This is a genomic window from Glutamicibacter sp. AOP5-A2-18, from assembly GCF_052446055.1.
Taxonomy (GTDB): domain Bacteria; phylum Actinomycetota; class Actinomycetes; order Actinomycetales; family Micrococcaceae; genus Glutamicibacter.
The window spans coordinates 57,672-115,342 of the sequence record NZ_JBQSVW010000001.1; the positions used below are offsets into that span (position 1 = coordinate 57,672).

At 56.3% G+C, this 57,671-nt stretch carries 49 protein-coding genes and 6 rRNA genes (2 of these 55 cut by a window edge); 38 read left to right on the top strand and 17 right to left on the bottom strand.

The features are described 5' to 3' along the window. Both ACT3RW_RS00280 and ACT3RW_RS00285 read left to right on the top strand, forming a co-directional pair. A protein-coding gene (locus ACT3RW_RS00280; protein WP_444612435.1) for a hypothetical protein crosses the window boundary here: on the top strand, positions 1–315 show its 3' portion. Its footprint begins 435 nt before the window's first position; the window shows 315 of its 750 coding nt (coding positions 436–750); its start codon lies beyond the left edge, outside the window; its stop codon occupies positions 313–315. A 4-nt stretch (positions 316–319) separates the two neighbouring features. Further along, positions 320–529: a helix-turn-helix domain-containing protein gene (locus ACT3RW_RS00285; protein WP_444612436.1), complete on the top strand. Its 210-nt coding sequence runs from the start codon at positions 320–322 to the stop codon at positions 527–529. 51 nt (positions 530–580) lie between these two features. Here ACT3RW_RS00285 and ACT3RW_RS00290 read toward each other — a convergent pair whose 3' ends face one another. Beyond that, positions 581–2,038 (bottom strand): peptide MFS transporter, encoded by a 1,458-nt coding sequence (locus tag ACT3RW_RS00290; protein ID WP_131089709.1) that lies wholly within the window; start codon positions 2,036–2,038, stop codon positions 581–583. Positions 2,039–2,090: 52 nt separating this feature from the next. Next, positions 2,091–3,437: an amidase gene (locus tag ACT3RW_RS00295; protein WP_444612437.1), complete on the bottom strand. Its 1,347-nt coding sequence runs from the start codon at positions 3,435–3,437 to the stop codon at positions 2,091–2,093. Between the two features lie 67 nt (positions 3,438–3,504). Between ACT3RW_RS00295 and ACT3RW_RS00300 the strand changes: the two genes are divergently transcribed. Both ACT3RW_RS00300 and pheA read left to right on the top strand, forming a co-directional pair. Next, positions 3,505–3,831, top strand: a complete 327-nt coding sequence (locus tag ACT3RW_RS00300; protein WP_444612438.1) for a rhodanese-like domain-containing protein — start codon at positions 3,505–3,507, stop codon at positions 3,829–3,831. Then, positions 3,828–4,751: a prephenate dehydratase gene (gene pheA / locus ACT3RW_RS00305; protein WP_444612439.1), complete on the top strand. Its 924-nt coding sequence runs from the start codon at positions 3,828–3,830 to the stop codon at positions 4,749–4,751. Before ACT3RW_RS00300 ends, pheA begins: the two co-directional genes overlap by 4 nt. Positions 4,752–4,836: 85 nt before the next feature. Here pheA and ACT3RW_RS00310 read toward each other — a convergent pair whose 3' ends face one another. Further along, entirely contained in the window at positions 4,837–5,883 is a 1,047-nt protein-coding gene (locus tag ACT3RW_RS00310) for a diacylglycerol/lipid kinase family protein (RefSeq protein WP_131089713.1), read from the bottom strand. A 38-nt stretch (positions 5,884–5,921) separates the two neighbouring features. Between ACT3RW_RS00310 and serS the strand changes: the two genes are divergently transcribed. From serS to ACT3RW_RS00325, 3 genes are all read left to right on the top strand, one after another. Further along, the gene (gene serS, locus ACT3RW_RS00315; protein ID WP_444612440.1) at positions 5,922–7,199 is read left to right on the top strand and encodes a serine--tRNA ligase; all 1,278 of its coding nucleotides are present in this window, start codon (positions 5,922–5,924) and stop codon (positions 7,197–7,199) included. A 125-nt stretch (positions 7,200–7,324) separates the two neighbouring features. Then, positions 7,325–8,155 (top strand): HAD family hydrolase, encoded by an 831-nt coding sequence (locus ACT3RW_RS00320; protein ID WP_131089715.1) that lies wholly within the window; start codon positions 7,325–7,327, stop codon positions 8,153–8,155. Positions 8,156–8,203: 48 nt separating this feature from the next. Beyond that, a complete protein-coding gene (locus ACT3RW_RS00325; protein WP_444612441.1) occupies positions 8,204–8,665 on the top strand; it encodes a hypothetical protein in 462 nt (153 codons plus the stop codon). Here ACT3RW_RS00325 and ACT3RW_RS00330 read toward each other — a convergent pair. Further along, positions 8,649–9,251: a hypothetical protein gene (locus ACT3RW_RS00330; RefSeq protein WP_131089717.1), complete on the bottom strand. Its 603-nt coding sequence runs from the start codon at positions 9,249–9,251 to the stop codon at positions 8,649–8,651. The two genes, ACT3RW_RS00325 and ACT3RW_RS00330, sit on opposite strands and share 17 nt — an antisense overlap. A gap of 58 nt (positions 9,252–9,309) precedes the next feature. Beyond that, on the bottom strand, positions 9,310–9,945 hold the full coding sequence (gene yczE / locus ACT3RW_RS00335; RefSeq protein ID WP_131089718.1) for a membrane protein YczE: 636 nt from the start codon (positions 9,943–9,945) through the stop codon (positions 9,310–9,312). 61 nt (positions 9,946–10,006) lie between these two features. On the opposite strand from yczE, the gene yczR reads away from it, so the two are divergent. Continuing rightward, positions 10,007–11,407 (top strand): MocR-like transcription factor YczR, encoded by a 1,401-nt coding sequence (yczR, locus tag ACT3RW_RS00340; protein ID WP_444612442.1) that lies wholly within the window; start codon positions 10,007–10,009, stop codon positions 11,405–11,407. A 78-nt stretch (positions 11,408–11,485) separates the two neighbouring features. Here yczR and ACT3RW_RS00345 read toward each other — a convergent pair whose 3' ends face one another. After that, entirely contained in the window at positions 11,486–11,695 is a 210-nt protein-coding gene (locus tag ACT3RW_RS00345; RefSeq protein ID WP_444612443.1) for a hypothetical protein, read from the bottom strand. Positions 11,696–11,704: 9 nt separating this feature from the next. Next, entirely contained in the window at positions 11,705–12,343 is a 639-nt protein-coding gene (locus tag ACT3RW_RS00350) for a pyroglutamyl-peptidase I family protein (RefSeq protein WP_444612444.1), read from the bottom strand. Positions 12,344–12,426: 83 nt separating this feature from the next. On the opposite strand from ACT3RW_RS00350, the gene ACT3RW_RS00355 reads away from it, so the two are divergent. Both ACT3RW_RS00355 and ACT3RW_RS00360 read left to right on the top strand, forming a co-directional pair. Further along, entirely contained in the window at positions 12,427–13,635 is a 1,209-nt protein-coding gene (locus tag ACT3RW_RS00355) for a DNA recombination protein RmuC (protein ID WP_444612445.1), read from the top strand. 62 nt (positions 13,636–13,697) lie between these two features. Continuing rightward, on the top strand, positions 13,698–14,054 hold the full coding sequence (locus ACT3RW_RS00360) for a YciI family protein (protein WP_444612446.1): 357 nt from the start codon (positions 13,698–13,700) through the stop codon (positions 14,052–14,054). Positions 14,055–14,105: 51 nt separating this feature from the next. On the opposite strand, the gene ACT3RW_RS00365 is transcribed toward ACT3RW_RS00360, so the two are convergent. Then, positions 14,106–14,585 (bottom strand): inorganic diphosphatase, encoded by a 480-nt coding sequence (locus tag ACT3RW_RS00365; protein ID WP_131089724.1) that lies wholly within the window; start codon positions 14,583–14,585, stop codon positions 14,106–14,108. Between the two features lie 97 nt (positions 14,586–14,682). Here ACT3RW_RS00365 and dacB point away from each other — a divergent pair, with 97 nt between their 5' ends. From dacB to panC, 13 genes are all read left to right on the top strand, one after another. After that, positions 14,683–16,047 (top strand): D-alanyl-D-alanine carboxypeptidase/D-alanyl-D-alanine endopeptidase, encoded by a 1,365-nt coding sequence (dacB, locus tag ACT3RW_RS00370; protein WP_444612447.1) that lies wholly within the window; start codon positions 14,683–14,685, stop codon positions 16,045–16,047. A 17-nt stretch (positions 16,048–16,064) separates the two neighbouring features. Then, complete coding sequence (locus tag ACT3RW_RS00375) at positions 16,065–16,985, top strand: zinc-dependent metalloprotease (protein ID WP_444612448.1); 921 nt, start codon at positions 16,065–16,067, stop codon at positions 16,983–16,985. Further along, positions 16,982–17,923, top strand: coding sequence for a tRNA lysidine(34) synthetase TilS (gene tilS / locus ACT3RW_RS00380; protein ID WP_444612449.1), 942 nt, complete (start codon positions 16,982–16,984; stop codon positions 17,921–17,923). Before ACT3RW_RS00375 ends, tilS begins: the two co-directional genes overlap by 4 nt. A gap of 49 nt (positions 17,924–17,972) precedes the next feature. Continuing rightward, a complete protein-coding gene (hpt, locus tag ACT3RW_RS00385; protein ID WP_131089727.1) occupies positions 17,973–18,524 on the top strand; it encodes a hypoxanthine phosphoribosyltransferase in 552 nt (183 codons plus the stop codon). Positions 18,525–18,631: 107 nt separating this feature from the next. Beyond that, positions 18,632–20,557, top strand: a complete 1,926-nt coding sequence (gene ftsH, locus ACT3RW_RS00390; protein WP_262198778.1) for an ATP-dependent zinc metalloprotease FtsH — start codon at positions 18,632–18,634, stop codon at positions 20,555–20,557. A 9-nt stretch (positions 20,558–20,566) separates the two neighbouring features. After that, positions 20,567–21,145 carry a GTP cyclohydrolase I FolE gene (folE, locus tag ACT3RW_RS00395; protein ID WP_444612450.1) on the top strand — a complete coding sequence of 193 codons (579 nt, stop codon included), beginning with the start codon at positions 20,567–20,569 and terminating at the stop codon, positions 21,143–21,145. Between the two features lie 7 nt (positions 21,146–21,152). Beyond that, entirely contained in the window at positions 21,153–22,055 is a 903-nt protein-coding gene (folP, locus tag ACT3RW_RS00400; protein ID WP_444612451.1) for a dihydropteroate synthase, read from the top strand. Next, the gene (folK, locus tag ACT3RW_RS00405) at positions 22,042–22,875 is read left to right on the top strand and encodes a 2-amino-4-hydroxy-6-hydroxymethyldihydropteridine diphosphokinase (RefSeq protein WP_444612452.1); all 834 of its coding nucleotides are present in this window, start codon (positions 22,042–22,044) and stop codon (positions 22,873–22,875) included. Before folP ends, folK begins: the two co-directional genes overlap by 14 nt. Then, positions 22,872–23,333: a DUF3180 domain-containing protein gene (locus ACT3RW_RS00410; RefSeq protein ID WP_131089732.1), complete on the top strand. Its 462-nt coding sequence runs from the start codon at positions 22,872–22,874 to the stop codon at positions 23,331–23,333. The genes folK and ACT3RW_RS00410 overlap by 4 nt, the downstream gene beginning before the upstream one ends. Beyond that, complete coding sequence (locus ACT3RW_RS00415) at positions 23,302–23,799, top strand: PH domain-containing protein (RefSeq protein ID WP_444612453.1); 498 nt, start codon at positions 23,302–23,304, stop codon at positions 23,797–23,799. Before ACT3RW_RS00410 ends, ACT3RW_RS00415 begins: the two co-directional genes overlap by 32 nt. Further along, positions 23,796–25,154 (top strand): PH domain-containing protein, encoded by a 1,359-nt coding sequence (locus tag ACT3RW_RS00420; protein WP_444612454.1) that lies wholly within the window; start codon positions 23,796–23,798, stop codon positions 25,152–25,154. Before ACT3RW_RS00415 ends, ACT3RW_RS00420 begins: the two co-directional genes overlap by 4 nt. Before the next feature lie 2 nt (positions 25,155–25,156). After that, positions 25,157–26,023: a Rossmann-like and DUF2520 domain-containing protein gene (locus ACT3RW_RS00425; RefSeq protein ID WP_444612455.1), complete on the top strand. Its 867-nt coding sequence runs from the start codon at positions 25,157–25,159 to the stop codon at positions 26,021–26,023. Between the two features lie 4 nt (positions 26,024–26,027). Beyond that, positions 26,028–26,900, top strand: a complete 873-nt coding sequence (gene panC / locus ACT3RW_RS00430) for a pantoate--beta-alanine ligase (protein WP_444612456.1) — start codon at positions 26,028–26,030, stop codon at positions 26,898–26,900. 18 nt (positions 26,901–26,918) lie between these two features. Here panC and ACT3RW_RS00435 read toward each other — a convergent pair whose 3' ends face one another. Together ACT3RW_RS00435 and ACT3RW_RS00440 are read right to left on the bottom strand one after the other, a co-directional pair. After that, a complete protein-coding gene (locus ACT3RW_RS00435) occupies positions 26,919–27,665 on the bottom strand; it encodes a nitronate monooxygenase (protein ID WP_444612457.1) in 747 nt (248 codons plus the stop codon). 22 nt (positions 27,666–27,687) lie between these two features. Beyond that, entirely contained in the window at positions 27,688–27,819 is a 132-nt protein-coding gene (locus ACT3RW_RS00440; RefSeq protein WP_444612458.1) for a hypothetical protein, read from the bottom strand. 469 nt (positions 27,820–28,288) lie between these two features. Here ACT3RW_RS00440 and ACT3RW_RS00445 point away from each other — a divergent pair. From ACT3RW_RS00445 to ACT3RW_RS00465, 5 genes are all read left to right on the top strand, one after another. Continuing rightward, a 16S ribosomal RNA gene (locus ACT3RW_RS00445) occupies positions 28,289–29,814 on the top strand. A gap of 676 nt (positions 29,815–30,490) precedes the next feature. Then, a 23S ribosomal RNA gene (locus tag ACT3RW_RS00450) occupies positions 30,491–33,626 on the top strand. Between the two features lie 165 nt (positions 33,627–33,791). After that, positions 33,792–33,908 (top strand): 5S ribosomal RNA (rrf, locus tag ACT3RW_RS00455). The 16S, 23S and 5S rRNA genes sit together here, the layout of an rRNA operon. A 483-nt stretch (positions 33,909–34,391) precedes the next feature. Then, positions 34,392–34,592, top strand: coding sequence for a helix-turn-helix transcriptional regulator (locus ACT3RW_RS00460; RefSeq protein WP_444612459.1), 201 nt, complete (start codon positions 34,392–34,394; stop codon positions 34,590–34,592). Beyond that, positions 34,589–35,785 (top strand): type II toxin-antitoxin system HipA family toxin, encoded by a 1,197-nt coding sequence (locus ACT3RW_RS00465; protein ID WP_444612460.1) that lies wholly within the window; start codon positions 34,589–34,591, stop codon positions 35,783–35,785. The genes ACT3RW_RS00460 and ACT3RW_RS00465 overlap by 4 nt, the downstream gene beginning before the upstream one ends. An 18-nt stretch (positions 35,786–35,803) precedes the next feature. On the opposite strand, the gene ACT3RW_RS00470 is transcribed toward ACT3RW_RS00465, so the two are convergent. Further along, positions 35,804–36,256, bottom strand: a complete 453-nt coding sequence (locus ACT3RW_RS00470) for a MepB family protein (protein ID WP_444612461.1) — start codon at positions 36,254–36,256, stop codon at positions 35,804–35,806. A gap of 967 nt (positions 36,257–37,223) precedes the next feature. On the opposite strand from ACT3RW_RS00470, the gene ACT3RW_RS00475 reads away from it, so the two are divergent. The 8 genes from ACT3RW_RS00475 (at position 37,224) to ACT3RW_RS00510 (ending at position 50,057) form a co-directional block, all read left to right on the top strand. Further along, a 16S ribosomal RNA gene (locus tag ACT3RW_RS00475) occupies positions 37,224–38,749 on the top strand. 676 nt (positions 38,750–39,425) lie between these two features. After that, positions 39,426–42,561, top strand: a 23S ribosomal RNA gene (locus ACT3RW_RS00480). A gap of 165 nt (positions 42,562–42,726) precedes the next feature. Further along, a 5S ribosomal RNA gene (rrf, locus tag ACT3RW_RS00485) occupies positions 42,727–42,843 on the top strand. A 178-nt stretch (positions 42,844–43,021) separates the two neighbouring features. After that, positions 43,022–44,995, top strand: coding sequence for a M13 family metallopeptidase (locus tag ACT3RW_RS00490; RefSeq protein WP_444612462.1), 1,974 nt, complete (start codon positions 43,022–43,024; stop codon positions 44,993–44,995). 138 nt (positions 44,996–45,133) lie between these two features. Beyond that, positions 45,134–46,648, top strand: coding sequence for a lysine--tRNA ligase (gene lysS, locus ACT3RW_RS00495; RefSeq protein WP_444612463.1), 1,515 nt, complete (start codon positions 45,134–45,136; stop codon positions 46,646–46,648). Positions 46,649–46,651: 3 nt separating this feature from the next. Then, positions 46,652–46,819: a hypothetical protein gene (locus ACT3RW_RS00500; RefSeq protein ID WP_165477405.1), complete on the top strand. Its 168-nt coding sequence runs from the start codon at positions 46,652–46,654 to the stop codon at positions 46,817–46,819. A gap of 139 nt (positions 46,820–46,958) precedes the next feature. Next, a complete protein-coding gene (locus ACT3RW_RS00505) occupies positions 46,959–47,279 on the top strand; it encodes a histone-like nucleoid-structuring protein Lsr2 (protein ID WP_131090746.1) in 321 nt (106 codons plus the stop codon). A gap of 264 nt (positions 47,280–47,543) precedes the next feature. Next, a complete protein-coding gene (locus ACT3RW_RS00510; protein ID WP_444612464.1) occupies positions 47,544–50,057 on the top strand; it encodes an ATP-dependent Clp protease ATP-binding subunit in 2,514 nt (837 codons plus the stop codon). A gap of 89 nt (positions 50,058–50,146) precedes the next feature. Here ACT3RW_RS00510 and ACT3RW_RS00515 read toward each other — a convergent pair whose 3' ends face one another. Next, on the bottom strand, positions 50,147–51,373 hold the full coding sequence (locus ACT3RW_RS00515; RefSeq protein WP_444612465.1) for an MFS transporter: 1,227 nt from the start codon (positions 51,371–51,373) through the stop codon (positions 50,147–50,149). A 128-nt stretch (positions 51,374–51,501) separates the two neighbouring features. On the opposite strand from ACT3RW_RS00515, the gene ACT3RW_RS00520 reads away from it, so the two are divergent. After that, on the top strand, positions 51,502–52,014 hold the full coding sequence (locus ACT3RW_RS00520) for an amino-acid N-acetyltransferase (RefSeq protein ID WP_131090744.1): 513 nt from the start codon (positions 51,502–51,504) through the stop codon (positions 52,012–52,014). Between the two features lie 3 nt (positions 52,015–52,017). Here ACT3RW_RS00520 and ACT3RW_RS00525 read toward each other — a convergent pair whose 3' ends face one another. After that, positions 52,018–52,818 (bottom strand): DUF1206 domain-containing protein, encoded by an 801-nt coding sequence (locus tag ACT3RW_RS00525; RefSeq protein ID WP_444612466.1) that lies wholly within the window; start codon positions 52,816–52,818, stop codon positions 52,018–52,020. A 13-nt stretch (positions 52,819–52,831) separates the two neighbouring features. Further along, a complete protein-coding gene (locus ACT3RW_RS00530; protein ID WP_444612467.1) occupies positions 52,832–53,647 on the bottom strand; it encodes an A/G-specific adenine glycosylase in 816 nt (271 codons plus the stop codon). A gap of 179 nt (positions 53,648–53,826) precedes the next feature. Between ACT3RW_RS00530 and ACT3RW_RS00535 the strand changes: the two genes are divergently transcribed. Next, on the top strand, positions 53,827–54,432 hold the full coding sequence (locus tag ACT3RW_RS00535) for a hypothetical protein (RefSeq protein WP_444612468.1): 606 nt from the start codon (positions 53,827–53,829) through the stop codon (positions 54,430–54,432). A gap of 4 nt (positions 54,433–54,436) precedes the next feature. Here the strand turns inward: ACT3RW_RS00535 and disA are convergent, their stop codons facing one another. The 3 genes in view from disA to ACT3RW_RS00550 are tightly spaced (at most 35 nt apart) and all read right to left on the bottom strand, a layout consistent with a single transcriptional unit that may run on beyond the window. After that, entirely contained in the window at positions 54,437–55,510 is a 1,074-nt protein-coding gene (disA, locus tag ACT3RW_RS00540; RefSeq protein ID WP_131090740.1) for a DNA integrity scanning diadenylate cyclase DisA, read from the bottom strand. Positions 55,511–55,544: 34 nt separating this feature from the next. Further along, positions 55,545–56,939 carry a DNA repair protein RadA gene (gene radA, locus ACT3RW_RS00545; protein WP_131090739.1) on the bottom strand — a complete coding sequence of 465 codons (1,395 nt, stop codon included), beginning with the start codon at positions 56,937–56,939 and terminating at the stop codon, positions 55,545–55,547. Between the two features lie 35 nt (positions 56,940–56,974). Further along, on the bottom strand, positions 56,975–57,671 hold the 3' portion of the coding sequence (locus ACT3RW_RS00550) for an FUSC family protein (protein WP_444612469.1). The gene runs 446 nt beyond the window's last position; only the last 697 of its 1,143 coding nucleotides appear in the window; its start codon lies beyond the right edge, outside the window; the stop codon is at positions 56,975–56,977.

Consider the following 57,671-nt stretch of genomic DNA (forward strand, 5'->3'; position numbering starts at 1 on the left):
TTCACGAAATCACTGCGCCGGTTGGGTTATCGAGTAGCGTTTGTCCTTGGTATTGCTAGCTTCCTAGGTCAGGTGCTCAACGGCATCGGCGCAAGCCGAGCCGGCGAGGAAACACTGCGGGTGGATGGCTTCTCCACCGACGGTATCTCCTCGGCATCGGCTCCTTGGCCGGAACCTACCTTTGCGCTGAACATCGAATTTTCCGAGATCTTTATGGCCCTAGTGATCTTGGTAGTTGTTGAACTGGTCGCCGTGGGCATCCGGCTGACCAACGAAAATAGGCAGCTTCAGCAAGATCACGAAGGACTGGTTTAGATCTATGCAGCTTAAGCACGTTCATTGTAGACTCGGTGAGATTTTGGCTGAGCAACAACTGACCCTAGTGCAGCTCAGCGAACTTGTAGACGTGTCGGCGGTTAACCTATCCATCCTTAAAAACGATCGTGCCAAGGCCATCAGATTTTCCACCCTGATATCGATCTGTCAGGCACTGAACTGCGAAATTGGCGACCTGCTGGTTTTGCGTTAAACACTGCAGGCCTCCACCAAGGTGGAGGCCTGCAGTCAAGGAAACGATGGGTTAGTGAATTGAACCCATCAGCTTCTTTAGCCCTGGGGTCGCAGCCATCATGGCTACGCCCAAGACGACGGCCGTGCCGCCCATGGCGATAAAGTAAGGGATCTCGTTGCCCGGAGTGTAGTAACCGGCAAGCACACCCGAAAGGGTGGTGCCCAGCGAAACCGACAGGAAGAACAACGCGATCATCTGCGTGCCAAACGCGGCCGGAGCCAGCTTGGTAGCAATTGCCTGACCCACTGGCGAGAGCAAGAGCTCAGCAAAGGTGCACAGTAGCAAAATTCCGACCATGGCCAACAGTGGAGTTTTAGCGAAGGATTCCAGTGGGATGAAGCATAGGAAAGCAGCACCCACAATCACCAAAGCCAAGCCGAACTTGATGGCAGTGTGTGGCTGACGCTTACCCAGCTTGGTCCACAGCGCTGCAAAGATGCCAGCAAAAACGATGATGAAGACCGGGTTGATGGAAGTAACCCAGCTTGGTGGCATTTCCCAGCTACCCAAGTGACGGTCAAGCCGCTGATCCGAGTACGCAGCGATAAAGGTGAACTGCTGCTGGAACAGTGCCCAGAAGGCAGCCGAACCAATGTAGAACGGAATGAACGCCCAGACCTGCTTGCGTTCGGTCGGATTGACCTTGTTGCTACGCAGGATCAGTGCAAAGTAGACGGCCGAAGCCACGATAACCACGTAGGCGATGGTGCTCGCCAGGTTTTCTGGGGTGACAATCTTGGTCACGAATGCGGCAATGATCAGAATCAGTACGGCCGCAAAGATGACCACGTAGCGCTTGCGCTCGGAGGCAGGCAACGGGTTATTTGGGATGTTCCCGCCAGCAGGAAGCTTCTTGCGTCCGGCAGCGTAGATACCCAAGCCGATGGCCATGCCGATGGCGGCTGCGCCGAAACCGATGTGGAAACCGTAGGTCACCTGGAGCCAACCGGTCAGTAGTGGGCCAATCAGGCCACCGATGTTCACACCCATGTAGAACAGGGAGAAGCCAGCATCAATGCGTGGATCATCCTTGGCATAGAGTGAGCCAACCAGGGCCACGGCGTTGGCCTTTAGGCCGCCGGAACCGATAGCAACCAGAATCAGACCAATGATCAGGCCCACGTAACCGGGCAGCAGTGCCAAGGCAATGTGGCCGATCATGATGCCGATGGCCGAGAAGAACAACACACGCTCGGAACCGAAAAGACGGTCAGAGAGCCATGCGCCCAAGATGGTGGATAGGTAAACAGCGCCACCGTAGGCGCCGACCAGGGACAGGGCTAGGCCCTGATCCATTCCCAAGCCACCGTCGGTGACCTTGTAGTACATGTAGTAAGCCAGCAAGCCCTGCATGCCGTAGAAAGAGAATCGCTCCCACATTTCCACGCTGAATAGGCTTGCGAGCGCACCGGGGTGACCAAAGAAGGCCCTTCCGGTGTTAGAAGTGCTCGTTGTTGCAGTAGACATACGTAATATTTTTCGCTTTTGCCCACGCGAGTACCTACTTATATGTCAAAGCTCACAGCTGCATCTGGGCGGCCAGTGCCAGCAAAAGTCCTTCGTCAGAACGTGGAGAAATCAGCTGAATACTCATAGGTAACCCATCGGAGGTGGTGGTGACCGGAATGGTGATGGCAGCAACTGAGGCGACGTTCACCATGGAGGTGTACGGGGTGTACTGGCACTGCAACATATAATCATGATCCGCACCGGCCTGTGTATAGTGCCCGATCAGCGGCGGAATGGTGGCCATGGCCGGAGTAGCAATGACGTCATAGGCAGACCACTGGCGCACAAAGTCCGCCGCGATCGCCTTGAGCCGGGAGCTGCCTTGCAAGTTCTGTTCCAGTGAGCGTGCTGCGGCCCGGCGGCGGAAGTCCCGAGCCAATTCGCCCAGCATGGACTCGTTGTTGACCGGAACGTTTTTCAGCCCATTGGTCCACACCGTGGCAAAGGTTTCTGGGTAGTCCGAGGCGTAGTCCAACTGGGCTGGATGGACTCGATGGCGTTCTCCAAGCAGTTTGAGCCCTTGCTCAAAGGCGGTGCGCGCTTCGGGCGAGAGCGAGATGTTGTACACCGATTCAAAGGGCGAGTGGGTGCTGAAGCCGATGTTCAGCCCGTTCAGCCTCTGTGGGTAGCTACCTTGCAACAGTGGCAGATAGTGGTCCTTGCCGCGCATCGCGTCAAGCAATAGCGCAGCATCTAGTGCATCCTTGGCCAACGGCCCGGAGACTGCGAGCTTTGGAGCACCCAGCGGATCAACATAACCGTCCAACACATCCGAGGGAACTCGACCCAGCGACGGCTTGAGACCAATCAGTCCGCAGGCTGCGGCGGGAATACGTACCGAACCTCCACCATCGGAGCCTGCACCTACCGGAATCATCCCCGCAGCCACCGCAGCAGCTTGTCCGCCCGATGAACCGCCCGAGGAGCGTTGTGGATCAAATGGATTGCGCGAGGGGGCACCCACCAAATTTTCTGAATGGCTGCTCAACCCAAATTCGGGCACCTGCGTTTTGCCCAGAATGACTACACCTTCAGCACGCAGACGCTCAACTAGCGAATGATCTCTGCTGGCTACCAGGTGATCGATGGCCGCTGATCCATAGGTGGTGGGCATTCCCGCCACATCATTAAGATCCTTAAACGCGGTCGGCAAGCCGTGCAGGCGTCCCAACTCACCGCGCACCTGCGCCTCGTCGGCTGCCTTGGCCTGAGCCATGGCATCTTGTGCAACGTGTACAAAAGCGCCCAAGTCTTGTTGCTGTTCAATGCGATTGAGGTAGTGCTCGGTGAGCTCACGGCTTGAAAGCTCACCGCGGGCCAAGTCGTCACGCAATTTCAGGGCGCTGGAGGGAAACATGTCAGCTTTCGACGCAGGAAATGACTAGTCTTATAAGCAAACACCCTATGAGTGAGGAATGCTAGCCATGAGCGATTTTGAGACTGTTACCGTCAATGATGTCCCTAAGGATGCCTTCATCCTCGACGTTCGCGAAGACTTTGAGTGGGAAGCTGGCCACGCTACCGGCGCCACCCACGTTGTGCTGGGCACCCTGCCGGAGCGCGTTGGCGAATTGGACCCAGACGTAGACACCTACGTGATCTGCCGTACCGGTGGACGTTCCGCCCAGGCCGCAGCATGGCTGACCGGTATGGGGTACACCGCGTTTAATATCGCCGGTGGATCCGATGCATGGATCGAAGGTGGACTGCCAATGGAAGCGGAGAACGGTCAGGAGCCTACCGTCCGATGAAATACGCGTATCTGGGACCTGCCGGCACCTTCACCGAGTCGGCGCTGCTGCAGGTTCCCGGGGCACTTGATTCACAGCGACTCCCCGCTGCGAATGTCAATGTTGCCCTAGCCATGGTGCGAGATGGCAGTGCTGATGCTGCGATGGTGCCAATCGAAAATTCGGTTGAAGGTGGCGTCTCAGCCACACTGGACGCCATTGCTCAGGGCGAGGCATTGCAGATCATTGCCGAAGTCCTGGTGCCAATCAGCTTTGTGCTGGCCGTGCGCCCAGGCATCACGCAGCTGGATCAAATCCGCCTCATCTCCACCCATGGACATGCGTGGGCACAGTGCCGGTTATGGGCAGAAACCAATATCCCCGGTGCGGCCTTCACCCCGGCCTCGTCTACCGCTGCGGCGGCCTTGGCCCTAGCAGACGACGAACCGCAGCACGATGCAGCGATCTGCAACCCGCTGGTGGCCCAAGAGCGGGGGCTGAACGTATTGGTGCGCGGGGTAGAAGACAATATTGGAGCGGTCACCCGCTTTATTCTGGTCACCCGCCCGGGAAAGATCCCCGCACCGGCCGGCGTGGATAAGTCCACGCTGATCTTGCCACTGACCGAAGACCGACCCGGTGCGCTGATGGAAATCTTGGAACAGTTCACCGCACGCGGAGTGAACCTTTCCCGCATTGAGTCGCGCCCCACCGGCAAGGGTATGGGGCAGTACTTCTTCTCCGTGGATATCCAGGGGCACGTTGCGGATGAACGAGTCGCCGCGGCCTTCTCTGGGCTTCACCGACTGTGTCCAGAAATGCGCTTCCTCGGTTCCTACCCGGCGGCCGAAGGCACACAACCCTTTGTGGACACGCACAATTCTGATGAGGCCTTTAGTCAGGCTCGCGCTTGGGTTCAGTCGCTGCGCGACCGACTCTAAGCATCACGTCTTGCAAAAAAATAAAGCGAAGGACCAATCAGTTCAGAACTGATTGGTCCTTCGCTTAACCCTTTGGGGCTCGCGCTTATGGGGTGCGCAGGCGCAGTGAACTAGGCGAAATGCTTACTTCCAGCTCGTTGACCTGGCCAGTAGGATCCCCGTCGATCTGAGTATTCATTGGCTCAGTACAACGCAAGGCGATACCTGGTGTTTGGTAGAAGCTCATGACCGGGATCTTGTTCTTGGCGCGGAATGCGGTCTTGAGCAAGATCCACATCCAGCCAGCGGCCGAACGTGGTGAAAGAATCACGGCGTCCAAGACACCGTCATCAATCTTGGCATCCGGTACAAAATCCAGTCCCTGCAACTTGCCGCAGTTGGCAAAGAGCACCGAGCGAACCTTACGGTTCTGCCAGTTTTCATCACCATCAAGTTTGAAGTTGATCTTCTTGCGCTTCCCGGGCAACTGGCGCAGGCCAGCTTCTGAGTAAGCTAGCCAGCCAACTTTGGATTTCAGTTCTTCGTTGGTGTCATCAAAAAGATCTGCGTCGGTGCCGACTCCGGCAATCACCAAGAATGCGTGGTCAGCTTGAGTGCCATCAAGCAGCTTCAGCTTCATATGACCCACATCGATTCGGCGGACCATGCCACGCACTGCGGCCAAGGCTGCGGTGTGCAGGTCATCTAGTGGGATATCCACATTGCGCGCCAACAGGTTACCGGTGCCTAGCGGAAGCACACCAAGCGTAGCTTCGGTGCCTTCAAGTACTTCTGCGACAGCACGAATCGTTCCGTCACCGCCTGCGGCAATAATTGTGTCGCATTGCGCATCCAAAGCTTCGCGGGCCGCATCTTGGCCTGCGTTCTCCTTGGTGGTGTGCAAAACTAGAGGCGCTTCAACGCCGGCTTCAGCACAAACACGCTCCACAGCCTGCTGTGCTTCTTCAGCGCCTGACTTGGATGGATTGATGACAAGTGCCACCTTGCCGGGGCTGGCCTGTTCGGCCGCAACGGGCTGATTAGTTGATGGCTTTCGGTAGTGCGAAAGCTTACGCACCGAGTACCAACTGGTTGCCGCGGCGGCAGCTGCAGCGGCCACGGCAGAGAAAACGATCACACGATTTGTCTGCATAGTGCTTTCATCGTACTCATGATTGCTACGCTTAACGTGTGATCGACCTGAAAATGCTCACCGAAAATCCGGATTTGTACCGTGCCTCGCAACGCGCGCGCGGTGCCGACGAGTCGTTAATTGACCAGCTTTTGTCAGCTGACACGGCACGTCGTGAAACCATGGCCACCTACGAACGCCTGCGTGCCGAGCAGAATGCGTTCTCTAAGAAGGTCGGCCAGGCCAAAGGCGAGGAGCGCTCTGCGCTGCTGGCCGAGGTCAAAGAGCTGGCCGCTTCGGTCAAGTCTGCTCAGGCTCAGTCTGATGAGGCATCTGCCAAGTGCACCGAACTGCAGCGCCTGATCCCTAACCTGATCATCGACGGCATCCCTGCCGGCGGAGAAGACGACTTCACCGTCGTAAAGCATGTGGGTACCATCCGCGACTTCAAGGCTGAAGGCTTTGAACCGCTGGACCACCTGCAGATCGGTGAGAAGCTTGGCGCCATCGACATGGAACGTGGTGCCAAGGTATCTGGCTCGCGTTTCTACTTCCTCAAGGGCATCGGCGCCCGCCTGGAAATCGCGATGATGAACATGGCCCTGGACGTGGCGTTGGAGCGCGGCTTCACTCCGATGATCACCCCGACCTTGGTTCGTCCCGAAACCATGCAGGGCACCGGCTTCGATGTGGCCCACGACGACGAGATCTACAAGCTCGAGCGTGACAACATGTACCTGGTTGGCACCTCTGAGGTGGCCTTGGCCGGTTACCACTCGGACGAGATCCTGGATCTGTCCGAAGGCCCAATCCGCTACGCTGGCTGGTCCTCGTGCTACCGCCGTGAAGCTGGTTCGGCTGGCAAGGACACTCGCGGCATCATCCGAGTGCACCAGTTCAACAAGTTGGAGATGTTCACTTACACCAGCGTTGAGAACGCTGAAGCTGAGCACAAGAACCTGTTGGCTATGGAAGAAGAAATGCTTGGACGCATGGAACTTCCTTACCGCGTGATCGATACCGCCGCTGGCGACCTCGGCATGAGCGCTGCCCGCAAGTTCGACTGTGAAGCTTGGGTTCCTACCCAGGACGCTTACCGCGAGCTGACCTCCACCTCAAATTGCACCACTTTCCAGGCCCGCCGCCTGAACATTCGCGAACGTGAAATCATTGACGGCAAGCCAGGCAAGACCCGTGCAGTAGCTACCCTGAACGGCACCTTGGCTACCACCCGCTGGATCGTAGCGATTCTGGAAAACCACCAGAACGCAGACGGTTCGGTCAACGTACCAAAGGCCCTGCAGCCTTACCTTGGCGGACTCGAAGTCCTCAAGTAAATCAGGGCTCAACTAGTTGCCGGTCATCCGCTCAGGGTGACCGGCAACTGCATTTAACCAGCTATTCAGGTTCCCCTGTGCCTTGGGTCATCGCGAAAATATGGTGGTGATGGTTAACTTGAGCTATGACAGTTATGACAAAGATCGGCAACGACGACCGACTAGATAAGCAGAAAATGATGATTTGCCTTGATGTGGACGGAACGATCGTCAACCATCAGGGACAGATGAGCCAGCGGGTACGCGAAGCAGCCCGAGCGGTAGTGGAGCAAGGCCATGAGGTGGTTATTTCCACCGGCCGTTCCCTCGGGGCCGCGCTTCCAGTGATGGAAGAGCTGGGCATCGATCACGGCTACGTAGTGGTCAGCAATGGCGGAGTGCTGGCCAAGGTCAGCAACGGTGAGGTCGAAGTGATCCACCGTGAAGTCTTTGATCCTTCGGTGGCGCTCAAGGCCCTGTGGAAGCAGCTGCCCAAGGCCAAGTACGCGCTAGAAAATGAGCGCGGCGAATTTCTTTCCAACCAAACTTTTGGTGACGCCAGCTTTGGCGCCGAAACCAAGGTAGTAGATTTTGAAGAACTGCTGAGCAACAAGGCAGTGCGCGTTGTTGTTTTCTCAACGGACAATACCGCCGAGGACTTTGGCAAGGCCGTTCAAGGGCTCGGACTATCCGGGGTGACCTACTCGGTAGGTTGGACAGCTTGGCTTGATATCGCCGCCGACGGAACTACCAAGGCCAGTGGTTTGGAACGTCTGCGCGCGATCCTCAAATTTGATTCGGCTGATTCCCTGGCCGTCGGTGATGGACGCAATGACATCGAAATGCTTCAGTGGGCCGGCCACGGTGTGGCCATGGGCCAAGCCCCGGATGAGGTCAAGGACGCAGCAGACGCGGTGACCGAAGGTGTGGACGAGGACGGTTTGGCAATCGTTCTCGAAAGATTGCTTCAGGACTAACGCACCACGTGAAAAGCAATTTTTGGCTTTGTCGCTTACGTGTTTTGGATGTGCATTGTCGGCCTGATGTTTCTGGCCATGGGTTTTGGTGCACTCGGATACACAATTATTGGGGTTCCAGATTCAGGGCAATATCAGCGCCCTGAGCGCGGATACGTTGTTTCGCATCCTTCGCCCTTCCATGTAGGGCTGTCCGAGTATCTCGGAGGTGAGCCCAAATATACGCGGGCGACGTCATGGGACCGCGAAGAGTCGGATTGCCCGGCTTATGAGATCAGTGATCAGGTGTACTTTGATCCAGCTATTAAAAACATGCCGGTGGCTATAACACCGGATGATGAGCAGGGTCGCGACGGATCCCTCAAGGTGTTGACTGCCCTGATGGGCATTTTCTTCATTTTCGGAGCGTTTTATATCCCGATAAAACAAATCAAGTCTGAAGTGCGTCGGCTGCGCAAAAGGAAAGAGCGCGAACTAAAGCACGCGCAGGGTTCTACAGCTGGTCAGTGAATTCCAGCAGTCGGGCGATGGCTGCCCGGGCACCGAGTTCGTCGTTGTAGCCCGAACGCACAATCGCGGCGGACACCGCCTGCGGGGTAATACCAAGGATTTCCGCCACGGCTTTTTGCTGGCCACGAACTCCCGGGGTGAGTAGGTCCACCACCGACCATTCGGCTTCGGTGCGGGTGCGGATCCATTGACCGAGCATGCGCAGTAGCCCTTCCAACTCGGCATCCATCTGCTCGCTGCCTGAGGAGACACAAATGGGTACCCGCTCGCCACGGTGACTGGCCGCTTCCAAAGCGCCCAGGGCACGACGTGCGGCCTTACCTTCAACCAAGTCCGCGTCGGTAGGCACTGGCTCGTACAAGCTGCCAATGCCTAGCCCGATATTGCAGAAGTTCAGCCTCGTGACGCGCATTAGTGCATCCACTGCTGCTTCAGGATCTTTGGGCACACCAAACAATAGTTGACCGCTCAGTGCGGTGAAGGATGCGTGGGTATCAACCTGCGCCAGCTGATGCCACAACTGCTCACTGGCATCGAGAACATCGGTGACCGAGCGGGGTCGGGGGCTGAGCGCAACGACAAACATATTTCCAGTATTGCCTGTGCCGGCGGGTTTGTCGCGAGTTCAGCGCGACACGTTGACCTTATTGCTGTTGCGGCAAGCGCACGCTAGTACGTGAAACAAAGAGTTGTGTCGCCGGTCCGATAAGGACCGCGTAGGCCACTGTGCCCAAGCCCACCGGGCCACCGAGCAGCCAGCCGATGCCCAATACCGACAGTTCTAGCGCAGTGCGGATCAGCCGAAGCGACAGTCCGGTGCGCAGGTGCAGTCCGGTCATCAGCCCATCGCGCGGGCCCGGGCCGAAGTGACTTCCGATGTAGAGGGCTCCGCCTAGACCATTGACGAGGATCGCGACCACCAGGGTGAGGATCTGCCAGCCAAGGCCGTTGATTTCAGGCAGGAAGCGCAAGAAGAAGTCCAGTGCTATTCCGAGATACAGCGTGTTGGCGATGGTTCCCAGTCCTGGCCATTGGCGTAAGGGGATCCAGGCCAGCAAGACCAGCGCGCCCACTAGGATAATGATGGTGCCCAGCGACAATGGCACATGATTCGCGATGCCCAGATGCAGCACATCCCATGGATCCACACCCAGCTGCGCTCGGATGATCATGGCCATCGCTAATGCGTAGAGGGACAGACCTACAAAGAGGTTAAAGAATCGCAGTGGCAAACGTCCGCTGGCGAGCTGTTGGCGCGGAGTCAGGTTAGTGATGGTCATGAATAAAATACTCCGGTAAATTGGACATAGAAAAAAGAGCCAATTTTGAAGAGGTGGTCTTATGGGACGCGTCACAGGTGCTGCGCTCGCTAGCATGCTCGGAGCAGCAGACTCTTCCCAGCCAGCTTACCGGTGGCTTTTTGAAACCCTGCGTTCGCTGATTGCCAACGGGCGCATCCTGCACGGCACCGTGTTGCCCAGTGAACGAGAAGCGGTGCGCCGGCTTGGGCTCAGCCGCACCACGGTCTCACGCGCCTACTCTGAACTACGCGAATGTGGTTACGCTAGCTCCCGCCAAGGCTCGGGAACTGTTGCACAAATCCCTGGAGGACCAGTGGCAGGTGGAGCCGAACCATTGCCGCTAGGCGGTTTTGGGCCAATGCCGGGCAGTACCGCAATTGATCTCACCTGCGCGGCGCCGAACGCTCCGACGGGAATGCTCGAAGAGTTCCAAAAAGCCCTAGAGCAGTTGCCAAGATATGCCGCCACCATGGGTTACTACCCACTGGGTATTGAGCCGTTAAGACTGGCTTTGGCCGATTACTACACGCGCAAAGGTCTACCCACCGGGCCGGATCAGATCATTGTCACCTCTGGTGCGCTCTCCTCGGTAGCAGCCGCTGGGCGTGCGGTGATGTCCCGCGGACAAAGTGTGCTGGCTGAATCGCCGACCTACCCTAACTCATTACTTGCGCTCAAAGCCCACGGTGCCCGCACTGCCGCGGTGCCCATTGGGCCAGATGGCTCCGATATAGAACAGATCGCCGCGGCGCTGAAGGCGGTGTCTCCGTCTGTGATGCTATGCCTTCCGGACTTCCATAACCCCGTCGGAACCTTGTTGGATGATGTCCGTCGTGAGCGCTGGGCTGCAGAACTAGACCGCGCGGGAACCACTGGCATCATCGATGAAACCTGCGCCGAACTATGGCTTGATTCTGAGCCAGAGGTACTGCCCATGGCCGCTTTCTCCAAGAACCTGATCACCGTCGGCAGCGCCAGCAAGTCGCACTGGGGCGGGCTTCGCTTGGGCTGGTTGCGCACGCCTAGGCATCTATCTGGTGCAATAGTCCGCTCGCGCATGAGCATGGATTTGGGAGCGCCAGTACTGGAGCAATTAGTGCTGGCTAATTTGCTAAATTCCGGCGCAACCCTTGCGCAAAGCACCCGAGATTCTTTGCGGGAAAACCGGGACTGGATGGTTGATGAACTGGACCGATTGCTACCTTCGTGGAGACCAAACAAGCCAGCCGGTGGTCTGAGCCTCTGGTGCCAATTACCTCAGCCGCGATCTAGTGCTTTGGCGCGCCAGCTCAAGTCGGTGTTGCTCGCCCCGGGCTCTACGTTCGCTGTGGAAGGCCACGGTTTGGAGCACTATCTGCGCTTGCCCTTCGCCCAGGAAAGAGTCGAACTGGAGCAGGCGCTTCCGGCCATCGCGGAAGCATGGCACAAGGTGGCTGTTTAGCAAACGAGCTAACCCTTGATCGTGAGACGGGCAAGCCCCGGATCAGTCCAGCCAGCGAAGCGTCGGTGAGTTCATGATCTAGCCCAAGTTCTTCTTGAGGGTGAGTTTTTGAACTGCCTGAACGGCAGCGTAGCAAATACCAAATCCGGGAATGCATAGGGACACCAACAGCATTATTAGGCGGTTCGCTGAGCGATGCAAGAAGTAGCCCCAGCCCACGAAGATGACTCCTGCAATCCACAGCAAAAGAACTGTTGCCTCAAATAGGTCCAGGGTGAAGAGATTCATGTCAGTAGTCTATTTGTTCTGGCTGATCAGGGCCGACAGCGCATCGGTCAGTGCGGCGCCTAGTCCAGTGAGGGTATAGCCGGGACCTAACTTATCGTTTGTAGCAGTTTCTCCTGCGTCAGTTTCGGCACCCACGGTGGCTTTCTGCCCTTCGGGGCGAAGTGCCGGTACATGGATAAAAAGTGCAGGAACTTCCTGCCCATAGGCAAGGTAAGCGACGTGGTTGCAAACGAATCTTCCGGCATCCTCGGAAAGGTAGGTGCCGTGGTCAGATTTTTGCAACGCATCCAGGATTAGCTGGGGATCTAGGGTTGCACTTCGAACTTGCTCTCCACCACGGATGATGGGCGCCATGGAAGGTTGGGCGCCATCATTGTCCGGAATGCGCGCATCATCCTCATTAAATCCCAGAACTTCAATACTGATTTCAGCTCGGCCGCCAGCCTCACCCACACAGATCAGAACGTCCGGCTGACGTTCAGCCAGGAGCGCTTTGAGACACTCTCCTGAACGTTTGAATGAAACCGGCAGGATGGCAGTGCTGATTTGGTGACCAGCAACTTGTTCGGGAAGCAGCTGCACGGCTTCGCCGCTGGCGTTGAACTGGTCGTTGCCAAAGGGCTCAAAGCCGGTCACCAAAAAATGCATGAACCCATTATGACCCCAAACTGTCGGTGCATGCTGGTAGAGCTTGGGTGTACGTCAGATCAATAGCTTCTGGATAGGTGCTCATGATTATCGCGGTTTTAGTCCTCGTCATCCTCAATATTCTCGCAACGGCATGTGTCGCATTGCTGCTGATTCGCCGCACGGCAGGCAACGATGAAGTCCAGATCTGGGACTCGGTGCGGGCCGGAAATTCCGAGTTACGCCAAGAGCTAGGGACCCAGCGAAATGAACTGCGCCAGGGCATGGGTGAAGTGCGCACGGAGATTGACGTGAAGCTGAGCTCCATGAGCGAATCCAACGCCAACCGGCATATTCAGATCCAGCATCTACTCCAGCAAGAGATGGAGAAGTTGCGCGCGGGTAACGAGGCCAAGCTGGAGAAGATGCGCGAGACCGTGGATGAAAAGCTGCAGGGAACCTTGGAGAAGCGTCTGGGCGAATCCTTCGAGCTGGTCAGCAAGCGACTGGAAATGGTCCAGCAGGGTTTGGGCGAAATGCAGTCTCTGGCCCAAGATGTCGGTGGACTAAAGCGTGTACTGACCAATGTGAAGAGCCGTGGTTCATGGGGTGAAGTTCAGCTCTCACGTCAGCTTGAAGACATTCTGACCGCAGACCAATATGAGCAGAACGTTGTGGTTGTTCCGGGTAGCCGTGAAGTGGTGGAGTTTGCCGTGATTTTGCCTGGACGTGAGGCAGGAACCATCTATCTACCTATCGATTCCAAGCTGCCCCAAGAAGATTATGAGCGGTTGCTTGATGCCCAAGAATCGGGAGATAAGGCGGCAACTGACGTTGCGGCCAAGGCGCTTGACCGGGCAATTATCGAGCAGGCGAAACTGATCTCCAGCAAGTACATCGCCCCGCCCTACAGCACCGACTTTGCCATCATGTACCTGCCCACCGAAGGGCTCTTTGCTGAAGTTGTTCGCAGTCCGGGCTTAGCTAGCAAGCTACAAACCGAGCACCGAGTTTTGGTCACCGGCCCTACCACCCTGATGAGTCTGCTCAACTCGCTACAAATGGGCTTCCGGACCCTAGCCATAGAAAAACGCAGCAGCGAAGTGTGGCAGGTACTCTCGGCAGCCAAGGAAGAATTCCGTAAGTACGGAGATGTCTGGGACAAATTGGGCAAGCAACTCTCCGCGGCGCAGAACACCGTCAGCGCAGCAGGTACGCGAAGCCGGGTTCTGGAAAAGACGCTGCGCGATGTGCAAACCATGGAAGTCTCCGCTCAAGAAGACGTTCTCACCGGATTGCTTCCCGAAGCCTAGTATCAGCCGTGTTCTCAGGACTACGCTAGGCGCAAATAGCGGCGTAATCCCAAGGAGAAAACATGTCCAAGTACCTCATCTCATTTCCCAGCCCGGACATGAAATTTCCTGAGGAGGACTTGGAGGCGGTGGCGCAGGCAGCCCATGAAGTCTTACGCGAAGCGAAGGCCGCAGGGGTTTGGGTGTTTGGCGGAGGGATTGATGAGAGCATCGCGCCAGTCATGGTTGATGCGCAGAGGGTCATCCATCCCGGCACCTATCCGCAGACTGCGCAGATTGAGGGAGGCTACGCGGTGTTAGAGCTCCCATCCTATGAGCAGGCGGTTTTCTGGGCGGCAAATTTCTGGGCGGCAAAGTTTGCTGCCGCTTGCCGCTGCGCGCAAGAACTTCGTGTCTTCCAAGATGACCCCGAAAGTTAAAAATGGCGGTGACCCCAAGAGGTCACCGCCATTACAGCTCAAGTCTAGTGACTAGGCCTTAAAACGCTCGATGGAGCGAGCCAACTCAGCTTCAGCAGCTTCGCGACCTTCCCAACCTTCAGCCTTAACCCACTTGCCTGGTTCCAGGTCCTTGTAACGGGTGAAGAAGTGCTCGATCTCCTTGATCAGCCATTCGTCAATGTCCTCAAGTTCCTTGATGTGGTCAAAGCGCTTGTCGGCTGGAACGCACAACAGCTTGGCATCTCCACCACCGTCGTCGGTCATGTTGAATACGCCGATTGGGCGGGATTCAACAATGACACCGGGGATCAAATCAACACCAGGGATGAAGACTAGGGCATCCAATGGATCGCCGTCTTCGCCCAAGGTGTCATCAAAGTAACCGTAGTGCGTTGGGTACTGCATGGAAGTGAAGAGCACTCGATCCAGGCGCAAGCGGTGGGTCTCGTGGTCAATTTCGTACTTGACGCGTGATCCGGAAGGGATCTCGATGGTCACGTCGTGGCTCATGAAAAGCACACTCCTAAACTAGTCTTAGGGATATCCGATAATAAGCGTATCGCCCCTTGGGGCCCCTTCGATAAAACTTCGAGAGGAATGTAACCATATGAACACTGCCGCCCGACGCGCGATTACGCTGGGGGTGGTCGTTCTGGCCGTGATTGGCATGGTTTTGGCCATGATGTTGGCCCCTCGATTTTTCACCAGAGAACCTGAAGCGTTTTACACTCCCGCTAGTGCTCAAGCGGCAAAAGAAGACCCCGCAGCGGTGGCAGATCTTGATCCGAATGCCCCGGTACCGGACTCGGCGGCACTAGGCGCGCAACTGGATGCCATCTTGGCCGATAATCCAGACGGCACCACTTTTAATGCTCAAGTTGTCGACGTTGCCAGCCAAAATGTTCTTTATGACAGAAACGCTGACACAAAAGGTACGCCAGCTTCGAGCCTGAAAGTAGTCACTGCCCTCGCCGCCCTCGATACCTTGGGTGGCGATAGCCAACTATCAACCTCCGTGTTGTTGGACGGAAACACTCTGGTCTTACGTGGTGGGGGAGATGTACTGCTCGGGGATGGAAAGTCTGATCCTAGCCAGGCCAAGGGTTACGCCGGATTAGCGACCTTAGCCGAACAGACCGCCAAAGAACTTAAATCTCGCGGGGTCAGCGAAGTCTCTTTGTGGGTTGACGACTCCTTGTTTGGTGACGCCCACAATAATTCCGCGTGGGACAAGTCCTTGTTCACCTCAAACAACATTGCCGAGGTCTACCCGATAGCGCACTATGCAGGACGCGCCGGATTTAGCACCGACACTGCCTACCAATCTGATGCTGCCGAACAAGTACGCAAGGTGTTCAGCAAAGAACTAGGCGCCTCGGTTAAGGTCAACGAAGGTGGCCGCGGAGCCTATGACGGCGGTGAGCAGATTGCGGAAGTGAAATCCGCGCCACTGCGTCAGATCATTAAACATATGCTGTTGGTTTCCGATAACTATATTGCCGAAACCATGGGGCGTTTGGTCGCCATCAAGCGTGGTTTGGAACCAGCACAAAGTGGTCAAGCAGTGGCAGATGTCGTTGCGGAGCACGGAGCGCAAGGCGCAGAATTAAGAGATACCAGCGGTCTGGCGGCCGATAATAAAATTTCGCCAGCAGCCCTGACCGCAGTGCTGCGTGCAGCAGCCACCAGTCCCAAAGCAGAACTACGTGAGTTGGTTTATTCGCTGCCGGTTGCCGGTTATAGCGGAACTCTGATGCAGCGTTTAGGTCAGGAATCTACGCTTGGATTAGTACACGCCAAAACCGGATCGCTGACCGGGGTGGCCACACTAACTGGAATGACCGTGACCCAAGATGGGCGATTGCTGGTCTTCTCAATTTTTGCCCACCAACCCAACGGAACACTCGCACCTCATAAGCCGACCATCGACTCAGCCGTAACCGCCATCCGCGGTTGTGGCTGCCAGAGCTGAAGGAGCAGGAATAGCACATGAAACAACTTGTTGATTGGAAACTGGCGGCCAGCGCCGCCAAAACGCTGATGCCTGCAGGGCCAAAAATCGTTAAACAAGATGCCGCCCGCATTGTTGAAGAACTGCGCATCGCAGCCGGCGAAGGACTAGTTGAAGCGGAGAAAATCTCCAAGCTGGTCTCCACCGCACCGTCCCAGACCCTCGTGGTTGATCGAGCCGGTTGGGCCAAAGCCGTCAGCCAGAACTTTGCTGCGATGCTGCCGGCTGAGCTTGATGTACCAGCCATGGTGCCAGCCGTAGCCGGAGCCGAACTGGGTGCAGTGCTCTCGGTACTAGGTACCCGAGTACTGGGCCAGTTTGACCCGTTTGTTGGACCACGACTATTGCTCAACGCGCCAACTATCACCCAGATTCGCGGCGACTTGAATGTGAATGCCAGAGACTTCTATCTGTGGATTGCTACCCATGAGCAGACCCACCGCCTGCAGTTTGAGCAAGCACCATGGATTCCTGAAGTGATGAAATCTATCCTTGCTCAGGCCTTTGAGCCAATGGCCGGACAGAACTCAATGAGTCAGCTCGGTGATCGACTGAAGTCTATGAAGTCTGAGGTCAGTGAACTGACCAGCATCATGTCCGTGCTTGAAGGTCACGCCATGGTGGTGATGAATGATGTCACCTCGATCCGCAGCATCAAGACCATCCGCCGACGCTTTGAAGCCCGCGGAGAAAACCGTTCGGCTTGGGCCACACTATTGGGCAAGCTCTTGGGCATGGATGAAAAGGCTTTGCAATATAAGCGCGGAGCAAAGTTTGTCAGGCACATAGTTGATGAAATCGGCTACGAGGGATTCAACGAGATCTTTGCTGCCCGTGAACTCTTCCCCAACGCTGACGAATTAGATCATCCAGAACGCTGGTTGGCCCGCACCCGATGAATCAAGCCTTTCACGATGCCCGTCGCGCTGTCGCCCAGGTCAGTGGTCCGGGGCTGAGCCTGATTGGAGTCTCCGGCGGAGCTGACTCATTGGCATTAGCCATTGTGGCTGCATCGCTACCTACCGCCTTTGGGGCGGTCATCGTGGACCACGGCTTGCAAGCTGACAGTGCCCAGGTTGCGCAGCAAACTGCGCAAACCTGCCGAGAGTTGGGCTTGGCTCCGGTGCTGGTGTTTAGGGTGTCGACCTCCAGTGATGAGGCGTCGGCCCGTGCAGCGCGGTATGAACAGTTTGAGCAGGCGCTGGCCCAGACTGGCGCCCAACAATTGTTGTTAGCCCACACTCGTGATGATCAGGCCGAGCAGGTATTACTCGGTCTGCTGCGCGGTTCGGGCACCAGGTCCTTGGCCGGGATGCCAGCGGAACGTGGACCATACCGCCGGCCCCTACTGGAGCTGACCCGGGAACAGACCGAGGCGATCTGCCAGGATGCCGCAGTGGAGTACTGGGAAGACCCGAGCAATGCTGATACCAGTTACCGGCGGAATCTGATCAGGCATGACGTCCTGCCATTTCTGCGCGAACAGCTTGGCGAACATGTGTCTGAAGCATTGGCTCGAACCGCCTCGCTGGCAGCCGCTGATGCTGCGGCTCTGGATCTCTGGGCGCAGGAAGCTAAGACAGCCCACGGAACCAAACTTGAGGAACTAGCTCGGTTGCCGGTGGCGGTGGCTTCCCGAGTGTTACGCCTAGCCGCCATCGAATCTGGCGCAAAAAATGTGGGCCATGAGCGAACACGGGCGCTGTGCGCGCTGGGCGGAATCGGCGTTCCTAAGTCCAAATCTGCTGGTCCGGTGCAACTGGATGGCAAAATCAGCGCCTTTAGGCGAAGCTCGGTGATAGTTTTCACGAGTACCGGCTCAACAACACATCATTAAATGTGGCACTCTAGGTAAGTACCACACCTCTAGAATCAGGAGAACCCTCGTGGATTCCACTGCAGTCGAAGCCGATCTGGCGCATGTTCTGTACACCAAAGAAGAAATTCAGGCACGCGTGGCAGAGCTCGCCGCGCAGATCGACAAGGACTACAAGGGCCGCGACATTCTCGTAGTGGGTGTGCTCAAGGGTGCTGTGATGATCATGGCTGACCTGGTCCGTGCGCTCGAGTCGCACCTGACCATGGATTGGATGGCAGTATCCTCCTACGGTTCGGGCACCCAGTCCTCCGGCGTTGTACGTATCCTCAAGGACCTTGACTCGGACTTGATGGGCAAGCACGTTTTGATCGTTGAAGACATTATCGATTCAGGCTTGACCTTGTCATGGCTGAAGTCGAACCTTGAATCCCGTGGCCCAGCCTCGGTAGAAATCTGTGCACTATTGCGCAAGCCAGAGGCAGCCAAGGTTGAAATCGACGTTAAGTACGTCGGCATGGACATTCCTAATGAATTTGTCGTGGGTTACGGCCTGGACTACGCGGAAAAGTACCGCAACCTAGATTGCGTGGGCACCCTGGCTCCGCATATCTACCAGTAGGGAACTTTTTTCGCCATTAGGGCGTTGAGAAGTATCGAAGGTGGCGTGACCCGGACGCCTTAGTAGTGCGTGAGGGGGATGCGTGAGGCGCGGGGCCTTGCGGATCAATGAAAACGAAGAAGCTTTTTAACAGCTGGATCATTTGGGTTTTACTTGGCGTTATCGCTGTTGCGCTGTTCTTGCCGATGGTTTTTGGCAATAACTCTGCCAAGGTAGACACCTCGGTGGGTATGTCGCAGCTAACCAGCGGCAACGTCACCGACGCCAAAATGTATGACAAAGACCAGCGAGTCGACCTGAAACTACGCGATCCCCTCAAGGTGGATGGCGTAGACAAGGGCAAGTCGGTGAGCTTCTACTACTCCACCGCACGTGCTGGTCAGGTTGTTAACGCGATCAATAAGGCCGAGCCAGATAAGTTCACCGATCAGCCGGTGGAAAGCAACTGGTTGCTTTCCATGCTCGGCTTGATTGTTCCGTTCTTGCTGATTGCCGGTATTTTCTGGTTCATCCTCGCCCGCTCCCAGGGCGGCGGCTCCAAGGTCATGCAGTTTGGTAAGTCCAAGGCGAAGCTGATCACCAAGGACATGCCGCAGGTGACCTTCAAGGACGTTGCCGGTGCCGATGAGGCCGTGGAAGAACTCCACGAAATCAAGGAATTCCTGCAAGAACCAGCTAAGTTCCAAGCCGTGGGCGCCAAGATCCCTAAGGGTGTGCTGCTCTACGGCCCTCCAGGTACCGGTAAAACCCTGCTAGCTAAAGCCGTCGCCGGTGAAGCTCAGGTACCGTTCTACTCGATCTCCGGTTCTGACTTTGTTGAAATGTTTGTTGGTGTGGGTGCTAGTCGCGTCCGCGACCTGTTTGAACAGGCCAAGAACAATTCCCCAGCGATCATCTTTGTTGATGAGATCGACGCCGTAGGTCGCCACCGCGGCGCCGGTATCGGTGGCGGTAACGATGAGCGTGAGCAGACCCTGAACCAGCTGCTGGTGGAGATGGACGGCTTTGACGCCACCACCAACGTCATCCTGATCGCTGCCACCAACCGTCCTGACGTTCTGGACCCAGCCCTGCTGCGCCCAGGCCGCTTTGACCGTCAGATCCCAGTGGAAGCACCGGATCTGAAGGGTCGCGAGCAGATCCTGGCAGTACACGTTAAGGGCAAGCCAATGGATGCCACCGTGGACTTGAACGCCGTAGCCAAGAAGACCCCGGGTTACACCGGTGCCGATTTGGCCAACGTGCTCAACGAAGCTGCCCTGCTCACTGCACGCTCGAACGCCAACCTGATTGACGACCGCGCACTGGATGAGGCCATTGACCGCGTCATGGCCGGCCCGCAGAAGCGTACCCGACTGATGGACGAGCACGAGCGCAAGGTCACCGCCTACCACGAGGGCGGACACGCTCTGGTGGCTGCGGCGATGAACCAGACCGCACCGGTCACCAAGATCACCATCCTGCCTCGTGGCCGCGCCCTGGGTTACACCATGGTGGTTCCGGAGTCCGATAAGTATTCGGTGACGCGCAACGAATTGCTGGACCAGATGGCCTACGCCATGGGTGGTCGTGTGGCTGAAGAGATCGTCTTCCACGATCCTTCCACCGGTGCCTCAAACGACATCGAGAAGGCAACCGACACCGCACGCAAGATGGTCACCGAATACGGCATGAGCGACAAGGTGGGCGCAGTACGCTTGGCCGGCACGGCCGCGGACCAGCAGATGGGAACTTCCTCGCGGGAGTACTCGGATGAAATGGCCCACCTGGTGGATCAGGAAGTGCGCGAGCTGATCGAGCAGGCCCACAACGACGCCTACCAAGCACTGATGATCAACCGCCACGTGCTTGACCGCCTGGCCCTGGCCCTGCTGGAACACGAGACGCTGAACCAGAAGGAAATCGCGGAGATCTTCACCGATCTGCAAAAGCGCGAAATTCGTGATGTGTGGCTGAGTAATCAGGAACGCCCAGTGCACGCACAAGGCCCGGTGTTAAGCCCCAAGGAGCGCGCAGCTTCCTCGACCGACTAGGATCGAAGCGTGAGTGAACAACAACAGATCGATCAGCCGCGAATCGCGGCAGCCGTCCGCGAGATTCTCGAAGCCATTGGTGAAGATCCTAATCGCGACGGCCTGGTAGACACCCCAAACCGGGTTGCTAAGGCCTACGCGGAATTCTTCGCTGGTTTGCACCAGAGCGCGGCGGACCACCTGTCCACCACCTTCGACATCGAGCACGACGAGATGGTCCTGGTTAAGGACATCCCGTTCTACTCAACCTGCGAGCACCACCTGGTGCCCTTCTACGGATCAGCCCATATTGGTTACATCCCGGGCAAGGGCGGCAAGGTCACCGGCCTGTCCAAACTGGCTCGCTTGGTTGAGGTTTACGCCCGTCGCCCGCAGGTTCAAGAACGCTTAACCACGCAGATCGTTGATTCGCTGGTGGAGCACTTGAACCCGGCCGGGGCGATCGTGGTCATCGAATGTGAGCACATGTGCATGTCGATGCGCGGGGTGCAAAAGCCCGGAGCAAAAACCGTGACCAGTGCGGTGCGTGGACAGCTGCGGGAAACCGCCACACGCGCCGAAGCCATGAGCCTGATCCTCGGAAGGTAGGAACCTCTTGTCCCTTGGAGCTATCCCGGGCACCGGCCCGAACACCAGCCCATTGCCAGTGATCCGCAAGTCCAAGAAGAAGACTATGGCTGATCTTCGCACCGACCGCACCCTGGTCATGGGCATCCTGAACGTCACCGAAGATTCCTTCTCCGACGGCGGGAAGTACCTTTCGATCGATGCCGCCATCGATCAAGGGCTGAAGTTGCTGTACTCGGGTGCTGACATCATCGATGTCGGCGGAGAGTCCACGCGCCCCGGCGCCAAGGATGTTGACCCTGCCCTGGAGCAGTCGCGGATCATCCCGGTCATCGAAGCTCTGGTGAAAGCCGGAGCGGTGGTATCGGTAGATACCATGCACGTGAGCACGGCGCGGGCTGCCATCAACGCCGGTGCCCACATCATCAACGACGTGTCCGGGCTGACCTATGAGCCAGGCATGCCGGAATTGATCGCTGAAACCGGTGTACCTTATGTGCTGATGCACCGCCGCGGCACCGCACAGAATATGGTGGCCGAAGCAAATTACCAGGACGTTGTCACCGAAGTGATCAATGAACTACGTAGCCTGCGTGACGAATTTGTGGCCATGGGTGTGGCGCCTGAGCAGATCATCATCGATCCAGGACTGGGCTTCGCCAAGGACGCGGAACACAACTGGGCCCTGTTATCCAACGTTGCGGCCATCGAAGAGCTGGGTCACCGAGTACTGATCGGCACCAGCCGCAAACGATTCTTGGGTTCGCTGCTCGCCGAGGCCGGTACTAGCCGCAAGCCACTTGAACGCGATATCGCCACCGCGGCAACCACCGTGCTGGCCGCCAAAGACCAGGTCTGGGCCGTACGGGTTCACGACGTAATTGGCAGCCGCGACGCCATTGAAGTCGTGCAGGCTTATGGATCGCATTAGCATCTACGGCATTTCTGCCACCGGCTATCACGGGGTCTTTGACCACGAAAAGCGCGACGGGCAGAAGTTCATCATCGACGTGGTGCTCCACGTTGATATCACCCGAGCCGCCGCCAGCGACAACGTCTTAGACACCGTGCACTACGGCGAAGTCAGCGAGCTGGTGGTTGAACAGATTCAGGCCGGGCCGTGGGATTTGATCGAGAAGCTGGGCAGTGAAATTGCCGAGGCGATTCTCGCCGCCTACCCGAGCGTGCTGGAAATTGACGTGGTGGTCCATAAGCCGCAGGCGCCGATTCCGGTGCCTTTTACCGACGTCACCATCTCGCTGACTCGCACGCAGAAGCAGCACACCGCCATCATTGCCCTCGGTGCTAACCTGGGTGACCCGCAGGCCACCTTGGCGGCTGCGGTGAAAGACTTGGCGCAAGAGCTAGAAATTCTGCGCTGCTCGCCATTGGCCATCACCAAACCGGTCGGTGGCCCACCAGATCAGCCCGATTACACCAATCAGGTGATCCAGGTTCGCACCACTTTGTCGGCGCATCAGCTCTTGGATTTATGCCAGAGCATTGAGGCCAAGCACCATCGCACCCGCGAGGTTCGCTGGGAAGCACGCACCTTGGATCTGGACCTGATCACCTACGATCACCTGCGGTTGAGCGATGAACGGCTGACCTTGCCACATCCACGGGCCGCGATCCGCGGTTTTGTGCTGGCCCCATGGAGCTGGATGGACCCCGACGCGGTACTTGAGGGTCAACTGGTTTCCCGGTTGGCCGCCAACGCCGCCGATACCAAGGACATCATCCGGTTATGAGCAAGCTGAAGCTGCGTTGGGTTCTGTTGTGCGCCGCGTTTGGCGCGGTGGCTGGGTGGATCGCACTGAGCGCACTGACCGCCGCCGGGCGCTACGCCCCGGTACTGGATTACTCGGCGCTGTTCTCCCTGGCTGCGGTCTGCGCGGTGATCCTCTTTTTGGGGATCCGGGTTAAACGATCCTCGATGGGAAAATCCCACTTTGAGCCGATCGCCGCAGCCCGCACCCTGGTGCTGGCCCAAGCCTCGGCCTACGCCGGAGCGGTGATTACCGGCTGGCACCTGCCATCGATCCTGACCCTCTGGCTGGCCAGCGGTCAAAGCCCCACCCTGAGCCGCGGATTGGTCCTGGCCGGGGCCGGTGTGCTTATGGTGGTTATTGGCTACATTGTCCAACACCTGTGCAAGCTACCCCCAGAGGATACCGATGACAGCAACGACTCCGTGGTCACCGAATAGCTTCACCCCGGCACACCCGAGCTACTTCAAAGTGAAGCTCACCACCTGGGCGATCACCTGGGGAGTAATCCTGCTGGTGACGCTGATTCCGGGGGTGCTCCTACTGGCCGGGGTTTCCACGCCCCTATGGTTGGCGATCGGCGCTCCGGTGTTGGCACTGGTGATTGCCCTCCTGATCTTGCGGATTCTGCGCCGCCAAGTGTTAGCCCTTGGCTACCTAGAGCGCGAAGAAGACTTTATTGTCCGATCCGGGGTGATGTGGCGCAAGCAGGTGGTCATTCCCTACGGGCGGATGCAATACGTTGAGGTCAACAGCGGTCCCTTGGAACGACGTTTCGGACTGTGCCAGCTGACCTTAAACACCGCAGGCGCCGGAGCCACCGCCCACGTGTACGGCTTGCCCTCGGAGCAAGGCCAAGCCCTGCGTGAACGGCTGGTCTCGGCCGGCGAAGAGAAAATGCTGTGAGCAACAACGACACATGGCAACGGGTGCACCCGGCCAGCCCATTTGTTCATGGCTGGCTGGCCATCGTTGGTTTGCTCTACATCTACTGGCAGAACACCGATGAGCTGTCCTTCGCCGAACGCTTTGCCGGAGACCGGCTGCTATGGACCCTCGGCTTAGCTGGCGCGGCCCTACTGGTGGTGCTCGTCTTCTATTTCCTGTCCTGGTATTTCACCCGCTACAAGCTCACCGAAAGCCACGTTTACGTTAATTCCGGCACGCTGTTTCGCAGCCAAAAACAGGCGCGCATCGATAAGGTGCAGGGCATCGATATTGCCCAACCGTTGGTGGCCCGCCTACTGGGTCTAGCCGAGCTCCGCTTTGACGTGGCCGATTCCTCCGAATCGGTACTGCGCCTAGCCTTCCTCTCCAAGGCCGACGCTCACGCCCTGCGCCAGCTCATCCTCGAACGCGCGAACTCAGGAACGCCGAGCGAAGCCAGGGTCCTGACCGATCCGGCGGCCCCAAACCAAGCGGACCCAAACCCAGCAACTCTGCCACTGATGGCCAAGGTCCCGATCGGCCGGCTCTTAGCTTCCTTGTTCCTCCAGCTTCCGATAGTCATCGGCACGCTGGCCTGCCTGACCATGGTCATCTTGTGGCTCACCGGCGTCCAAGGGATCATCGCCGGTGTTTTGCCGGTGCTGCTCAGTTTTGGCAGCTGGTTCTACAAACAACTGAACCAAGGCTGGAACTACACCGCCAGCGCCATGGACACCGGGATGCGCATCAGTTACGGGCTGGCCGACACCCGGCAACACTCCATCCCCGCCGGTCGAGTCCAAGCCATTTGCGTCACCGCCCCGCTGCTCTGGCGCTTGGTCGGCTGGTACAAGGTGGAAGTTAACGTGCTGGGCACCAAAAACGATGACGCAGATAATTTTCAGGTCCTGCCCGTGGGCGACTTTGAATCGGTCACCCGCATCATGGGTATTTTGTTGCCCGATCTTGGCGTCATTAACCAGCGCGAGGTGCTGGCCACCGCGGTGAGCACAGGTTATGAGCACGGCTTCATCGGCTCCCCCTCCCGAGCCAAGTCACTCTCCCCGGGAGCCTGGAAGCACCAAGGATTTTTGGTCACCGACACCACCGTGATCTCCCGCTACGGTTGGCTGGCCCGCACTGCCACCTTTGTCCCGCACTCTCGGGTGCAGGGAATGGAATTTAGCCAGGGCCCATGGGAGCAAAAGCGTAAACTAGCCGGGGTCCGCCTATTTTGCGCGGGCGGCAATATCATCGGCCACCTGCATCAGGTTGATGCGCAGATCGCAGCAGAATTTACCCTGGCCCAAGCCACACGCCAGGTCGAAAGGTAGAAGTGGACGCACCACGATTGGGAATCGGCATCATCTCGGCCGGCAAAGTTGGCACCGTACTAGGTGCCGCCTTAGCCGCCAGCGGACACCGAATCACCGGGATCCACGCGGTCTCCGAAGCATCGCAGGACCGCGCCGTGGCACTGCTGCCCGGGGTTGAAATCCTGGACCCGCCCGAAATTCTGCGACGCAGCGAACTGGTACTTTTTGCGGTACCCGATGACGTGCTTGGCGAATTAGTGGCCGGCCTAGCCACCGCCGGGCATATCCAACCCGGCCAGCTGATCGCACACACCGCCGGACGATTTGGCACCAGCATCTTACAACCGGCGCTAGATGTTGGCGCTTTTGGTCTAGCCATGCACCCGGCGATGACCTTCACCGGAATGAGCATGGATCTGGCCCGGCTCACCGACTGCGTTTTTGCGGTCACCGCCGACGAGGTGATGCTGCCGGTAGCCCAAGCGCTGGTAGTGGAAATGCGCGCCGAACCGGTGGTCATTGCAGAAGCCGATCGCGCCAGCTACCACGCGGCCCTGGCCCACGCCGCCAACCACCTGAACACCATCACCGCGCAGTCCGCCGATATTCTGCGTCGCATCGGGGTGGAAGATCCGGCCAATACCTTGCGCGCACTGATGAGCGCCAGCCTAGATAACGCCCTGCGCTCGGGAGCCGGCGCACTGACCGGGCCGGTGGCTCGCGGGGATATCGGCACCGTCACCGCACACCTCGACGCGCTATCCAGCGACCCGGCGGAAACCAACAATTCCTACCGCAGCCTCTCGAGGGCTACCGCCTTGCGGGCGGCCGATCGAGGGCTTATCTCACAAGGCACACTCGAAGAACTGTTGCGAGTTCTAGAATAGAGGGGTGAAAACCCCCAAAATTTGTAAAACCCGCCAGGAACTGAAGGCGGCCATCGCCGAGGCTAATCCCCGATCGTTGGGATTTGTTCCCACCATGGGCGCCTTGCACCAGGGTCATGGTTCCCTGTTCCGTATCGCGCGTGAAGAAAATGAACTGGTTGTCATCTCGATTTTTGTCAACGAGCTGCAGTTCAACGACGCCGGCGACTACGCCCGCTACCCACGCCAGCTCCAAGCCGATGTGCAACTGGCCGCCGAGGCCGGGGTGGACATCATCTTCGCCCCCGAGGCGCAGGAGATTTACCACGCAGGTCTGCCATTGATAAAGCTGGCCTCGGGACGCATGGGCGAGCTGTACGAAGGTGCTTCACGTCCGGGCCACTTTGACGGCATGCTTGCCGTGGTTTCCAAGCTTTTGCACCTAGCTGATCCACGCCAGGGTGCGTACCGCGCCTACTTTGGGCAGAAGGACGCCCAGCAGGTGGTGTTGATCCGTCGTATGGTTGGCGACCTGGACTACCCGGTTGAACTTCGTTCGGTGCCGATCGTACGCAGTGAAAAGGGCCTGGCCCTCTCCAGCCGCAATGCCTTGCTCAGCGAGGCAGAGAAGGAAGCGGCCCTGGTGTTGCACCGCTCCATCCAGCTCATCGCCGATCGTGCGGCCAACCATGAGCCACTAAACATCGAGGACGCCATTGGCCTGTTCCAAATGGAACCATTGGTTCAGCTTGACTACTTCACGGTGGTTGATCCCAACACCTTAGAAGAGCTGGCGTTTAACTGCCAGGACACTCCCTTCACCGGTGAAGGCCTGATCCTTGTGGCAGCCACCGTTGGCAAGGTGCGTTTGATCGACAACCAGACGATCTCTGCCTAGCTTTTAGCCGAAGCGTTCTTAGCGGAAACGCCGCGAAGCAGCGGCAAGCACCTGGCGGAAACCCGCCAGCTCGGCGATGATCTCTTGGGCGGACTGCGGCGCGGTAACAAACTCAACCGCCTGCCCGGCATACACCGGGGCAATATCGACGGCAGCCTCTGCGCGAGCGGTCACCATCTTCTCGCGTAGTTCTTCGGTCGCATCCCAAGAGGACAAATCCTCGTGGGATGCGCTGAACTCATAGCGCAGGGCTCGACCGCGAAACTGCGCGGGCCAAGCAAGTTGCTGGGCAATATCAAACGCCCGGGTGTAGGTGGTGTCATCCATCCCGGATGCTCGCACTACCTGCTTGACGTTTTCATGTCCCAACGATTGTGTTGCAGATAAGAAACGGGTGCCGACCCACGCCGCCTGGGCACCCGCGGCCAGCACTGCCGCAACCCCACTGGCCGTGCCAACGCCACCGGCAGCAACTACTGGCTTCAGCTGTTGCTGTGTGGCCAGCTGTAGTAGTGGCAAGGTTCCGGCTTGATTGCGCCCATGCCCGCCGCCTTCACTACCACGGGTGATGATGATGTCGATGTCATCGTCCATGGCCCGTTCAAGCTCCGCTGCGTTGTCTACCTGCATTGCGGTCAGCACTCCGGCTTCGTGAGCTAGGGGCGCACCACGGCTGACGTCGCCAAAACTTAGAGACACCAGCGACGGACCGTATTCGAGGAAGATTTCCAGCGGGGATAGATTCGTTTTCAGAGACCACGCCATAAAGCCAACACCCCAGGGTGTATCAAGGGGAGGCAACGTGCCCAACTTGTTCCTGGATCCACTCTTCCTTTGAGGAACCGGATACTCCGATCATGCCGACTCCGCCAGCTAACAAAACCGCCGCTGCCAAAGCGCCACCGGCAGCTCCTGCCATAGGTGCGTTGAAGTTCGTTCATGTGCCTCAGTAGGACAGCAAGGTTAATGTGACCTAGAACGCGGCCCCTTGATTTGTAACATCGTGGAAACCTCTGTATAGTTTTTATCTGTTGCCGGAACGGAAACAACACGAAATATACGAGTTGTTTACCCGGTAGCAAATCACTTTTCACTGAAGCGTTTCGACCGGTTTTGACCGGGTCACGGAACATGGTAGGCTAGAAAAGTTGCTCCGGAGCGAAGCAGTCACTGAGAAATGGTGGTTGTGGTGTCGAGAGTGTTTGTTGTTTGAGAACTCAATAGTGTGCCAAGTTTGTTGATACCGAATATTTATTTTATTTGGTGAATACATAACATTTGCTTGAGGCATTGCACCCCCGTGTGATGTTCTTGAGTGTTTTTTATTCGCCAGGACTTCATTGGTTTCGCCCTTATTTTCCGAGGGGTTGCTGATGGCTTTTTATTTTTTTATGGAGAGTTTGATCCTGGCTCAGGATGAACGCTGGCGGCGTGCTTAACACATGCAAGTCGAACGATGACCCCGTGCTTGCACGGGTGATTAGTGGCGAACGGGTGAGTAACACGTGAGTAACCTGCCCCCGACTTTGGGATAAGCCCGGGAAACTGGGTCTAATACCGGATATGACTTCTTACCGCATGGTGGGTTGTTGAAAGATTTATCGGTGGGGGATGGACTCGCGGCCTATCAGCTTGTTGGTGAGGTAATGGCTCACCAAGGCGACGACGGGTAGCCGGCCTGAGAGGGTGACCGGCCACACTGGGACTGAGACACGGCCCAGACTCCTACGGGAGGCAGCAGTGGGGAATATTGCACAATGGGCGAAAGCCTGATGCAGCGACGCCGCGTGAGGGATGACGGCCTTCGGGTTGTAAACCTCTTTCAGTAGGGAAGAAGCGAAAGTGACGGTACCTGCAGAAGAAGCGCCGGCTAACTACGTGCCAGCAGCCGCGGTAATACGTAGGGCGCAAGCGTTATCCGGATTTATTGGGCGTAAAGAGCTCGTAGGCGGTTTGTCGCGTCTGCCGTGAAAGTCCGAGGCTCAACCTCGGATCTGCGGTGGGTACGGGCAGACTAGAGTGATGTAGGGGAGACTGGAATTCCTGGTGTAGCGGTGAAATGCGCAGATATCAGGAGGAACACCGATGGCGAAGGCAGGTCTCTGGGCATTTACTGACGCTGAGGAGCGAAAGCATGGGGAGCGAACAGGATTAGATACCCTGGTAGTCCATGCCGTAAACGTTGGGCACTAGGTGTGGGGGACATTCCACGTTTTCCGCGCCGTAGCTAACGCATTAAGTGCCCCGCCTGGGGAGTACGGCCGCAAGGCTAAAACTCAAAGGAATTGACGGGGGCCCGCACAAGCGGCGGAGCATGCGGATTAATTCGATGCAACGCGAAGAACCTTACCAAGGCTTGACATGTGCCAGACCGCCTCAGAGATGGGGTTTCCCTTCGGGGCTGGTTCACAGGTGGTGCATGGTTGTCGTCAGCTCGTGTCGTGAGATGTTGGGTTAAGTCCCGCAACGAGCGCAACCCTCGTTCCATGTTGCCAGCACGTAGTGGTGGGGACTCATGGGAGACTGCCGGGGTCAACTCGGAGGAAGGTGGGGATGACGTCAAATCATCATGCCCCTTATGTCTTGGGCTTCACGCATGCTACAATGGCCGGTACAATGGGTTGCGATACTGTGAGGTGGAGCTAATCCCTAAAAGCCGGTCTCAGTTCGGATTGGGGTCTGCAACTCGACCCCATGAAGTCGGAGTCGCTAGTAATCGCAGATCAGCAACGCTGCGGTGAATACGTTCCCGGGCCTTGTACACACCGCCCGTCAAGTCACGAAAGTTGGTAACACCCGAAGCCGATGGCCTAACCACCTTGTGTGGGGGGAGTCGTCGAAGGTGGGACTGGCGATTGGGACTAAGTCGTAACAAGGTAGCCGTACCGGAAGGTGCGGCTGGATCACCTCCTTTCTAAGGAGCTAACCATTATTATGGTTGCCCATGTCTGTGCACGAGTGTTGTACGGGTGGGTTGCTCATGGGTGGAATATCAATGAACTCAATACTGGAAAACGTGCGCACGCTGGTCCTCATTATGAGTGGTTGGGGTGTGTGTCGGGGTATTGGCTGTGGCTGTATGGTGTTGGTGCTTGCGAGTACGCATTGTTACTTCACATGAGTGAATCCGTCCTTTTGGGTGGGTTTGTTGGTGTGTGGTGGTGGTGTTGGAATGTGGGTGTTGATGGTGTGTGGTTTGTATGGTTTGGCATGCTGTTGGGTTTTGAGGCAACAAGCCTCCGTCCCTGGTGGATGATTTGATCAAGTGTTGTGGTGCTGGCCTTTTGGGGTTGGTGTTGTGATGGTTGGTTGATTGTCTTCTTGGGTGGCGGGGTTCTTGGTGTTTCGGTGTTTGTCCTGTGTTTGCTGCAGGCATGCTCGGTACGAGCAATAGTCCTTTTGGGTTGTTGTTGGTGGGTGTGTTTGTGGGGGTGTGGGGTTGTTGTTTGGGAACTGTATAGTGAACGCGAGCATCTTGCAGATGAGATGAGTCTTATGACCCTTTTTCCTTGGGTTGTAGGGTGTTTGAGTCTTGTCTGTGTGATTTTGTTAGATTGTTTTATTGCTCAATTCTGAGAACTTTGTTTTGTGTTGAAGTTTTTAAGGGCGCACGGTGGATGCCTTGGCATCAAGAGCCGATGAAGGACGTGGGAATCTGCGATAAGCCTGGTGGAGTCGATAACCGGACGTTGAGACCAGGATTTCCGAATGGGGGAACCCCGCACCATGTTATGTGGTGTGACCTGCAGCTGAATGTATAGGCTGTGTGGAGGGAACGCGGGGAAGTGAAACATCTCAGTACCCGCAGGAAGAGAAAACAATAGTGATTCCGTTAGTAGTGGCGAGCGAACGCGGATGGGGCTAAACCGGTTGGTGTGTGATAGCGGATAGGCGTTGCATCATCGGGGTTGTGGGGTTGACATGTACCAGCGCTATCTTGCTGGTGGGATGAGGTGCAGGCGTATAGGTGAATCGGTTGGAATGCCGGACCATAGAGGGTGATAGTCCCGTAGGTGTAATGCGTGTCTGCCGTTCTAGTGTTGATACCCGAGTAGCACGGGGCCCGTGAAACCTTGTGTGAATCTGCCAGGACCACCTGGTAAGCCTGAATACTACTTGATGACCGATAGTGAATCAGTACCGTGAGGGAATGGTGAAAAGTACCCCGGGAGGGGAGTGAAATAGTACCTGAAACCGTGCGCTTACAATCCGTTAGAGCCTGGGACTTGTTCCTGGGTGATGGCGTGCCTTTTGAAGAATGAGCCTGCGAGTTAGTGTTACGTCGCGAGGTTAACCCGTGTGGGGAAGCCGTAGCGAAAGCGAGTCTGAATAGGGCGTTTGAGTGGCGTGATCTAGACCCGAAGCGAAGTGATCTACCCATGGCCAGGTTGAAGCGCGTGTAAGAGCGTGTGGAGGACCGAACCCACTTCAGTTGAAAATGGAGGGGATGAGCTGTGGGTAGGGGTGAAAGGCCAATCAAACTTCGTGATAGCTGGTTCTCCCCGAAATGCATTTAGGTGCAGCGTTACGTGTTTCTTACCGGAGGTAGAGCTACTGGATAGCTAATGGGCCCTACAAGGTTACTGACGTTAGCCAAACTCCGAATGCCGGTAAGTGAGAGCGTAGCAGTGAGACTGTGGGGGATAAGCTTCATAGTCGAGAGGGAAACAGCCCAGAACGCCAACTAAGGCCCCTAAGCGTGTGCTAAGTGGGAAAGGATGTGGAGTTGCTTTGACAACCAGGAGGTTGGCTTAGAAGCAGCCACCCTTGAAAGAGTGCGTAATAGCTCACTGGTCAAGTGATTCCGCGCCGATAATGTAGCGGGGCTCAAGCACACCGCCGAAGTTGCGTCATTCAAATATTTGCTTGGTCTTCGGATTGGGCGTTTGGATGGGTAGGGGAGCGTCGTATAGCGGGTGAAGTCGCGGTGTAAACCAGCGGTGGACGCTATACGAGTGAGAATGCAGGCATGAGTAGCGAATGACGGGTGAGAAACCCGTCCGCCGAATGATCAAGGGTTCCAGGGTTAAGCTAATCTGCCCTGGGTTAGTCGGGGCCTAAGGCGAGGCCGACAGGCGTAGTCGATGGATAACGGGTTGATATTCCCGTACCGGCGAAGGACCGCCCATACTGAGCTGTTGATGCTAACCATGATGGATTCCAACTGTTGATGCCTTCGGGTGTTTTTGTTGGTTGATGTGGTGGGAACCGATGCAGTGAGGTCAGCGTATTAACAGGTGTGACGCAGGAAGGTAGCCGAGCCAGGCAATGGAATTGACCTGGTCCAAGGGTGTAGGACGAGTCGTAGGTAAATCCGCGGTTCATGATGTCTGAGACCTGATAGGCGCCCACTTTGGTGGGTGATTCGGTGATCCTATGCTGCCTAGAAAAGCATCGGCGCGAGGTCCTAGCCGCCCGTACCCCAAACCGACACAGGTGATCAGGTAGAGAATACTAAGGCGATCGAGAGAATCATGGTTAAGGAACTCGGCAAAATGCCCCCGTAACTTCGGAAGAAGGGGGGCCTGCCCCGTGATCAGCTCTTGCAGTTGTGAGCGGGTGTGGGCCGCAGAGACCAGGGGGAAGCGACTGTTTACTAAAAACACAGGTCCGTGCGAAGTCGCAAGACGATGTATACGGACTGACTCCTGCCCGGTGCTGGAAGGTTAAGAGGACCGGTTAGCAACTTGTTGCGAAGCTGAGAATTTAAGCCCCAGTAAACGGCGGTGGTAACTATAACCATCCTAAGGTAGCGAAATTCCTTGTCGGGTAAGTTCCGACCTGCACGAATGGAGTAACGACTTCCCCGCTGTCTCAACCATGAACTCGGCGAAATTGCAGTACGAGTAAAGATGCTCGTTACGCGCAGCAGGACGGAAAGACCCCGAGACCTTTACTATAGTTTGGTATTGGTGTTCGGTGCAGCTTGTGTAGGATAGGTGGGAGACTGTGAAGCTTGGACGCTAGTTCAGGTGGAGTCATCGTTGAAATACCACTCTGGCTGTACCGGTCACCTAACTTCGGACCATGATCTGGTTCAGGGACAGTGCCTGATGGGTAGTTTAACTGGGGCGGTTGCCTCCTAAAATGTAACGGAGGCGCCCAAAGGTTCCCTCAGCCTGGTTGGCAATCAGGTGTCGAGTGTAAGTGCACAAGGGAGCTTGACTGTGAGAGTGACAGCTCGAGCAGGGACGAAAGTCGGGACTAGTGATCCGGCGGCACCTCGTGGAAGGGCCGTCGCTCAACGGATAAAAGGTACCTCGGGGATAACAGGCTGATCTTGCCCAAGAGTCCATATCGACGGCATGGTTTGGCACCTCGATGTCGGCTCGTCGCATCCTGGGGCTGGAGTAGGTCCCAAGGGTTGGGCTGTTCGCCCATTAAAGCGGTACGCGAGCTGGGTTTAGAACGTCGTGAGACAGTTCGGTCCCTATCCGCTGCGCGCGTTGGAAATTTGAGAAGGGCTGTCCTTAGTACGAGAGGACCGGGACGGACTAACCTCTGGTGTGTCAGTTGTACTGCCAAGTGCATCGCTGATTAGCTACGTTGGGAAGGGATAACCGCTGAAAGCATCTAAGCGGGAAGCCTGCTTCGAGATGAGATTTCCATGCACCTTGAGTGTGTGAGGCCCCCAGCTAGACCACTGGGTTGATAGGCAGGATGTGGAAGCAAGGACTAAAGACTTGTGTAGCTGACCTGTACTAATAGGCCGATGACTTTCAACACACAATATATACAATAATGACTAATAAGATCATTGCTGTTCGCGTTCACTATGCGGTTACGAGACAACAACTCGACAACCGAAACTAAACATGAGACTTGACAAGTAGTTTTTGTCGCATCGTTTCATACAACACCAGAAAATTGGTTTGTGTGCTTCGTGATTGTTACGGCGGTCATAGCGTGGGGGAAACGCCCGGTCCCATACCGAACCCGGAAGCTAAGGCCCACTGCGCCGATGGTACTGCACTCGTGAGGGTGTGGGAGAGTAGGTCACCGCCGGACTTAACTTAATAAAGATGAATGTTGGTTTGAGGCCCTAACCTTTTGGTTGGGGCCTCACCTGTTTAACCACCAACGGTGGGTTGGTTGCTGATTGTCGGCCGCTGATCGTGGGTTGCTGGTTGCTGGTTGCTGGTTGCTGGTTGCTGGTAGTTGGCGGTTGAGCTGAAGCTCGACCCCCTTTTTCCTGTTTAACGACTAGATTGGGCTGCCGTCTACAGCCGCCGACGAGGATGAGGGGCCGGCAGGTTCCAGGTAGCACACGGAACAGGCACCAGGTGGTGCCGCAATTACTACTCTGCAGATATCCGTATCCAGTGCTCGGCAGTCTCATATCGGCATAATCCTGCCTATCGGATCTTTTGATGGGCACTAACCGTCGCTCTATTGGAATTTCGGTAATTTCTTGCCGAATTGGGCGACTTGATGAATGATAGAGAGCAGAATGTCGCCAATCGGCGAGATACTGCCGAAAGAGGATCATTCATGAACTCAGTGACGGAACTCGGTGCCGAACTGCAACGCGCACGAAAACAGAATGGTCTGACTCAGGAGCAGTTGGCCGAGCTAGCCGGCATCTCTGAACGTACGCTGCGCTCCATAGAACGCGGAGCAGGAAACCCATCCATAGAAGCTGTGCTTTCTGTAGCGAATGTGCTCGGCCTGCGGATCGCCGTGGCCAAATGACCCCGCAACTCCAGGAACTCAAGCTTGTCACCCAAGCCGATGTCTACTGCAACGAAAGTCTGGCTGGCTATCTGGTCCGGCAAACCGACGGAAGTGTCGCCTTCAGCTATGGCGAAACCTATCTGGCAGGTGGCGGTTCGGCGATTGCTACATCTTTGCCGGTTTCTTCGGATTCGTACGTTGGACCCGGCGGTGCGCTGCCGGCGTTCTTCTCTGGTCTATTGCCAGAAGGCCACCGGCTCACTGTCCTCAAAGACGCGACTAAGACCAGCCTGTCTGACGAGCTGACGCTGTTGATGGCCGTTGGTTCTGACACCCCAGGCAATGTTCGTATAGTCCCAACAGGCTCTGCCTTAGAACAGACTCCTGTGGTTGCTGAATTCAGTAACGCAGCCAACTTCGACTTCTCTGTTCTCGCACATACTCTTGATCGACATTCCATACCTGGCGTGCAGGATAAGATCAGCGCAACGATGCTGACAACGCCAGTGAACTTCAAGAGCAACGCCTATCTGCTCAAGCTTGATCCTCGAGACCACCCGTATCTGGTGGTGAATGAGGCACAACATCTAGATGCTGCACGGGCGCTCAAACTTCCGGTGGCAAATCACCGGATCGTTCGGGACTCAGTGGGCAACTCAGGACTGTTGGTTGAGCGGTTCGACCGCAAAGCCAGTGGGGGACCGGATAATCCGCTTCGCTTAGCGCTCGAGGATGCCATGCAGGTACTAAACCTTCCGCCTGCGAGCAAGTATGCCGTGAGTACGGAACAAGTTATCGATGCACTAGCGCGTCAGTGCCAGGCCCCGGTGCTCGCCAGACGCAATCTTTACATCCAGTTCCTCTTTGCTTGGCTGACTGGCAACGGCGACTTGCATGGAAAGAATGCTTCGATCCTGGCCGATGAGCATGGACGGTTTAGCGTTGCGCCCATCTATGACATCCCCTGCACCTTGGTCTACGGCGATGACACTATGGCGCTGACGGTTGCGGGTAAAGCAAAAAACCTCAAGAAGAAGCACTGGACGGAACTTGCAGCCGAGCTTGGACTAACTGAGCGTGCAACTCAATCGGCTAACCAGCTTGCCATGAAAGCGGCCATGGCGGTGGATCTCGAAGAACTCCCGTTTGATGGGTCGCCTCTTCGGGGTGCTCAACGAGAGCTGAGGTTCCGGCGCATGGAGCTGGAGTAGGTCTCTAGGCACTAATAGTTAGTCTGCTAGTACCGAGAATGCGGGTAGCTGCTCGTCTTGGCTTTTCTTCGGTTGGCCCTTTAGCCCAGTGGTCCAGGATGGATAGACACGGAAGCCGCGTTTACCTGGAGCGTTTGCTGAGGCGAAGACGCCCAGAGCCTCCAGGTGCTGTTGAGTGAACCGGAAGACTCCGAAGTGTTCGGCTTCTTCGATGAAAACCATGACTCCATGGAGTCCGACTTCAGACTCGAAGGGCACGGTAGCCCCGGTTGCGTCTCGTTGCCATATGGCTACGAACCCACCTGACTTCGTTGGCGTGATCCTTGCGGTCCGAATTCTCCACCGTTGTCCGTCGATCTCGGTGACCCCGGCTTGGTAATCGCTGTGCTGCTCTTCGGCAGTCACCTCACTGTGCTCTTGCCCGGTGAGGAGGCAGTATCGTTCTAACACGGTGTACTTCAAAGACTTCATCCCGCTTTCCGTTGATCACCAAGGCAGCTGCAGTGTTCTGGCCGGTTACTACTAGCGGCTTCCTTGGATTCGGAGTGCACTGCTCCTACACCGTATCGGACGGGTGGGTACCTGCGTAGAACCGCATGACTTGTCATGGGCTAGGTCATCAGGGACAGCCGGACCGTGTTGGTAGTCTGCTGAGACCTAGGTGGTTGTAGGGCGAGCACCGTCTTCGAGCTCGCTACTTTCTTGGGTGACAGTCTTGCCCGGTCACGCTCCTGCGTGTGCAGTTATAGCTACGGCGGGTGTGCTGCCACTGATACAGCGCTCCTAGTATGCCGGTCCGTCTTATGGGACAGCGATTACGACCTTTTCAGAAATCTGATGCGCTACGCCTCGATGAACCAGCAACTAACTGCTGAGCGCGACCACGCCAATTATGGGCAGTGACTGAGCCTAAATTCAGGGCCGAAGCAACACCTCCGGAATTAAGTGTGCACGGTCACCGCAACAAACCACCTCACCGATTTGCACGACCCCCCAAACCTGTGTATAGTTTTTCCTTGTCGCCGAGAGCAAAACGGAAGAAATAACCGGATGTAAATCGGAGGCAAAACCCCAGAATATCAACGGTTTTGCACAGGTCACTGTGGAAAAGATGTTGAAGAATGGGAACCATGAATACTGATTCAAATCACAAACAATTGATTTGACTTTCAGAAATTCACGGTGATAAGATTTGAATATAACGCTGGACGAAATTACCGCCTGAAATGGTCGGTAAAGAACCGGTAAGTGTTTGTTGTTTGAGAACTCAATAGTGTGCCAAGTTTGTTGATACCGAATATTTATTTTATTTGGTGAATACATAACATTTGCTTGAGGCATTGCACCCCCGTGTGATGTTCTTGAGTGTTTTTTATTCGCCAGGACTTCATTGGTTTCGCCCTTATTTTCCGAGGGGTTGCTGATGGCTTTTTATTTTTTTATGGAGAGTTTGATCCTGGCTCAGGATGAACGCTGGCGGCGTGCTTAACACATGCAAGTCGAACGATGACCCCGTGCTTGCACGGGTGATTAGTGGCGAACGGGTGAGTAACACGTGAGTAACCTGCCCCCGACTTTGGGATAAGCCCGGGAAACTGGGTCTAATACCGGATATGACTTCTTACCGCATGGTGGGTTGTTGAAAGATTTATCGGTGGGGGATGGACTCGCGGCCTATCAGCTTGTTGGTGAGGTAATGGCTCACCAAGGCGACGACGGGTAGCCGGCCTGAGAGGGTGACCGGCCACACTGGGACTGAGACACGGCCCAGACTCCTACGGGAGGCAGCAGTGGGGAATATTGCACAATGGGCGAAAGCCTGATGCAGCGACGCCGCGTGAGGGATGACGGCCTTCGGGTTGTAAACCTCTTTCAGTAGGGAAGAAGCGAAAGTGACGGTACCTGCAGAAGAAGCGCCGGCTAACTACGTGCCAGCAGCCGCGGTAATACGTAGGGCGCAAGCGTTATCCGGATTTATTGGGCGTAAAGAGCTCGTAGGCGGTTTGTCGCGTCTGCCGTGAAAGTCCGAGGCTCAACCTCGGATCTGCGGTGGGTACGGGCAGACTAGAGTGATGTAGGGGAGACTGGAATTCCTGGTGTAGCGGTGAAATGCGCAGATATCAGGAGGAACACCGATGGCGAAGGCAGGTCTCTGGGCATTTACTGACGCTGAGGAGCGAAAGCATGGGGAGCGAACAGGATTAGATACCCTGGTAGTCCATGCCGTAAACGTTGGGCACTAGGTGTGGGGGACATTCCACGTTTTCCGCGCCGTAGCTAACGCATTAAGTGCCCCGCCTGGGGAGTACGGCCGCAAGGCTAAAACTCAAAGGAATTGACGGGGGCCCGCACAAGCGGCGGAGCATGCGGATTAATTCGATGCAACGCGAAGAACCTTACCAAGGCTTGACATGTGCCAGACCGCCTCAGAGATGGGGTTTCCCTTCGGGGCTGGTTCACAGGTGGTGCATGGTTGTCGTCAGCTCGTGTCGTGAGATGTTGGGTTAAGTCCCGCAACGAGCGCAACCCTCGTTCCATGTTGCCAGCACGTAGTGGTGGGGACTCATGGGAGACTGCCGGGGTCAACTCGGAGGAAGGTGGGGATGACGTCAAATCATCATGCCCCTTATGTCTTGGGCTTCACGCATGCTACAATGGCCGGTACAATGGGTTGCGATACTGTGAGGTGGAGCTAATCCCTAAAAGCCGGTCTCAGTTCGGATTGGGGTCTGCAACTCGACCCCATGAAGTCGGAGTCGCTAGTAATCGCAGATCAGCAACGCTGCGGTGAATACGTTCCCGGGCCTTGTACACACCGCCCGTCAAGTCACGAAAGTTGGTAACACCCGAAGCCGATGGCCTAACCACCTTGTGTGGGGGGAGTCGTCGAAGGTGGGACTGGCGATTGGGACTAAGTCGTAACAAGGTAGCCGTACCGGAAGGTGCGGCTGGATCACCTCCTTTCTAAGGAGCTAACCATTATTATGGTTGCCCATGTCTGTGCACGAGTGTTGTACGGGTGGGTTGCTCATGGGTGGAATATCAATGAACTCAATACTGGAAAACGTGCGCACGCTGGTCCTCATTATGAGTGGTTGGGGTGTGTGTCGGGGTATTGGCTGTGGCTGTATGGTGTTGGTGCTTGCGAGTACGCATTGTTACTTCACATGAGTGAATCCGTCCTTTTGGGTGGGTTTGTTGGTGTGTGGTGGTGGTGTTGGAATGTGGGTGTTGATGGTGTGTGGTTTGTATGGTTTGGCATGCTGTTGGGTTTTGAGGCAACAAGCCTCCGTCCCTGGTGGATGATTTGATCAAGTGTTGTGGTGCTGGCCTTTTGGGGTTGGTGTTGTGATGGTTGGTTGATTGTCTTCTTGGGTGGCGGGGTTCTTGGTGTTTCGGTGTTTGTCCTGTGTTTGCTGCAGGCATGCTCGGTACGAGCAATAGTCCTTTTGGGTTGTTGTTGGTGGGTGTGTTTGTGGGGGTGTGGGGTTGTTGTTTGGGAACTGTATAGTGAACGCGAGCATCTTGCAGATGAGATGAGTCTTATGACCCTTTTTCCTTGGGTTGTAGGGTGTTTGAGTCTTGTCTGTGTGATTTTGTTAGATTGTTTTATTGCTCAATTCTGAGAACTTTGTTTTGTGTTGAAGTTTTTAAGGGCGCACGGTGGATGCCTTGGCATCAAGAGCCGATGAAGGACGTGGGAATCTGCGATAAGCCTGGTGGAGTCGATAACCGGACGTTGAGACCAGGATTTCCGAATGGGGGAACCCCGCACCATGTTATGTGGTGTGACCTGCAGCTGAATGTATAGGCTGTGTGGAGGGAACGCGGGGAAGTGAAACATCTCAGTACCCGCAGGAAGAGAAAACAATAGTGATTCCGTTAGTAGTGGCGAGCGAACGCGGATGGGGCTAAACCGGTTGGTGTGTGATAGCGGATAGGCGTTGCATCATCGGGGTTGTGGGGTTGACATGTACCAGCGCTATCTTGCTGGTGGGATGAGGTGCAGGCGTATAGGTGAATCGGTTGGAATGCCGGACCATAGAGGGTGATAGTCCCGTAGGTGTAATGCGTGTCTGCCGTTCTAGTGTTGATACCCGAGTAGCACGGGGCCCGTGAAACCTTGTGTGAATCTGCCAGGACCACCTGGTAAGCCTGAATACTACTTGATGACCGATAGTGAATCAGTACCGTGAGGGAATGGTGAAAAGTACCCCGGGAGGGGAGTGAAATAGTACCTGAAACCGTGCGCTTACAATCCGTTAGAGCCTGGGACTTGTTCCTGGGTGATGGCGTGCCTTTTGAAGAATGAGCCTGCGAGTTAGTGTTACGTCGCGAGGTTAACCCGTGTGGGGAAGCCGTAGCGAAAGCGAGTCTGAATAGGGCGTTTGAGTGGCGTGATCTAGACCCGAAGCGAAGTGATCTACCCATGGCCAGGTTGAAGCGCGTGTAAGAGCGTGTGGAGGACCGAACCCACTTCAGTTGAAAATGGAGGGGATGAGCTGTGGGTAGGGGTGAAAGGCCAATCAAACTTCGTGATAGCTGGTTCTCCCCGAAATGCATTTAGGTGCAGCGTTACGTGTTTCTTACCGGAGGTAGAGCTACTGGATAGCTAATGGGCCCTACAAGGTTACTGACGTTAGCCAAACTCCGAATGCCGGTAAGTGAGAGCGTAGCAGTGAGACTGTGGGGGATAAGCTTCATAGTCGAGAGGGAAACAGCCCAGAACGCCAACTAAGGCCCCTAAGCGTGTGCTAAGTGGGAAAGGATGTGGAGTTGCTTTGACAACCAGGAGGTTGGCTTAGAAGCAGCCACCCTTGAAAGAGTGCGTAATAGCTCACTGGTCAAGTGATTCCGCGCCGATAATGTAGCGGGGCTCAAGCACACCGCCGAAGTTGCGTCATTCAAATATTTGCTTGGTCTTCGGATTGGGCGTTTGGATGGGTAGGGGAGCGTCGTATAGCGGGTGAAGTCGCGGTGTAAACCAGCGGTGGACGCTATACGAGTGAGAATGCAGGCATGAGTAGCGAATGACGGGTGAGAAACCCGTCCGCCGAATGATCAAGGGTTCCAGGGTTAAGCTAATCTGCCCTGGGTTAGTCGGGGCCTAAGGCGAGGCCGACAGGCGTAGTCGATGGATAACGGGTTGATATTCCCGTACCGGCGAAGGACCGCCCATACTGAGCTGTTGATGCTAACCATGATGGATTCCAACTGTTGATGCCTTCGGGTGTTTTTGTTGGTTGATGTGGTGGGAACCGATGCAGTGAGGTCAGCGTATTAACAGGTGTGACGCAGGAAGGTAGCCGAGCCAGGCAATGGAATTGACCTGGTCCAAGGGTGTAGGACGAGTCGTAGGTAAATCCGCGGTTCATGATGTCTGAGACCTGATAGGCGCCCACTTTGGTGGGTGATTCGGTGATCCTATGCTGCCTAGAAAAGCATCGGCGCGAGGTCCTAGCCGCCCGTACCCCAAACCGACACAGGTGATCAGGTAGAGAATACTAAGGCGATCGAGAGAATCATGGTTAAGGAACTCGGCAAAATGCCCCCGTAACTTCGGAAGAAGGGGGGCCTGCCCCGTGATCAGCTCTTGCAGTTGTGAGCGGGTGTGGGCCGCAGAGACCAGGGGGAAGCGACTGTTTACTAAAAACACAGGTCCGTGCGAAGTCGCAAGACGATGTATACGGACTGACTCCTGCCCGGTGCTGGAAGGTTAAGAGGACCGGTTAGCAACTTGTTGCGAAGCTGAGAATTTAAGCCCCAGTAAACGGCGGTGGTAACTATAACCATCCTAAGGTAGCGAAATTCCTTGTCGGGTAAGTTCCGACCTGCACGAATGGAGTAACGACTTCCCCGCTGTCTCAACCATGAACTCGGCGAAATTGCAGTACGAGTAAAGATGCTCGTTACGCGCAGCAGGACGGAAAGACCCCGAGACCTTTACTATAGTTTGGTATTGGTGTTCGGTGCAGCTTGTGTAGGATAGGTGGGAGACTGTGAAGCTTGGACGCTAGTTCAGGTGGAGTCATCGTTGAAATACCACTCTGGCTGTACCGGTCACCTAACTTCGGACCATGATCTGGTTCAGGGACAGTGCCTGATGGGTAGTTTAACTGGGGCGGTTGCCTCCTAAAATGTAACGGAGGCGCCCAAAGGTTCCCTCAGCCTGGTTGGCAATCAGGTGTCGAGTGTAAGTGCACAAGGGAGCTTGACTGTGAGAGTGACAGCTCGAGCAGGGACGAAAGTCGGGACTAGTGATCCGGCGGCACCTCGTGGAAGGGCCGTCGCTCAACGGATAAAAGGTACCTCGGGGATAACAGGCTGATCTTGCCCAAGAGTCCATATCGACGGCATGGTTTGGCACCTCGATGTCGGCTCGTCGCATCCTGGGGCTGGAGTAGGTCCCAAGGGTTGGGCTGTTCGCCCATTAAAGCGGTACGCGAGCTGGGTTTAGAACGTCGTGAGACAGTTCGGTCCCTATCCGCTGCGCGCGTTGGAAATTTGAGAAGGGCTGTCCTTAGTACGAGAGGACCGGGACGGACTAACCTCTGGTGTGTCAGTTGTACTGCCAAGTGCATCGCTGATTAGCTACGTTGGGAAGGGATAACCGCTGAAAGCATCTAAGCGGGAAGCCTGCTTCGAGATGAGATTTCCATGCACCTTGAGTGTGTGAGGCCCCCAGCTAGACCACTGGGTTGATAGGCAGGATGTGGAAGCAAGGACTAAAGACTTGTGTAGCTGACCTGTACTAATAGGCCGATGACTTTCAACACACAATATATACAATAATGACTAATAAGATCATTGCTGTTCGCGTTCACTATGCGGTTACGAGACAACAACTCGACAACCGAAACTAAACATGAGACTTGACAAGTAGTTTTTGTCGCATCGTTTCATACAACACCAGAAAATTGGTTTGTGTGCTTCGTGATTGTTACGGCGGTCATAGCGTGGGGGAAACGCCCGGTCCCATACCGAACCCGGAAGCTAAGGCCCACTGCGCCGATGGTACTGCACTCGTGAGGGTGTGGGAGAGTAGGTCACCGCCGGACTTAACTTAATAAAGATGAATGTTGGTTTGAGGCCCTAACCTTTTGGTTGGGGCCTCACCTGTTTAACCACCATGGTTAAGCCGTCCGCGCACCTAAGGCGCTCGAGCTCTTTATTCTCGGAGAACTGGCTACAGTGTGTAGTAGAAATAACTTGTTCTGCTACCGAGGGAGTCATGCCTTGACCACTGAGACAACGAGCCCGCTGCGTTACCGCGACGATTCGGTTCGTCCCCAGGATGATCTTTACCGTCATAGCAACGGTAAGTGGTTCGAAACGGCCACCATCCCAGGTGATCAAGGGATCTACGGTTCGTTCATGGAACTGCGTGACCAGGCCGAAGATGCCGTTCACGCCATCATCAAAGAAGCCGTCAAGGCCTACGAATCGGGCTCAGCTACCGATGAGGCAACTAAGCGCATCGCTCACCTCTATGGTTCCTTCATGAATGAAGCGGCGATTCAAGAGCGTGGCGCAGAGCCGATCGCTGGCTACCTCAACGCCATTAATGAAGTTACTTCCGTGCAGTCACTGCTGAAGCTCTCGGGATCTTTCTACCGCAAGGGTATTAGCGGATTCCTCGAAATTGGCGCGATGAACGACGCAGGGGACCCAGAGCGAAACCTTTTGACCTTTCTGCAAGGTGGATTGGGCCTGCCCGATGAGTCCTACTATCACGATGAGCAATTGGCCGAGACCCTCGCTGATTACCGGGACCACCTGCAGCGACTGCTAAGCCTTGGCGGGATTAGTGATGCGGGCTCGGCAGCCGATAGCGTCGTTGCGCTGGAGAAGGCTATCGCCGAATTCCACTGGGATCGGGTGAAGGTACGCGATGCTCAGGCACGCTACAACCTTATGACCGGCGAATCGCTCTTTGAACTCTTTGACGGTCTGAAGTCCTGGCTGGCCGGGGCAGGGATTGAAGCAAAGTACTACGGCGAAGTTGTTGTTTGGCAGCCCAGCTACCTTGAAGGTCTGGCGGGCCTCATCGAATCCCAGCCGCTAGACGCATGGAGGAACTGGCTTAACGTGCAGGTGCTGCGTTCCTTCGCGCCGTACCTCTCCAGTGACTTCGTCAACGAAAACTTCTCCTTCTACTCCGCCAAGCTCGGCGGTGTGGAGCAGATCCGCGATCGCTGGAAGCGCGGCGTATCCTTCACCGAAGGCGCCGTAGGTGAAGACATCGGCCAACTTTACGTTGCCAAGAATTTCCCGCCAGAGGCCAAAGATGCCATGGATCAGCTGGTGCAGCGACTGACCGAGGCCTACCGGATCTCTATCGTCCAACTGTCCTGGATGGGCGAGGCAACGATCGAAAAGGCGCTGGATAAGCTTTCGAAGTTCCGGCCAAAGATTGGCTACCCGGATCAGTGGATCGATTACTCGTCGATCACCACCAATGAGCTTGATGTGATTGCCAATTTGGCCGCGGCCAATGAGTTTGAGTTTAAGCGCGAGCTGAAGAAGATCGATGACGGGGTGGACCGCGAACTGTGGTTCATGTACCCACAGACCGTCAACGCCTACTATCACCCGCTGCTGAACGAAATCGCATTCCCGGCAGCCATCCTGCGCCTGCCATTCTTTGATGTAGATCGCGATATCGCCTCGAACTTTGGTGCGATCGGAGCGGTGATCGGCCATGAGATCGGCCACGGTTTTGATGACCAAGGCTCGCAGTACGATGGCACCGGCCAGCTGACCAATTGGTGGACCGATGAGGACCGCGAAGCATTTGAGAAGCTGACCGGCAAGCTGGTGGAGCAGTACAACGCACTGGCTCCCACCGAAGCACCCAAGCACCAGGTCAACGGTGCGCTGACCCTAGGTGAAAACATCGGCGACCTTGGCGGACTGGGCATCGCCTACAAGGCGTACAAGCTCGAGCTTGCCGCTCGTGGCATCACCGAGGATGAAGTGATCGACGGAGTCAGCGGTGACCAGCGCTTCTTCTACTCGTGGGCTGAATGCTGGCGTACGCTGATCCGTCCGGAAACCGCAGTGGTCCGCGTTCGCACCGACCCACACGCACCGGGCGAATTCCGTTGCAACCAGGTTCCCAAGAACCTGAGCGCCTTCCACGAAGCCTTTGGCACCAAGCCAGGCGATGGCATGTGGCTGGACCCAGAAGACCGCGTCGAAATCTGGTAAATCACCACCGATCACGCACCAGAGCACCGGCAAACTTCGCTTTGCCGGTGCTCTGGTGTACCCGGTGGGAAATTAGCGGGTGTAAGTCTGATCATGAACGGCATTGCGGGCACGCAATGACACGTAGAATGGGTAATTGTGACTTCCGAAAATAATGCCGCACAGCCCATTGATACCAACGACCAGCGACAGGTTCGCACTGATAAGCGAAACCAGTTCCTGGCCAAGGGTGAGGAAGCCTACCCTGTAGGTGTGGCTCGCACCCACTCGCTGCTGGAAATCCGCGATAAGTACGAGCACCTTGAAGCCGGCGAAGAAACCGAAGACGTAGTAGGCGTCGCTGGCCGTATCGTCTTTATGCGCAATACCGGCAAGCTGTGCTTCGCCACCTTGCAGGAAGGCGGCCCCAATGGTGAGGGTGTGCGCCTGCAGCTGATGCTTTCCTTGGCTAACGTCGGCGAAGAACGCCTTGCCCAGTGGAAGTCCCTCGTTGACCTCGGCGACCACGTTTTTGTTAGCGGCAAGGTGATTTCTTCACGCCGCGGCGAGCTGTCGATCATGGCCGATACCTACGAAATGGCCTCCAAGGCACTGCGCCCGCTGCCAGTGCTGCACGCGGATTTGAATGAAGCTACCCGTGTGCGTCAGCGCTACGCGGACCTGATCGTGCGCAATGAAGCTCGCGAAATGGTTTACAAGCGTGCCGGCATTGTTCGCGCCGTACGTAACACCCTAGAAAACCATGGCTACGTTGAGGTTGAGACCCCAATGCTGCAGCTGGTTCACGGTGGTGCATCGGCCCGTCCATTCAAGACTCACCTGAACGCTTTTGATCAGGAAATGACCCTGCGCATCGCCACTGAGCTGTACCTCAAGCGTTGTGTTGTTGGTGGCGTGGACCGTGTATTCGAAGTCGGACGCATCTTCCGCAACGAAGGCGTGGACTCAACTCACTCGCCTGAATTCACCACCCTAGAATGCTACGAAGCCTACGCAGATCAGTACGTGATGGCCGATCGCATGAAGGAAATTATCCTTAACGCCGCCGACGCCATTGGCGCTGGCCGAACCGTCGAAACCCCTAAGGGCACCGCAAACCTGGACGGCGAATGGCGCTGGTTGAGCGTGTACCCTGGCCTGGCTGAGGCTGTGGGTGTGGAGATCACTCCAGATACCGACGCTTCGGTGTTGCGCGAAGTTGCGGCCAAGCACGAAGTAAAGATCGATCCTGCTTGGGGAGCTCAGAAGCTAGTTATCGAGCTCTTTGGCGAAATTGTCGAGCCAACTTTGATCGACCCAACCTTCGTTTGTGATTACCCGCCACTGGCTCAGCCGCTGGCTCGTCCACACCGCTCGAAGCCAGGCGTTATCGAAGCATGGGACCTCATCATCGGTGGCATGGAACGCGGTACCGCGTTCTCGGAGCTGATCGACCCAGTCATTCAGCGTGAACGCCTCACCGAGCAGTCGCTGATGGCCGCTGGCGGCGACCCTGAAGCAATGCAGCTTGACGAGGACTTCCTGCGTGCCCTGGAATACGGTGCACCACCGATGGGTGGTATCGGACTGGGTATCGATCGATTGGTAATGCTCTTCACCAACGTGGGTATTCGCGAAACGATTCTCTTCCCACTGCTAAAGCCGGAGGCATAAATAATGTTGTACGTCGAGGCTATTGTTCCAACAATCGCCCTGGCTCTGCTTTTTTGGTACGTGATGAAAGCGATTACTAACGCGGACCGAAAAGAGCGTCAGGCCGAAGCTGAAGCAGATGCGCTTATTCAAAATCGTGCGGATTCCAATAATCCAACGAACGAGAATTAGAGTATTCCTGATAGAACCTTGTGAATATTGATCAGAATTAGAATTTTCTGATGCTATTTGTATAGGCTTGAACATTGAAAAGGACTGGTGTCTCATTTGACGCCTAGTTCGGTACATTCAAGCTCGGAGGAATCCCCAGATGGCACGTCAGGTTCAAATCGCCCTGATTGACGATATTGATGGCAGCGAAGCAACTGAATCAATTGCATTCAGCATTGCTGGTCAGCACTTCGAAATCGACCTGAACGACGAACATGCTGCAGAATTCCACGCGGCCATTGATCCGTATGTAGAAGCTGCGCGTTCGTCGAAGCAGACGGCGACTAGCGAAGCCCCAGCAATTCGTGCTTGGGCAAAAGAAAACAATATCAAGGTCAACGCTCGTGGGCGCCTTAATGCAGAGGTTGTAGAATCCTACAACGCTGCAATGCGTAAGGGCGGACGCAACCGCACGAAGTAATTCGCTCGGTTAGTCAAAGACTTCAAATGAGTCGGCACATTCAATGCGCCGACTCATTTGCTTATAACGATGACCGTGATCTATCAATTTAATTGACCTACTGTTTTCCCTCACATGAGAATTCAACGGCGTTTGTCCCGGTAAGCGACGTCCACCAAGCAGTATTGAAGTAACGTTTCGGGTTATCCCCGTGGCGAACAAGGGCGAATTGCGGGCGCTTGGTGCGTAGCATCGAATTATTGGTAAGCAAGGAGTGTGCCGAAGATGTTTGAGAGATTTACCGACCGTGCCCGTCGAGTTGTCGTGCTCGCCCAAGAAGAGGCGCGCATGCTCAACCACAATTACATCGGCACCGAGCACCTGCTGCTCGGCCTAATCCACGAAGGTGATGGCGTAGCCGCTAAAGCGCTCGAGTCGCTGAATATTTCGTTGGGTGCCGTACGTGAGCAGGTTCAGGAGATTATCGGTAAGGGCCAGCAGGCTCCTTCCGGTCATATCCCGTTCACTCCTCGCGCCAAGAAGGTCTTGGAATTGTCGCTACGCGAAGCGTTGCAGCTGGGTCATAACTACATTGGCACCGAGCACATTCTGCTCGGTTTGATCCGCGAGGGCGAAGGTGTTGCTGCTCAGGTTCTAGTGAAGCTGGGTGCTGATCTTGGCCGCGTGCGCCAGCAGGTCATTCAGCTGCTCTCGGGCTACCAGGGTGGCAAGGAAACTGCCGTCGCTGGTGTTAGCTCGGGCGGACAGCAGGAAGGTACCCCGGCCGGTTCGGCGGTACTGGACCAGTTTGGTCGCAACCTCACCGCAGCTGCCCGCGAAGGCAAGCTGGATCCGGTGATCGGTCGCGAGCACGAGATGGAACGCGTCATGCAGGTCCTCTCGCGCCGTACCAAGAACAACCCAGTTCTTATTGGTGAACCTGGCGTTGGTAAGACTGCCGTAGTTGAAGGCCTAGCCCAGTCGATCGTTCGCGGCGACGTACCAGAAACCATCAAGGACAAGCAGCTTTACACCTTGGACCTCGGTTCATTGGTCGCCGGTTCCCGTTACCGTGGTGACTTCGAAGAGCGCCTGAAGAAGGTCCTCAAGGAGATCCGCACCCGTGGCGATATCATCTTGTTCATCGACGAGATCCACACCCTGGTGGGTGCTGGTGCGGCCGAAGGTGCTATTGACGCTGCTTCCATCCTCAAGCCTATGTTGGCTCGTGGCGAGTTGCAGACCATTGGTGCCACCACCCTTGATGAGTACCGCAAGAACATCGAGAAGGATGCAGCGCTTGAGCGTCGCTTCCAGCCGATTCAGGTCAAGGAACCAACTGTTGAGCTGACCACGCAGATCCTTCGTGGCCTGCGTGACCGCTACGAGGCACACCACCGCGTGACCATCACCGATGGCGCGTTACAGGCTGCCGCAACGTTGGCTCACCGCTACATTTCGGACCGTTTCCTGCCAGATAAGGCAGTGGATTTGATCGATGAAGCCGGTGCCCGCCTGCGCATCCAGCGGATGACCGCACCTCCTGCCCTGAAGGAAATGGACGAGGAGATCGCGACCGTACGCCTGGAGAAGGAAGCGGCGATCGACGCACAGGACTTCGAAGGAGCAGCCTCGCTGCGCGATAAGGAGTCCAAGCTCATTGAAGCGCGCAACGAAAAGGAAAAGTCGTGGCGCAACGGTGACATGGATGAAGTATCCGAGGTCACCGAAGAGCTCATTGCTGAAGTTCTGGCTAACTCCACCGGCATCCCGGTTGTGAAGCTGACCGAGGAAGAGTCCTCACGTCTGCTGAACATGGAAGCAGAACTGCACAAGCGTGTTATCGGCCAGGATTCGGCTATCAAGGCCATCTCCCAGGCCATCCGCCGCACCCGTGCAGGCCTGAAGGATCCAAACCGCCCAGGTGGCTCGTTCATCTTCGCCGGTCCAACCGGTGTGGGTAAGACCGAGCTGGCTAAGGCGTTGGCGGAATTCCTCTTCGGTGAAGAAGACGCACTGATCACCTTGGACATGTCCGAATACTCGGAGAAGCACACCGTTTCCCGACTCTTCGGTGCCCCTCCAGGCTACGTCGGTTACGAAGAAGGTGGACAGCTGACCGAAAAGGTCCGTCGTCGTCCATTCTCCGTAGTGCTCTTCGACGAGGTTGAAAAGGCCCACGCTGACCTGTTCAACTCGCTGCTGCAGATTCTGGAAGACGGTCGATTGACTGACTCCCAGGGCCGCGTAGTGGACTTCAAGAACACCATCATCATCATGACCACCAACCTCGGTACCCGTGACATCTCTAAGGGTGTAATGACCGGCTTCCAGTCGGCCGCGGATACCAAGACCGGTTATGAGCGCATGCAGGCCAAGGTGCAAGAAGAGCTACGTCAGCACTTCCGCCCTGAGTTCTTGAACCGTGTTGATGACACCGTGGTCTTCCCTCAGCTCAACCAGGACGAGATCGAAGAGATCGTCGACCTGTTTGTTGGCCGCCTGGCCAAGCGTCTGAAGGAACGCGAGATGACCATCGAGCTGACCCAGGGTGCTCGCAGCCTGTTGGCACAGCGTGGCTACGACCCAGCAATGGGCGCTCGTCCACTGCGTCGTACCATTCAGCGCGACATCGAAGATCAGCTCTCCGAGCGGATCCTATTCGGTCAGATTGTTGCTGGACAGCATGTCACCGTCGACGTTGAGGGCGAGGGTGAACTGCAGAAGTTCGTCTTCCGCGCCGAAGGCGGCCCAGGTCAGCTAGAAGGCGAGCCGGCACCAGCAGCGCTGGAAAGCTAAGCTCAAACCGTTTGTAACAACTAGCCGTGGAACAAGAGAAATCTGGTTCCACGGCTAGTTGCTTTAACGCCTTGCTTTAACGCCTTGCTTTAACGCCGGGAAGCCGAGCGCAAGACCAAGACCAGTCCCAGAGCTGTGCAGCAAAGATAAACACCGATCACGCAGATCCAACCAACGGTGAAGCCGCCTGCGGATCCGACCAGCAGGCCCATGGCCAGCGGGCCAACGGTGAATCCACCAAATTGCCCAGCAGAGACGATGCCACTGGCGCTGCCCAATCGGTTAGCAGGAACCGCGCGGAGCAAGGCAGCCATAAGAACCACCGAGACGCCTAAGGCCGAGGCGCCGTGCAAGATCACCGCAACCCAGAGCAGCGTCGCGCAGTGCCATTGTTCGGAGAGCAGGAAGCTCACGGCCCCGCAGGTGGCAAGCGAGGCCAGTAGTAGAAGCAGTTTTGGTGCAGCGATGCCGCGGGACATCATCCTGCCCCAACCCACTCGTGCGCTGACTCCGACCACACCGGCCACTGCAGCGGTCAGGCCGCCGGCGATGAGCGAGAAGTGCAGTTCGCGCACCGCAAACAGCGCCAAATACACATTGGTGGCCTGAACCCCAACACCGTTGATAAACCCAAAGAGGGTTAACGCATAAATGACGTACCGGGTAGAAGGTGCCGCCTGTGCAATCGGGGTTTCAGACTTCGGCCCGGATTGCTTACTGGGGCTCGACTCTGGAGCTTGAAGCAGAGGTGTGCTGTTCAGAATGCGTACTGCAAGAATGGCCAGCACCGCAGCCAGTACGGCTCCGGTCAGCGATGCTCCCCGCCAGCCAATGACGGCGGCCAGAAGCGGGAACCCCACGCTGCCTATCAACTGGGAGACCTGAACACCAGACTGTTTAATCCCGGTCCAGTTGATCCGTTGTTCGCTAGGCACTCGCTGGACCAAAATACGATTGGTGACACCGTTGGGAAATGACTGGGCGAGCCCAGAAACACCGGCAGCCACCAACAAAAGAATGTAGCCGGCATTTACGGCGGCAAGCCCCATAGCTAGCGTGGCGGCACCAAAAATGATCAGCATCAACCGGGTATCTGGTTGTCGATCCGAGAATTTACCAAACGCAGCATTACCTATCGCGGCGCACCCAAAACAAACGGTAGCCAGCAGACCAAATTGGGACTCGGTGATGCCCAGATCTCGAATCACCAGATCACTTGTGGCGCTAAGCCCGTAGTTAAGCAGTGGGGCAATGCCGACAGCGGATAAGAGGATGGCCAGCAGCCCAAACCCTGGGCGTACTTCCTTGACTGACATCCTCATCCTTAAACTGGTCGAACTGCGGTTCTAGCTCAGTTTGGCATAGTCGCAACCAGGCGCATCGTTCTATGACATTTCTGGCATCGACTTAAACTCTGCGAACTATCGGGCATAGGATTTATCAGGTGAATACTTTTACCGTCCGTTCAGCAAAAACCAGTGATGTCGCAGCGATCCGCGAGCTTGTGCGACCGCTAGCTGAAAAGCGGATCCTGCTGGACAAGGAAGCAGTCACCTATTACGAATCCATTCAGGAATTTGTGATGGCTCAGGACTCGGACGGAAATGTCATTGGCTGCGGCGGCTTGCACGTGATCTGGGAAGACATTGCCGAGATTCGCACGCTGGCCACCTCTGAACAGGTGCGCGGCCAAGGCATCGGACACCTATTGCTCGAAGAGCTAATCCGCCGGGCCAAGGCTGTGGGTGTAACACGGGTGTTCTGTCTGACCTTTGAAGTGGCATTCTTTGAACGCCACGGATTTAGCGTTATGGCGGATCAGAGCGCAGTTGATCCCATTGTCTACCAAGAAATCCTGCACTCGCGAGACGAAGGCGTGGCCGAGTTCCTCGACCTTGCGCGGGTAAAACCCAATACCTTGGGCAATACCCGCATGATCATCTCATTGGAGCAGTAGCCTCTAGTCCATCTGGTCGTAGCGCGCACGCAAGATCAGGTACAGCGCGTAGATAACCAGACCCACTCCAATGACGCCCAAAACAATGGGGCCGAAACTTTGATCACGGATAGCCTTCAGCGCACCGTCAATGCCACTGGCTTCTTTGGGATCGCCCTGTACGGTGGCCACGATGAACAGCACTCCCAGCGCGCCGAGGACTAGACCCTTAGCTGGGTAGCCAATCATGCCGGTGTAGGTGATCGCCTTGGAGATATCCCGGCGGCTCGAATTTTCCAGATCCTTCAGAAACTTCTTACTGACACCCTTATAGATGTAGTAACAAGCCATACCCAACAGGATCAGCCCGATGATAACTATCACGGCCCGTCCGGCAAAGGACTTCATCAATTCGCCACTGAAGCTAGAGGTAGTCTTTCCCGAATCGCTCGGGCTGCCCACGGCAAATCGACCAAAGGTGAAACCAACGGCCAAGAACACCACGGCCGTTCCCGCAAATTTCAGTCGCTCCCGTAGCTCTTTCTCGGGAAGGAAGAGCTGAGCCAGCGACCACAGACCCAGTAAGAGTGCCCCGGCCGCGCAGATCCAGAGCAGAACTATGCCAAAGGGTTGTGCTGCCAAAGCACGCATGGCACCGCTTTGATCTGCCTTTGCGTGCCCGCCGGAGGCCACAAATGCAGCAAGGATGCCCATGGTGGCATGTAGTACACCATTGGCGACATAACCTAGGCGGGCCAAGCGTTCGAACCAAGGATGCCGGGCTACCTGGTGGGCAGCGTTGGTCGGGTCTACAGAAGCGTTCATGGCCTAATCATAACTAGGACGGCAGGCAAATGTGTCCGTCTTCAAGCACGGCTAGCCCGTCTTTGAGCAAACCGGACAGGGCTCGTTCACGCTGCGCTAATTCAGCTTGCAATCCTTCTAGCGCCACATAGCTGGTGTGCTCCTGTAGGGACAGGTCAGCAAGGAAAGATATTTGTGTCACCGGATGCTCATGTTCTCGCAATATGGCCATGATGGCTCCACGAACCTGACGGTCCGTGCCTTGCCAGGCTTGGCCTTTGGGGGTGTAGTGCGGTGCCGGGCGTCCGGCAGCAATCCATGCGCACTGGTCAAAGACCGGGCAGGCATCACATTTGGGGCTGCGCGCGGTGCAAACCAAGGCACCTAGTTCCATCACCGAGACGTTCCACAAATTTGCGTCGTCTTTAGCTTCGGGCTGCACTTGCCGAGCACGGGCGAATTCACTAGCCCGCGGGGTGGGTTCGGGCAGCGCCATGCCGCCAAAGAGTCTGGCGTGTACCCGTCGGATATTGGTATCAACCACCACGGTGGGCTGACCAAAGGCAAAACAAGCAATGGCCGAGGCGGTATAGTCTCCGACCCCGGGCAGCGCACGTAGCGCTTCTTCGGTGCGCGGTACCTCACCGTTGTATTCGGTGGTGATTTCAATCGCCGCCGCATGTAGGCGCTGCGCGCGGCGTGGATAACCTAACCGTCCCCAGGCCTTGAGCGCTTCAGATAAAGGTTCGGCGGCCAGATCTTGTGGCCGCGGCCAACGACTCATCCACTGTTCCCAGACAGGTAGTACGCGCACCACGGGAGTCTGCTGCAGCATAAATTCGCTGACCATAACCTCCCAGCCGCTTGCGCCTTCACGACGCCATGGCAGGTCCCTTGAGTTCGCCAAGTACCACTGGTTGATTTTGTGATGGATTTGCTGCACCTCACCACTGTATCCAACCTTGTGCATTTGGCTCGATTCCCCTGCCATTACCGGGATCGGGTGTGCCGATGAATTAGCCTTAAGCTATGAGCAATGCACCCGGATCCAAGCCATCAGCCAGCGTCTATCGGCGTCGGCGTATTACCGTGGCGGTAATCGCCGTGGTACTGATTGGGTTGATCATTTGGGGCGTTGTCGCCGTGGCAGGTTTGCTCACTTCCGACCCGCAGAGCGCGCCGGCTCCTTCGCCGACGGCGCAGAGCTCTTCGGCAGCGCCAAGCACAGAATCTTCGGAGGATGCGGCCAAGAAGTGCAAGTCGGACGAGATCAAAATTACCGCGACCACCGACGCTAAAAGCTACCCGGCTGGCAAAAAACCGGTGCTGATCCTTGGTATCGAAAACACTTCAAAGCGCGAGTGCGACTTAAACGTGGGAACCAGCCAGCAAGAATTTTTGATCTCCAGTGGAGCCGACCGCGTCTTCTCCACCGTGGACTGCCTGCAAAACCGTGAAGATGTTCCGCTGACCTTTGCCGCGGGACAAAAAGAGGACGCGCGTTTCACCTGGAACCGTGACCGATCGGCACCGGGTTGCAAGGCCGTGAGTGTGCAGCCGAGCCCCGGTACCTACAAGTTCACTGCGGCCATCGGAGAATTTGAATCCGAACCAGTGAGCTTCAAACTGGAGTAACTGGCTAGATGTAGCGATCCAGCAGGGAAGACTCAGCCATTCGAGCTAGCCCTTCACGGATGGACCGGGCACGCTGTTCGCCCACACCTTCAATTTCCATCAATGCCGTGGTCGAGGCGGCCATCAGCAGCTGCAAATTATCAAAGGACGCCACCAACCGGTCACCGATGGCCTTAGGTACGGTGCGGATCTGCGATAGCAGACGGTAACCCTTAGGGGAGAGCTGATCATCCTGACCAATAGTTCCCTGTGGGAACAGGATCTTGGCCAGCCCTTCAATATCGATTAGCTGGGCGTCACTGACCTCATGAAGTCGCCCAAGCGCCAGATCGATATCCAGTTCGGATCCTTCAGCCTGAGCATAATCACGCAAGAGCAACTGATTATCAACCTGGATCCCGGAAAGCAATTCTGCGTGCTGTGCCGCTAGCAGTCGACCATCAATACCCAGCTCCAGAACGTAGCGGGAGATTTCTTCGCTGGTTCGTCGCAACATTTCGGTGCGCTGCAGAACCGCCAATACTTCACGTGCGGTGGCGACGTCTTCAATTTCCGCCGCCGATAAAGCGCTGGTGACCTGGTCCAGACGATGCCGGTAGCGCTCTAGGGTAGCAACAGCCTGGTTACCTCGGGCCAACAGTCGTTCGGCCGGTTCAAGCACGTGGCGCTCGCCGTCCGCATACAGGGTGATGGTTTGCATGGACTGGGAGACCGAGATGGTCGGGAAGCCAGTCTGTACTGCAACACGTTCGGCCGTGCGGTGACGGGTGCCCGATTCTTGGGTATCAATCTGTGCATCGGGCATTAGCTGTACGCCGGCCTGCAGGATCTGCCGTGCCGTGCCGTCAAGGATGATCGCGCCGTCCATTTTGGCCAGCTCGCGGATCCGGGTTGGGCTGTAGTCCGCGTTGATTCTGAATCCGCCGGAGCTCAGCGATTCCACGACCTTGTCGTGGCCCAAGACAATCAGGGCGCCGGTGCGGCCACGCTGAATGCGCTCAAGACCCGCAGCGAGTTCGGTTCCCGGAGCAATCTGGGCCAAGATGGCAAGAAATTCGGGGGATGGGTGCGCTTTCAATTTGCGTCCTTTCAGCGGGCGACAACACTCAAGTTTATCGTGCTGGTTTCTGTCGCTGGGTGAAGGCAACATCCAGTGCCTGAGCTATGTTCTCCACTTGGAATACGTGGATACCCTCGGGAATGTTTTTCAGTGGTTCCGGGGTCGCCGGAGCCATAGCAAAGGAGAACCCAAGCCGTTGGGCTTCGGTGATTCGCCGCGAGATCTCGGGAACTTGGCGTACTTCACCGGCCAGCCCCACCTCACCAAAGGCCACAAAGTCCTGGGGCAGCGGGAACTCATTCATCGAGGAAGCCAAAGCCAACGCGCAGGCAAGATCCGAAGCGGGTTCGGCAATTTTTACTCCGCCCACCGTGGCGATATAGGAGTCCATCGAAGAAAGATCCATATGGGCCCGAGCTTGTAGAACGGCCACGACCATTTGGGCGCGTGCAGCATCCAGGCCACTGGTGGCACGACGGGCAGCTGGGGCATTACTGCGTGATAACAAGGTCTGCACCTCGGCTACCAGCGGGCGTCGGCCCTCCAGAGTCACGGTGATGCAGGTGCCCGGTACCGGATTGCGGGTACGGGTGACAAAAAGCTTGGACGGATCGGTGAGCGATTCAATGCCGTCCTCATTCAGATCAAAGCAGCCCACCTCATCGGTAGCACCGTAACGGTTTTTCAGCGCTCGCAGAATGCGCAAGCGCGAATGCTTCTCACCATCAAACTGGCAGACCACATCAACTAGGTGCTCGAGTAGGCGCGGACCGGCCACGGAGCCTTCCTTGGTCACGTGTCCGACCATGATGGTGGACATGGCCCGGGTCTTGGCAGCGTTGATGATAGAGGCCGCCACCTCGCGTACCTGGGAGACGCCGCCGGCAGCCCCATCAATCTCCGCTGAGGAGAAGGTCTGGACCGAGTCCAAAATCAGCAGTTGTGGGTCGATCTCTTGGATCTGTCCCAGCGCGAGGGCAAGGTCAGTTTCTGCAGCGAGGTAAAGGTTATCGGCCACGGCGTTGATACGTTCGGCCCGGGATTTCACCTGAGCCGCCGATTCTTCACCGGTCAGATACAGCACTCGAAGACCGGTATTTGCTGCCTTTGCCGCTACATCCAGTAACAGTGTGGACTTACCCACGCCCGGTTCTCCGGCGAGCAGGATTGCTGCAGCTGGAACCAATCCGCCACCTAAAACACGGTCCAGTTCGGAAACACCGCTGGGCCTGAAGGCTGCCTCGGAGCCGTCAATCTGAGCGATTGGCTTAGCCGGATGCGCCACCTTGGCCGCCGCGACGGTGCGCGCCGAAACGGTGCCTACTTCTTCAACGGTGCCCCACGCTTGGCATTCGCCGCAACGTCCCACCCACTTGATAGTGGTCCATCCGCATTCCGAGCATTTGAAGGTTGCTGAAGATTTGGTGCGTGTGGAGGTTTTGGCCATAGCCTAATGCTATCGACCCCGGCCGACATTTTTGTTCAGGAGAGCTTGGGCAACGCTGCGATGGCTTCATCGTGATTGCGTCCTGCAGATTCTAGAAGGTCAACGATCATCGGGCGCAACAACAGGACTAATCCTTCACCTTGCAAACCTTGGACGCCTAAGCTCTGCGGGTCTAGCTGTGCTGCCGCATTTTCCAGCTGGCGGATAGCTGCCCGTTCGTACTTTCGTTGACCGGCCAGATTCTGTTCGCGAACCGAGTGCGCCAGCGCGTTCACCGCTTCGGACACTTCACGCAAAAGTGGCGCGAGCGATTCGGCACCTTCTGGGGTCAGCGCCCCATTGGTGATGACCGAAGATAACCGGCGGGCAAAAACGCGAAGGTTACGCGCCGTCCAGTCATAGTGGTTAAAGCGTTCGGAAAGCCGATTGAGCTCATGGCGATGCCGGCGTCCGGACGGCGAAATCATCGCCAGTTCCTTCGAAGCACTAAAAGCGCCGGGTAACTTATCCAGGTGACTCTGGGTGGCGCGCGCCTTAATCAGCGCGTGGAATGCCGCACGACGATCATCGTCACGAATGGCCCAGGAACATTCCAAAATTGCCTCAGAAAGTTCCTTAAACAAGTCGCTGAGCGCTGAGACCGGGGTGCGCCGCGGGTCCGAAGGCCAAAGAACAATCACCAGCAACGCCAATAATGATCCGGTTAAAGCGTCAATGGATCTGGCAAAAGGC

Bases quoted from the DNA above. Each gene is read 5' to 3' on its own strand.
- ACT3RW_RS00285 (WP_444612436.1), top strand. From the start codon at position 320: ATGCAGCTTAAGCACGTTCATTGTAGACTCGGTGAGATTTTGGCTGAG.
- ACT3RW_RS00290 (WP_131089709.1), bottom strand. From the start codon at position 2,038: ATGTCTACTGCAACAACGAGCACTTCTAACACCGGAAGGGCCTTCTTT.
- ACT3RW_RS00295 (WP_444612437.1), bottom strand. From the start codon at position 3,437: ATGTTTCCCTCCAGCGCCCTGAAATTGCGTGACGACTTGGCCCGCGGT.
- ACT3RW_RS00300 (WP_444612438.1), top strand. From the start codon at position 3,505: ATGAGCGATTTTGAGACTGTTACCGTCAATGATGTCCCTAAGGATGCC.
- pheA (WP_444612439.1), top strand. From the start codon at position 3,828: ATGAAATACGCGTATCTGGGACCTGCCGGCACCTTCACCGAGTCGGCG.
- ACT3RW_RS00310 (WP_131089713.1), bottom strand. From the start codon at position 5,883: ATGCAGACAAATCGTGTGATCGTTTTCTCTGCCGTGGCCGCTGCAGCT.
- ACT3RW_RS00320 (WP_131089715.1), top strand. From the start codon at position 7,325: ATGACAGTTATGACAAAGATCGGCAACGACGACCGACTAGATAAGCAG.
- ACT3RW_RS00325 (WP_444612441.1), top strand. From the start codon at position 8,204: ATGTGCATTGTCGGCCTGATGTTTCTGGCCATGGGTTTTGGTGCACTC.
- ACT3RW_RS00330 (WP_131089717.1), bottom strand. From the start codon at position 9,251: ATGTTTGTCGTTGCGCTCAGCCCCCGACCCCGCTCGGTCACCGATGTT.
- yczE (WP_131089718.1), bottom strand. From the start codon at position 9,945: ATGACCATCACTAACCTGACTCCGCGCCAACAGCTCGCCAGCGGACGT.
- yczR (WP_444612442.1), top strand. From the start codon at position 10,007: ATGGGACGCGTCACAGGTGCTGCGCTCGCTAGCATGCTCGGAGCAGCA.
- ACT3RW_RS00345 (WP_444612443.1), bottom strand. From the start codon at position 11,695: ATGAATCTCTTCACCCTGGACCTATTTGAGGCAACAGTTCTTTTGCTG.
- ACT3RW_RS00350 (WP_444612444.1), bottom strand. From the start codon at position 12,343: ATGCATTTTTTGGTGACCGGCTTTGAGCCCTTTGGCAACGACCAGTTC.
- ACT3RW_RS00355 (WP_444612445.1), top strand. From the start codon at position 12,427: ATGATTATCGCGGTTTTAGTCCTCGTCATCCTCAATATTCTCGCAACG.
- ACT3RW_RS00360 (WP_444612446.1), top strand. From the start codon at position 13,698: ATGTCCAAGTACCTCATCTCATTTCCCAGCCCGGACATGAAATTTCCT.
- ACT3RW_RS00365 (WP_131089724.1), bottom strand. From the start codon at position 14,585: ATGAGCCACGACGTGACCATCGAGATCCCTTCCGGATCACGCGTCAAG.
- dacB (WP_444612447.1), top strand. From the start codon at position 14,683: ATGAACACTGCCGCCCGACGCGCGATTACGCTGGGGGTGGTCGTTCTG.
- ACT3RW_RS00375 (WP_444612448.1), top strand. From the start codon at position 16,065: ATGAAACAACTTGTTGATTGGAAACTGGCGGCCAGCGCCGCCAAAACG.
- tilS (WP_444612449.1), top strand. From the start codon at position 16,982: ATGAATCAAGCCTTTCACGATGCCCGTCGCGCTGTCGCCCAGGTCAGT.
- ftsH (WP_262198778.1), top strand. From the start codon at position 18,632: ATGAAAACGAAGAAGCTTTTTAACAGCTGGATCATTTGGGTTTTACTT.
- folK (WP_444612452.1), top strand. From the start codon at position 22,042: ATGGATCGCATTAGCATCTACGGCATTTCTGCCACCGGCTATCACGGG.
- ACT3RW_RS00410 (WP_131089732.1), top strand. From the start codon at position 22,872: ATGAGCAAGCTGAAGCTGCGTTGGGTTCTGTTGTGCGCCGCGTTTGGC.
- ACT3RW_RS00415 (WP_444612453.1), top strand. From the start codon at position 23,302: ATGACAGCAACGACTCCGTGGTCACCGAATAGCTTCACCCCGGCACAC.
- ACT3RW_RS00435 (WP_444612457.1), bottom strand. From the start codon at position 27,665: ATGGCGTGGTCTCTGAAAACGAATCTATCCCCGCTGGAAATCTTCCTC.
- ACT3RW_RS00440 (WP_444612458.1), bottom strand. From the start codon at position 27,819: ATGGCAGGAGCTGCCGGTGGCGCTTTGGCAGCGGCGGTTTTGTTAGCT.
- ACT3RW_RS00460 (WP_444612459.1), top strand. From the start codon at position 34,392: ATGAACTCAGTGACGGAACTCGGTGCCGAACTGCAACGCGCACGAAAA.
- ACT3RW_RS00465 (WP_444612460.1), top strand. From the start codon at position 34,589: ATGACCCCGCAACTCCAGGAACTCAAGCTTGTCACCCAAGCCGATGTC.
- ACT3RW_RS00470 (WP_444612461.1), bottom strand. From the start codon at position 36,256: ATGAAGTCTTTGAAGTACACCGTGTTAGAACGATACTGCCTCCTCACC.
- ACT3RW_RS00500 (WP_165477405.1), top strand. From the start codon at position 46,652: ATGTTGTACGTCGAGGCTATTGTTCCAACAATCGCCCTGGCTCTGCTT.
- ACT3RW_RS00505 (WP_131090746.1), top strand. From the start codon at position 46,959: ATGGCACGTCAGGTTCAAATCGCCCTGATTGACGATATTGATGGCAGC.
- ACT3RW_RS00510 (WP_444612464.1), top strand. From the start codon at position 47,544: ATGTTTGAGAGATTTACCGACCGTGCCCGTCGAGTTGTCGTGCTCGCC.
- ACT3RW_RS00515 (WP_444612465.1), bottom strand. From the start codon at position 51,373: ATGTCAGTCAAGGAAGTACGCCCAGGGTTTGGGCTGCTGGCCATCCTC.
- ACT3RW_RS00525 (WP_444612466.1), bottom strand. From the start codon at position 52,818: ATGAACGCTTCTGTAGACCCGACCAACGCTGCCCACCAGGTAGCCCGG.
- ACT3RW_RS00530 (WP_444612467.1), bottom strand. From the start codon at position 53,647: ATGGTCAGCGAATTTATGCTGCAGCAGACTCCCGTGGTGCGCGTACTA.
- ACT3RW_RS00535 (WP_444612468.1), top strand. From the start codon at position 53,827: ATGAGCAATGCACCCGGATCCAAGCCATCAGCCAGCGTCTATCGGCGT.
- radA (WP_131090739.1), bottom strand. From the start codon at position 56,939: ATGGCCAAAACCTCCACACGCACCAAATCTTCAGCAACCTTCAAATGC.